The sequence below is a fragment of the Bifidobacterium sp. B4081 genome (assembly GCF_026537335.1).
Taxonomy (GTDB): domain Bacteria; phylum Actinomycetota; class Actinomycetes; order Actinomycetales; family Bifidobacteriaceae; genus Bombiscardovia.
This window is the reverse complement of the sequence record NZ_JAFNMM010000001.1, coordinates 57672-115342: the sequence shown is the minus strand read 5'-3', so window position 1 is coordinate 115342 and position 57671 is coordinate 57672. Positions and strand designations below refer to the sequence as shown.

Sequence of the window (57671 nt, the reverse complement as noted above, 5' to 3'; positions counted from 1 at the left end):
CATAGCTGCACGGCAAAGTCCCTCACAGCTCGAGGGCCTGCAAATCCAGGTCGAAGCAGAACCTCCTCCATGCCCGCGCCTCGGTCGATCCAGACATTGCCCTGACCGGTCACTGTGATGTCGGTCACCGCAGGATCGTTCGTCAGCCCGTCCAAATACCCGAAAGTGGGCGGCTGATCGGAATCGTCGTCAGGGAATGGATCTTCATTGCTTTCCCCACTTCCTATGATCATTCGACAGCTCCAGACCGAACCGATTCGCGTGAAGAGATCCGTTCTCCTGTTCTTTCCCCGACGACGATCATCCCTGCGATCCGCTCGGCCAAAGGATGAAGGGCCCGCACGTAGGCACGCGGCACCCGTTCCAGGCCACGTCCATCCAGAACGGATGTCGACAGTTTCTGTTGCGGCTTAAGAACCACGTCCACCGATCGGCCCAGAAAATCCTCCGCCTGTTCCGGGTCGACGCCATGACTGATCCGGTGCTGTGTAGGCATCATGCCAATCAGAGCCATGGGGGGTCTACATGAAATCAATGGACTGTCTTGGACGCGATCACCAGCACTTCTTCGGCCGTTCAGAACGTGGAGAAGCGCCTTCGCCCGTGCAAGGCCCAGCACGGTCATGTCCACCATCAACAGCGAAGGCAACCCTTTCAGCGAGCGCAGATTACCCAGACCCTGGCCCCGACCGGCATCAATCAGCAAGAGATCAGCAAATCCAGCCATTGCACTGACTGCCGCATCCAGGTCCCACCAGCCCTGTGGCGGAGCACTCCAAGGATCATTGCTGAGCAGCGGGATGCCATCCCAGATCGGCAGTTCTTCACGGAGTGCCTGAGGATCCACACGACCTAGGGGCGCGTGGATTCGCCCAAGCCGCATGCCAGGCGCCCCCTCGATGCCGACCAGAACATCCATCCCTCCGCCATCCAGGTCCAGATCCACCAGAGCGCATGACAAGGCCATGTCCCGAAGCTGTTTGGCCATCAGAGCCGTCATGGTTGTCAGCCCGATTCCTCCCGAGGCCGAGAGAAAGACCAAACCGGTCACGGCGGACTCATATTCAGCATCTTTGCCCGCAATCCGCCGATCGGACAGGATGGGTTGCTTGAACCGAACGGCATCTTCGTCTTGCAGGCGATCCGATCCTGAGGATCCTGGAAAATCAAACTGTCGGACCGCGCCCATCACTCTCCCTGGTCGGTGTTCAGTAGGCAACCCAACTGAATTTAAAGAATGCGGGGCCCAGTCAGGCTCTCGCCCTTTCATGCCGCCCTTTACCATCATCGGCGGTCTGCCTATGCTCATTGCTGTCATGGCAACCAGTACATCCGCCTCCTGGCGTCGGCACCAGCCCCTCGGGCTTATGTGGTCGAATGACCCTATGCCTCCACATCGCTTCGTCCTCACTGTGCACGAATTCATCGAGATTACGACACGCCTGAAACTGCAGTATTTTTGAGCCCATATCCATGAAAGGCCTCAGATGATCACACGGAAGCAACAGATTCCTCCAAACTTGGCGTATTCAGCCTGCCGTAATGCACGCAATCGCACAAAAGACCAAGCAGACCAGTTTCTTCGCCCCAACTGCCAGGCATGCTTGCCAGCTGCCTGAAAACTGGCATAATGGCATATACAAGGACGGTTCGAGAATACGGAAGCCCACAAAGTGTATGGCCACTAGGACCGATACGTTGAACGTGTGTATAAGACTTGACCGTTGCAACGATGATGTTGTGCAGAGATTCCATCTGGACCGACCTTGTGGGAACGGCCTCCTGCGGGGGGCCGTTCCTATTTATCCACAAGCGTTATCAACGATTGCAGAGGACGGCACCTGCGAATAAAGTGCTATGGTATGGTTCAGAAATTTGACGCACCCTCCAAGGCTTTGCTACGCAGCCAGATCGCGGAGCATATTGCCGAGACCGACGGCCAGGCACGGCACGTATCCAAGCACTCGGATCACCCGGTCTCGCCCTTGCCTGAGGATCGCTTTTTTGACCGGGAACTGAGCTGGCTCAAGTTCAACAAACGCGTGCTGGAACTGGCCGAAGACGAGAGCGTGCCCCTGTTGGAACGCGCCAACTTCGCCGCCATCTTTGCCAGCAACCTCGATGAGTTCTTCATGGTCCGCGTGGCAGGTCTGAAGCGTCGCGTGGACACTGGCATCGCTGTGACGGCCGCCAGCGGGATGAGTCCCCGTCAGCAACTGAGGGCCATCTCCGAACAAGCGCATAAGCTCCAGGACGAGCATGCCCACTATGTCATCGACCACATCCTGCCGGATCTGGCCGCCGAAAGCATCATCCTGCTGAGCTGGCCACAGCTGAGCAGCCAAGAGCAGGAACGGCTCACCAAGTTCTTCCGCAACCAGGTCTTTCCGGTCCTGACCCCGCTGGCCGTCGACCCGGCCCACCCCTTCCCCTACATCTCAGGCAACTCCCTGAATCTGGCGGTCCTGGTGGAGAACCCGACCTCAGGCAAGACCCACTTCGCCCGCGTCAAGATTCCCGACAACCTCTCCCGTCTGGTTCCTGTGGACGATCTGACCGACGAAGAGGGCCGGGAGGAGCGCTACGGGTTCATCACCATGGAGAACCTGATCATCGCCCACTTGGAATACCTCTTCCCGGGCATGATCATCAAAGAGGCCCGCTCCTTCCGCGTCACCCGCAACGAAGACATTGACGTAGAAGAGGACGACGCAGAGAACCTGCTCAATGCCATGGAGAAGGAGTTGCTGCAGCGGCGATTCGGACCGCCCATCCGCCTGGAGATTTCCGACTCCGCCTCTCCCTTCCTCTCCCAGCTGCTGGCCAGCAAGCTCCGGGTCAACCAGGAGGAGGTCTATCGGCTGCCTGCCCCCTTGGACTGCACGGTCCTGTTCGAGCTACAGTCCATCGACCGGGCCGACCTCAAGTTTCGCCCCTTCATTCCCACCACCAACCGACAGATAGCCGAGGTGGAATCCAGCCAGGCCCAGGATATCTTTGCTGCAATCCGCGAGCATGACATCCTCCTTCACCACCCCTATGACTCCTTCTCCACCTCGGTTCAGGCTTTCCTGGAGCAGGCGGCAGCCGATCCGCGGGTGCTGGCCATCAAACAGACTCTCTACCGGACCTCGGGCAACTCGCCCATCATCGATGCTCTGGTGGATGCTGCGCACGCCGGCAAGCAGGTCCTGGCTTTAGTCGAAATCAAGGCCCGATTCGATGAGGAGGCCAACATCGCCTGGGCCCGTCAGCTGGAACGGGCTGGCGTCCATGTGGTCTACGGAATCGTAGGGCTCAAGACCCACTGCAAGCTCTCCCTGGTGGTCCGTCAGGAGCAGGACGGCCTGCGTCGTTACTGCCACGTAGGCACCGGCAACTACAACCCCAAGACCGCTCGCCAGTACACCGATCTGGGCCTGCTCACCTGCGACCCAGTGGTGGGGCAGGACCTGACCCGGCTCTTCAACCAGTTGTCAGGCTATGCGCCCAAGTCCTCCTTCCACCGTCTGCTGGTAGCTCCGCGCACGGTCCGTTCCGGGCTGCTGCAGCGGATCGCCCGCGAGGAAGAGACCGCTCTGAACGGTAAGCCTGCGTGGATACGGATCAAGGTCAACTCCCTGGTGGACGAAAAGATCATCGACGCCCTCTACCGGGCCAGCCAAGCGGGGGTCCGCATCGACATCGTGGAGCGCGGCATCTGCTCTCTGAAGCCAGGCGTGCCCGGGCTGAGCGAGAACATCCGGGTCCACTCCATCCTGGGACGGTTCCTGGAGCACAGCCGCATCTTCGCCTTCGCCAACTCCCAAGGCCCCCAGATCGGCGAGGGGCCCCTGGCAGGACCAGAGGTCTGGATAGGTTCTGCTGACCTCATGCACCGCAACCTGGACCGCCGTGTGGAGGCGCTGGTCCGCATCACTGCGCCCGAGCAGGTGCAGGGATTGATCGACTATGTGGATCTGCAGATGGCCGACACCACCAGCTCCTGGCACATGCAGCCCGACGGCACCTACGTGCGCCACAGCCGCGATGACCAGGGCAAGCCTTTGGTCGACTCGCAGGAGTACCTGATCGACCGTCACACACGAACCCCCAGGGCCAGGCGATGATGATACGCCTCCAGGCCAGCATGGCCGCCGCCAAGGCAGACGATTGGGATGGCACCCGGCCATGAGCAGGACGGTCGAGGCAGCCGGAGCCATCCTCTACCGGTGGCGCACAAGCTTCCAGGGATGGATGAAATTCAGCGACGACGGCCGGGCGGCCTCGGGAGCCAGCCCACGCTCCGACCTCGATGAGCTGGAGCTCTGTCTGGTCCATCGTCCCAAGTACGACGACTGGAGCTGGCCCAAGGGCAAGCTGGAGAATCGTGAGACCCACTTGCGTGCGGCCGTGCGCGAGGTCGGCGAGGAGACAGGCTGTCTTGTCCGGCTGGGGCCATACCTGGGAGATGCCGAATATCCCCTGAACAACGAGGGCCGACGCCGGGGCGGCAAGGGCGGCAGGCTCAAACATATCTGTTACTGGATGGCCACGCTGACCGACTCGGAACACGCCGCCGGTCAGAGCGCACTGCTGGGACCCATCCACCGGCCTGATTCCAGGGAAGTCGACCAGATACGATGGGTCGGAGCCTCCGAAGCCCGCAAACTATTGACCCACCCCAGCGACAGAACCATACTGGATGCCTTCGTGGACAGGGTGGAGCAGGGCGGCATCCGGGCTCGTCAGTTGATCATCGTCCGCCACGGCAAGGCAGTGGCACGCAAGGAGTGGACAGGCAAGGACGCGAATCGTCCTCTGACCCCCAGGGGCGCCGGCACCTCCTACGCCCTGGCTCGGGAGCTGGCCTGCTTCGCGCCCGACCACCTCCTGTCCTCCCCCTGGATCCGCTGTGTGCAGACGTTGCGACCCTACGCCGACGAGGTAGGCCTGCCCATGGAGATGGTGGCCTGCCTGACGGAGTCCTCCTACCACCGCCGCCCCCAACAGGCCCACAGCTGGTTGGACAGGCAGATGGCCGACCTGCTGACAGGAAACCGAACCACAATGATCTGCATGCATCGCCCGGTCCTGGGCGGCATCTTCGAAAAGCTACGCGGGCTGTGCTCCAGCGGATCACTGTCCAAACGGCTGCCTGACGACTCCCCCTTCATGCCCACCGGCAACGCCGTCGTTCTCAGTCTGACCGGCGACCCCAATCATCCGACCATCGTCGACATACAGAAGGTGACTCCCATTGTCTACTGACAGCAACTCCAGAATCGGCTCATCCTCAATCCGCTCTTCCCGTACGGGATTCGTGGCGTCCGGCACCGGAGCATCCCGACCCTCACGCCCGGGCCAGCTGGATCCGGCCATCGCCGACCAGCTCTCCGGAGGCATGGACCCGCAGCAGATCAGCGAGATGAGCCACGTTTCGGCCGCCTCCCTGCTGGACCGGGTCCACCACAGCGCCGACCCCGTCATCGTAAAACGGGTTCTGACCCTTGTGGACCGCGAGGGCGTGGATGTCGTGGCTGAGCTCTGGAGCGACAGCGACCCCGACTCCCTGCCCGGCATTCTTTGGCGGCTCTACATGCTTCGCAGCTGGATGCGTAAGGACGCCGATGGAATCAGTCGGCTGTGGCGGCTGGGCGAACCCACCGACACCGCTGCATCAGCCATAGCCGGCGTCGACCAAGCCCCAGAGGCCGACGACATCATCCGAACCGCCGACTCCATCCTCTCCGGAGCCTTTACCGGCGACTTCGCCATAGCCCTGGAACGGGCCGGAGCCTTCTGCGACGTGATCGCCCGCGGCATCAAGACCACCATCCGGGATGCCCAGAGCCGGCAGCTGGACGGTCAGGAGGCCAAGGAGGTGGACGCAGCACAGCGCACCGTCAACTCCCTTAATCAGACGGCCCGTGACTTCATGCAGGGCGCCTCGCTCTGGCGGCGAGGACGGCTGGAGTAGAACCCGCCACCCTTTCAAGCCGGAAGCGTAAGCGCGTCGCGAGCGCAGATCAGACCCTGGCATGCCCTACAATGGAGACTGCGTCGGACCATGGCTAAGCCCCGGGCTCCGTTTGTTGCCGCTGCGAGCGGCGTTTGCGCCGACAGGCGCTTACATGGTTCGGCGTTTTCATTTCCATTCCCGAATCGAAAACAGCATGGCTTGCCGGTCGCTACCAGAAGCCGACCCGCTGAGCTACGCTGAGAGGTATGGAACTTCACGTACTGGAACACCCGTTGATCGAGCATAAGCTGACCGTACTGCGGGACAAAAACACCCCTTCCAACACTTTCCGCGAGCTGATCAGCGAACTGGTCATGCTTGAGGCCTACGAAGCCACCCGCAATCTGGACATAGAGGATCACCCCATCGAGACCCCTGTCGCTCCCATGGTGGGCAAGAAGCTCTGCTCCCCGCGCCCCATGGTTGTTCCCATCCTGCGTGCCGGGCTGGGCATGCTTGACGGCATGACCCGTCTGTTGCCTACCGCTGAGGTCGGATTCCTCGGTCTCAAGCGCGACGAGAACACCCTGGACATCATCACCTACGCCAACCGCCTGCCTGAGGACCTCTCCGGCCGTCAGTGCTTCCTGCTGGATCCCATGCTGGCCACCGGCGGCACCCTGATCGCCGCCACCAAATACCTGGCCGAACGCGGCGCCAAGGACGTGACCTCCATCAACATTCTGGCCGCTCCCGAGGGCCTGAACCGACTCAAGGAGGAGATGGACCCCTCCATCAACCTCAAAGTGGTGGTCTGCGCAGTCGATCAGAAGCTGAACGAGCACGCCTACATCGTGCCCGGCTTGGGCGATGCCGGCGACCGCCTTTACGGCGTCATCGACTGATTCCGTTCTTTCTTCGGTGGGGATCGTCACGCATTGACGATCCCCACCGTTTTTTATAAGTAGACAGAACGCCGTTCAATCTCCCCTTTTCCCGACTTGCGATGATAGGCTTCCCCTAGGGGTCGAATAGTCACGATTGCCCGGGGAGAGGCCGATCATGGTTGAATCAATACAGGTCATCGACGACGGCGACAGCATGGCAATACTGGGGGACCTCGAAGCCATCGACGGGTTCCTGCAGTCGCACCATCTGCAATCATTGGCCGAGCCCATCAATCCCCATACCGACCGAGGGTACCTATCGGGAATGGTCGCTCAGGTCCTTGGCGATAGGGCTTTATCCGGCAAATGGGTCAGGCAAGACGGGAAGGTCCCCAAAGCCCTCAGCCAATATGACCTGCACCGGGACCAGCGTACGGGCCTGTCCGCAGGCACGGTCCTGGTGAAGGATGGCGAGGAGGCCCAGGGTGGGCAGCGGTTCCTGGACGGTTGGAAATCCGCCCTTTCTCCGGTCATGCTGACCAACATCGGTGCCCTTATAACCCAGTATGAGCTTCAACAGACCATGCAGGCCATGGTGGAGTACCTGCGGAGAATCGACAAGCATGTGGACGACATCCTGCGCGCCCAGCGGGACACGGTCCTGACCAACATGGTCGGGGTCAACCTGGTCATCGAAGATGCCCTGGCCGCGCGCAACCAGATCGGGCACGTTTCACAGACCACCTGGGACAAGGTGCAGGCCACGTCGTTGGCCATCGCCCAGACGCAGGCTTACGCAATCCGCCAAATCAATGTCATCACCGAGAAGATAGGTGATGGATCAGGGGTCCATGACCTGGGCACCGACATGGGGAATTACCGGGATCAGATCAATGAGTGGCTGGCCGTCCTGGCCAGATCACTCCAACTGCAGGATGCCAGCACGATCCTGGAACTGGACCGGGTCGCCCAGGTGGAACCCGATGAACTCGACCAACACCGCCAGGCGGTGAAGACCGCGCGTGAACACCGTGTCCGTGTCATTTCAGAGAATGCCGACCATCTACTCAAGCAACTTGATCAGACAGCAGAAAAAGCCAACAAGGAGGTTCTGCTCCACCCCCAACAGTCGCCACGAATAGTTGATTACTGCAACCTGATCAAGCAGGACATGGCGGAATTCGGCCAGGGCATCGGACTGGACCGGAGCAGCGACCCCCTCACCTCCCGACCCTGGCTGGATGCAGCCCGTGATACCACGTCCCAGATCATAGAAACAAGCAGGGAGGGCGTCGATACCGCACGCAACATCGGCGGGCAGGTTCTAGGAAAGACCCTGAAAGGCGTAAGCACCGCTTGGGATCTGAGCGGCCAGGCCCTTGACCGGACCAAGGGAGGCGTGGACAATGCCCGCGACCTTGGTGACCAGGCCCTGAACCAGGCCAAGGAGCTCGGTGGCAGGATAGCCGGCTCCGTCTCCCTCCAGTCGTCGGAAATTCTGCATAACGCCAATCTGAAAAAGAGAATAACCCACTTCTTCCACTCAGATGAGCACAATCAGGATCCCCAATAGCCGGCCTCGGGATAGTACGAATGCCATCCCTGCCAGTTCCTCTCCGATTTGTTTCCATGTAACGACCGAGCGACCCAGAGTCCCAGCCTTCCAAGAGCCAACCCGCGAACGGCCTTAGCTGACAGATTTTTGCCCATCCGAGCATGCCCGGCATCTCCATGCCGTATTTCCTGCTGTAATCAGGTACCCTGATTCATCACTGATCCGACCCCGAAAACACCCTGAGGGGCGGTCCTTTCTGTGCTCGAATGGTGGTATCCGAACAATCGGGATGCCCCCGATGAGACGGACCCATGGAAATCGGATGGAGGGACTCCGGCTATGCAGACGACGAGGACGAACAGGGCACCATACCCAAATGCCGGAACCAGAACCGGAACCGTCAGGAGGCCTGATCTGCTTTCTTTGGTCTCATCCCTCCTCCATGAGCATCGAGCCTCTTACACGGTCATGGTCCTGGCGGTCATTGCCTCATCTGCGCTGACCAGTGCCTGGGTCCAGGTCGCCTTGGCCGCGCGGATGGGCGACGGGATGCCGGACATGCAGACCCTGAGCGTCTTCGACCGCACAATGGCACAGAGCGCACAGGAAGCTGCCAAACAGCTGTCCATCATGGCCGCTTGTGTCTGTGGGTTCATCTCGATCTTCCTGGTCATCACCTCCGTAGGATTCCTGATTGAACGTCGCCGGCGCGAGTATGCCATGATGCGTCTTTCCGGAGCCTCCCCCAGGCTGGTGCGACTGATCTGTCTGCTGGAGTTCATCATTCCTTTGGGCCTGGCCGACCTGATCGGCAGTGCGGCAGGCTGCTCCCTGGTTCCCTTCTTCGCCAAGTCCCTCATCAACTCGGGTCTCGAACAGCTGAGCATGACTGCCCGGCCCCATCCCGAGGGGGCACTCATCTCCTTCGGCGGCATCCTTCTGGCCTGCCTGGTAGGGGCCTGGTTCGCCGCCAGGAGGATCACATCCATATCTCCCATCGAGGCCATGCAGGCCTCGGAGCACCGGGCGGGAGCCAAGCCAATCGGTCCCTTGCGCCTGGTGACCGCCCTGGCAGGCCTGGTCGGCGGCCTGGTCCTGGTCTTCCACAACTTCCACAGCATGGATGTGGAGAGTCAGATTCTGGCTGCCACCGGCTGCATGCTTGTCGCCGTCGGCGCTCTGGCCCCCGTCCTGGTGTCTGCCTGCAACAATCTGATAGGCATCCCCTTTCAGCTCATCTCCCACGGTTCCGGCCTCCTGGCCAGGCAAAGAGCGTACAAGGAAAGCCGCAGTTCCACTGCAATAGCCCTGCCCGTCATCCTGATGCTGGTCATCATGACCGGCATGCTGAGCATGGCCAGAACGAGCTGGGCCAACTCAGCCATCGACCGATACAAGCCGGTCGCGGCCGATGTCGTGATCAGTGCAGGAAGCGAACGGACAGGGGACCTGGACCGGCGACTTCAGTCTTCATCAGACATCGAATCCGCCGTCACCTACAGCAAGGATGTCTGGAGGGTGGAAGAAGGCAGAACCAGCGCGGCCGATGATGAGGAGGCAACGGACAACCTTCCCGCCATCACGACCATGCACATCAACAAGGCTGGCAATGCCACCGACAAACTCAGCCCCAACTTCGTCAAGGGATCCGCTGACGACCTGGGCCCGGGCAGGATTGCCGTCACCCCGAATTGGTCCTTGTACCACAACAAGCAGGACCCCTTGGGGCACAAGCTGGACCTGGTCGACAAGAACAACCGACGCCACACAGTAACCATCACCGCCGTAGTTGACATGACCCCCACAGGGCAGACGGAGCAATACCTGAGTACGGATACCGGCCTGATTGATCTGGCACCCGACCCCAGGGGACTGACCACCCTGGTCAAGGCCGCCCCGGGAGTCCAGACGGACGACCTGGCCAGTCGGCTCAACGGTTCATGGGACCATAAGGACATCAAGGCGCGCACCAGGAAAGAGCACATCAGGTATGACATAGGCAGGTCCCAGGAGGTGCAACGGGCCCTGCCCAAGATGGTGGGTGGAGCCGTCATCCTCACATCCATCTTCCTGGTCCAATCCTGCGCCATCGCCGTCAGCGAGCGCCGTCAGGAAAATCGCAGGATGCATGCCGCTGGTGTTTTACGCGGAACATTGGTCCGCGCCTCCGTCTGGGAATCGGTGATTGACACCCTTTCGGCCACCCTTCTCTCGGCCCTGGCCATGGTGGGTGTGCTGGCAATCATCTTCAGGGCCTTGTCGAAGCAGGTCGACATGGACATGGTGCCCCTGCCATACGATTACTTCCTCATCATGGCCTTGTGCGCGATGGCCCTGGCCGCCCTGATCTCCGGTCTCTACGGCTGGTTCAGTTCTTGGGCAGATAGGACTCGAAGATGATGCCGTCGAAATCCGGGCCGGCGGTCTCCTGGGCCTGTTCGGAACGGATGGTCCAGGCGATTGGGACCCCGCCGAGGAATCGGTAGAGGCGCATGGGCACAGAGTGGCCGCCATGCCACTCGCAGGCCACGAAGTCCGGCCGGCCCAGCCAATTGAAGAGGAGGGAGCCGGCAATCCACCGCAGGGCCGAATCGAAGGAGTCCACCCGACCGTGGTATGGGGCCACCAACTGCCCTCGGATCACCTCGGGCCGGTGGGCCCGATACCAGGCAAGCGCCAGGACATTGAAGGATTCGATGACATAGTCCCCGCGATAAGCGGAAAGGAGGGCATCGGTCTTGCTCATGAGCTCCCTGTCCAATCCGCCATCCATCTTGATCTCGACGATCAGGGGCGCCCGGCCATCCACCAGCGCAAGCACTTCGGACAGAAGGGGTACGTGCGGGGCTTCAGGATTCCCTACCTCCCCATCTGCTGTCTGCCCGCCTCGACCTCCGACATGATCGGCATGCATCGGGCCCCTGTCATCGGGGCCATCCGTCGCGTTTTCCCTAGGGTAGAGGGGAATCTGCTGCAATTGCGCATAGGTCAGGTCCGCCACGGCACAATTGACACCCGCCACCCGTTTTAGGTCCCCGTCATGGATGACCACCACCTGGCCGTCGCGGCTGAGGTGGACGTCCAACTCGATGCCATAGCCGGCTTCACATGCGGCCTCGAAGGCAGGCAAGGAGTTCTCCGGAGCCACTGCCATGGCGACCTTCTCCGGTCTCCCCGACGATGCATGCCTGCCAGCCGATCTTGCTGATTCGACCTGCAGACACTCGTGGACCCGGTTCAGATACGCCGTCCGCGCTGCGCCGGGCTCGTCCGAATCCATACCAGACCCGGCATCGTGCAATCCCCTATGAGCATATGGACGGCAGGAGAGGCTCGTCGGCCGTCTCCTGCCCGCGACCACCGAAAGCCCCGGTGCCAGGGCCCAGCACCATGCCCCCAGCGCCCCGAGACTCAAACCCAGGGCGACCTTGCCAATCGAATGTCCCTTGGACCTCATCATCGCCTCCCGCCGTCAGGTATGTCACCATCCACGCTAGCATCACCGGAATGTAAAACCAGGGTCGTCAATTTGACTTCGAGTGGCTTCACAGGCATATGGTGGACAAAAAGGGCAAAGCGGTTCCATCATCCGCTCCGCCCCATCGGTATCAGAGAAGAGGCCTGACCTTGCACGAGACTCAATCCACATCAATCCCGACCGTCACGCTCAACAACGGTGTCCTCATGCCCATGGAGGGCTTCGGTGTCTACCAGATCGCCGACCACGACGAGTACCGGCGTTCCGTCATGGATGCCTTGGAGGCAGGGTATCGGGCCATCGACACGGCCCAAGCCTATGGAAACGAGCAGGCCGTTGGAGATGCCCTGGCCCAGAGCGGCCTCGACCGCGACCAGGTCTTTCTGACCACCAAGGTCTGGATCACCAACTACGGATACGACAAGACCAAGGTCTCGGTCGAGGAGTCCATGAAGAAGCTGGGCACGGACCACCTGGACCTGGTCCTCCTCCACCAGCCCTTCAACGACTACTACGCAGCCTGGCATGCCCTTGAGGACCTCTATGACCAAGGTCTCCTGCGGGCCATCGGCGTCTCGAACTTCTATGCCGACCGCTATGTGGACCTGGTCAAGTTCAACAGAATCGTCCCCGCCGTCAACCAGCTGGAGACCCATGTCTTCCACCAACGCCCCCAGGAACGTGCCTACATGGACAAGTACGGCACCCGGATCGAATCCTGGGGACCCTTCGCCGAGGGACGCCAGGGTATGTTCACCAACCCGACCCTCACCGAGATCGGGCAGGCACACGGCCGGACCGCGGCCCAGGTGGCCCTGCGCTTCCTGGTTCAGGACGGGGTCATCGTTATTCCTAAGACCACCCACCGCGAGCGCATGCGCGAGAACCTTGACATCTGGGACTTCCAGCTCAGCGACCAGGAGATGGACCGGCTGCGGGCCATGGATACCGGCAAATCCGCCTTCATGAACCACGAATCCCCCGAGACCGTGGAGGACTTCGCCAACTGATTCAGCATCAGACAGTATCTGTATCTGTGCAGGATGGGCGGGCTCTCAGTCTAGGCTTCACCGTTGCGTCGCCGACGCTTGAGGGCCCGATGCTTGATCAGGATGTCCAGGACTATCCAGACCGAAAGGATGAAGGCCACCACGTATCCCAGCATACTGACCACCGGAATGCCGAAGACCACTGGTTTGATGCGGGCGAAGTAGACGATTGAAGAGCCCACATAGAGGCCGACGACAATGAGGGCCATAGTCAGTCTGTTGACCATGTCGGACAGCTGCTGCAGGGGCTCCTCGGACCCCACCAGCTGCACGTTGGCCCGAAGCTGGCCCCGGGTCAGCATCCTGGCTGCAGTCTGAGACTCGGCCAAGGCGCCCAGAAGGCCGTGCAGGGCCAGATCGCCCTGGGCGCCCAGCTTCCGGGTCTCTTCCTTGAGCCTTGACCCTGCGCCCTGGCTGCAGGCGACATGGTCGGCTATGATCTGCACGATATTGGCCTCGGGCAGGAACTCATCCAGGAGTCCTTCAAGGGTGACCAGGCACCGCGCCACCATGGTGACCGACCCTGGCACCTTGATGCCATGCCGGGCGGCCAGCTTCATGACGGCATTGACGTATTCGGCGATATCAAGATCGGCCAGGTCCAGCTTGCCGAACCGCTGGACGACAGCATCCAGATCGGCCAGCAGATAGGGGTAGTCCTCGGCCCTGGCCTCTCCGGTGCCGGCGAAGCGGAGCAGGCCCTGGGCCAGGGCCGGTGAATCCTCGCGCCCTACTGCGAAAATCATGTCCTTCAAGGCCGCTTTGGTCACCTTGTCCAGGCGGCCGACCATCCCCAAGTCGATAAGCACAATACAGCCATCGCGGATGATGATGTTGCCAGGGTGCGGATCAGCGTGAAAGAAGCCCCGGTCCATGATCTGACTGGCATAGTTGTCGACAAGCTTGGTGCCGATCTCCCTCAGGTCATAGCCCTGGGCTACCAGTTGCGCGGGCCGTGAAAGGGATATCCCGTCGATGTACTCCATCACCACCACATGCCTGGTGCAGAGCCCGGGATAGGGCTTCGGACAGTCGATATAGGCATAGGAGTTGCAGAAATCCTTGAACTCCGCCAGATTCGCAGCCTCCTGCTGGAAGTCGACCTCGGACTGGAAGGTCTCCCAGAGCTCTTCGACCACCCCGCGCAGGTCCACCACCTGGCTGCTGCGGACGAACCGCGAGGCCCACCTGACCATGCTACGCAGAATGTCGATGTCCTGGGCCATGGTCTCTTGAATTCCCGGGCGCTGGACCTTGACGGCCACGTCCTCCCCGCTCACCAGGCGCGCCCGATGCACCTGCGCAAGAGAGGCCGAGCCAAGAGGAACAGAGTCTATCGAGGAGAAGATCTGGTCGAGTGGACGGCCATACTCGGCGGCAAGGGTGCTGGTCACCACAGAATAGGGAATGGGATCCGCATCAGCGCGCAACTTGGAAAGCTCACGACAGAAGGCCTCCGGCAGGATCTCAGAACGCATGGAGAGAATCTGGCCCACCTTGACGAAAGTGGGCCCAAGCGCCTCGAACATGCGACGCATGGTGACCGGGGTCAGACCGTGGATGATGTCGAACCGGTTGGCGATGCGAATCATCTCCGCCAATCGGCGGACCCTGCCACGCCTGTGCCGGATCCTTCCTGCCGCCCCTTGGTGCGCTCCCGTTCCAACCCCGAAGAGGCCAATGGTCTGCACCTGGGCATCATGTCCATTCATGGCATCCATGCTCACTGCTCACCCGCATCCTTTGCCCACATGGCCGACCGGCACGGGACCTCCCGGTGCAGATGACCGACGCCGACAGCGATTGGCTGCCTTCAGCCCTGCTGGCCCGCGATGGGATCATTGGAGGTGATGGGGATGGACCCGGGCCGGCGATCCGGAATTGGCGCCTGCGGCTCCTGGTCAGGACGGAAGGGGGCAACATGAGTTGCTGGCCTGGGCGCGCCAGCGGCTGGAGCCGGAGCAGGACGGTTCTGCCTGTTGCGTTTGAGCTCGGTATTGAGAATCCTCCCCTGCTCGACCGTCAGCTCGCCCTTCTTGACCAGGCTGTCGACGACCTCCTGGCTCTTCTCCACCCCTGTGGCCAGCGCTCCGATGCCAGCCAGAAGCACCTTGTGCAATCCATCACCTATATGCAAATCCGACATGATATGCCTCCAAGTATTCATAAGCCCTCGATGTACCGGGCCCTGTTGACCGCTGAGAGACGAACGGCCGTCTCTTTCTACAGTCTAGACGAATATCCTTGACCGATCCGGCTCGACACTATGACAAGACGGACGGTCCGGGCCCTTTCACTGGCGCTGACTGCCATCCCTCGATCAAGAGCTCGCCGGAACAGGCTTCCTCTCATCGGGGCCTTGACGCAGCGATGCGGCTGGCCTGATCTGCCAAAGAGTCCAGACGCTCCAGCTCGCTCCGGCTCTTCTGGTCCATGGCCGCCTGCATCTGGGCGAGGGTGCCCTTACCATACCGTCTTTCTGCTGCTCCCTTGATAAGGAAGTCCGTGATGGCCGGGTTCTTAGGCAGCAATGACCCATGCATGTAGGTGCCGATGATCTTCTTCCATCGGGCTCCCTCGGTGTGGTCCTTGCCATTGTTGCCGCGGCCGTCTTCGGCCACCGTGCCCAGGGGCTGGGTCCCCTTCCCCAGATAGGTCAGACCCGAGTGATTCTCGTAGCCGACCACCCTGCCGAAGTCCTGTGCCTGCTCCACCAGGTTGCCGATCATCCGATCGGGCTGGGCAACGGTGTGCGCGTCAAGGATGCCGACCCCCTCCAGACGCTCATGCTCGGAGGTCTCAAAATAGTGGCCGAAAAGCTGATAGAGCCCGCAGATCATCAGCATGGGCACATCCTGGTCGGCCAGATCACGCAGCAGCCTGCTCCGCTTATGCAGGTCGTCGATAATCCGTTCCTGGCCATGGTCCTGGCCTCCGCCGCCCAGAATCATATCGATTCCCTCCGGCCACGCATCGCCGGGATCGTAATATCGGACCAAGGGACGGAACCCGTACAGCTCAGCCCTGCGGATCACGCTGAGTATGTTCCCTGAATCCCCATAGATGTTCATATCACGGTGGTAGAGGGAAAGAATCCGCAGCGGCGGACGGTTTCCCGCAGCCTCGGCCTTATCCTGTGTCTGCGGCATTCCTGCGCTCCTTTTGATTCTCTCGCTCATGCGCCCACCCCGGCATCGTCCACACTCGTGATCCTGCCGAGGGCGGACCGAAGCCGGAGCATAGACGTGTAAGTGCAGTAGATCCGCTTAGGACGCCCTGGGTGCGCCTTGAGGAAGGCTGTCAGCGCCCGATCCAAGTCGGTCTCGATTGCCTCAGTGGGCACTTGGTCATAGGCCAGGCGCAGGGCCATGTCATAGGCCCGGGTGCCGGAAACCATGGCCACGCCGGTATCTCTGAGCGAGGTGAAGTCCACATCCCAGAGCCAGCTCATGTCACGCCCGTCCGCATACTCGTCACGGATGCCGATCATGGTGTCCTGACCGACAGGGTTGAAGGAGGACAGGGCCAGACGGAAGCCCATGGGATTTTTGACCAGGACCAGCTCGACCGGCGCGCCCTGGTAGGTGATGACCTCTCCACGCCCGAAGGCGGGCGTCACCTTGGACAGGGCATCCATGAGCGCTGCATCATCAGGCTCCCTGTCTTCCAGCACGACCCTCACCAACGCCAGAGCAGCGGCCGCATTGTAGAAGTTGTAGACGCCCTCCAGACGCAAATCGGTCTCCAGAAGCCGACCATCCAGGCGGAAGGCGGCCCTGTGTTCCATGACTCGCTCCAGGGTCGCCTCGGCCGGCAACCGATGGCCGGGACGGAACGAACGGGAAACATTGTCCGCACCGGCACCGTCAGACTCCCGATCCGAGGCATGCATGTCGTCATCAGTGGGGAAATAGGTCAGCAGATCGTCTGACAGACCGAAGTAGGCCACGCCGGTCTGGGCCGGTGTCTGAGCGGCCAACCTAGCGATGCGCGGATCCTCACGGTTGAGGACCACCGTGCCCGTGGTGGCCTGAGCCACCTGACCCAGCAGCCGGGCAGTAGTATCGATTTCCCCAAACCGGTCCAGCTGATCACGCATGACATTGAGCAGGAGGGCGTAGCGGGGCTTGACCTGTCGCACAAAGTGAACCGCATAGGCTTCGTCCAGCTCCAGAACGGCAATATCAGCATGCAGCCGGCCGGACAGCCCCAGTGCAGAAACCAAGGCCGAGACCACGCCGCGGGTGAAGTTGGACCCGGTCGGGTTGGTGAAGACTTTGAGACCCAGGGATTCCAGCATGGAGGCCACCATCCTGGTGGTGGTGGTCTTGCCGTTGGTCCCCGAGACCAGGACCACACCACGGGGCAGCTCCGACAAGGTCCTGGCCAGGAAGCCCGGGTCAATCCGCTCGACCACCTTGCCAGGCAGCGCCGAACCGCCGTGATGGGACAGACGCGAAACGAGGCGCACAGCCTTGCCAACCAGAAGGGCCAGGAGCGAACGCCAGCGTCGGGAAGAACGACCCGGCTGATCGGCAGGCTGCGTCTTGGAAGCCGTTGAACGCATGATCAGACCCCTCCCTGCTGGTAGTCCTGGGGCATGTCCTTGAACTTGGACTTCTCGCCCAGGAAGGCCAGCTTGAAGGTGTCAGTGGGGCCGTTGCGGTGCTTGGCCAGGATGATATCGGCCTCCCCCGGGCGGTCCTCCTTGTCGTAGAAGTCCGGCCGGTGGACCAGAAAGACCACATCGGCATCCTGCTCGATGGATCCCGACTCGCGCAGGTCGGAGAGCATGGGCTTTTTGTCGTTGCGCATCTCAGGGCCGCGGTTGAGCTGGCTCAGCGCCACCACCGGCACCTCCAGCTCCTTGGCCAGCAGCTTCAGGGCGCGCGAGAAGTCGGAGACCTCCTGCTGGCGGGACTCGACCCGCTTGCCCGAGGTCATCAGCTGCAGGTAGTCGATGACCACCAGTTTCAGGTCGTTGGTCTGCTTGAGCCGACGGCACTTGGCGCGGATCTCCATCAGGCTCATGTTGGGCGAATCATCCAGGAAGAGCGGGGCATCCTGGAGTCTGCTCCAGAAGGTGTTCAGGGTGTTCCAGCGTTCGGGGGTGATGTCGTCCGCCCGACGCAGGGCCACCAGGGGGATGTCGGTCTCGGCCGAGATGATGCGCTGGGCCAGCTCGGTCTTGCTCATCTCCAGGGAGAAGACCACCGTGGTCATGTTGTTGTGGAGGGCCGCAGCGCGGGCGAAGTCGATGCCCAGGGTGGACTTGCCCATGGCGGGGCGGCCGGCCACCACGATCATCTGCCCGGGCTGCAGGCCCTGGGTCACGTCGTCGATGCTCTTGAAGCCGGTGGGCACGCCCCGCTCCATGTCGCCGTTCTGCAGTTTGTCCAACTGGTCCAGGGTGTCATGGACGACCGGACCGATGGCCTCGTAATCCTGTCGGACCCTGCCCACGCTCATCTCGTAGACTTCGGCCTGAGCCAGGTTGACGATGTCCTCGGCCTGGGAGCCCTCGGCCGAGTAGCCCAGCTGGGCGATCTTGGTGCCGGCCGCGATCACATTGCGCAGGATGGCCCGCTGGTGGACGATTTCCGCATAGTAGGTGGCGTTGGCGGCTGTAGGAACCGAGGCCACCAGAGAGTGCAGATAGTCAGTGCCCCCCACCTTCTCCAAGTCGCCGGACTTGAGCAGCTCGTTGGCCACCAGGACCGCATCCACCGGCTGGGAGGCCGAAAAGAGGGTGACGATGGCCTCGTAGATGGTCTGGTGCTTGGGCTGGTAGAAGTCGGATATGTCAATCATCTGGCTGACCTCGCCGATGGCATCCTTGCTCATGAGCATGCCGCCCAAGACGGCCATCTCCGCATCGTCGTCATGCGGGGGCACCCGGTCGAAGAGCATGTCACGGCCGGTCTGGGCATGATCGGTGGGATGCTGTTCGGGATGGGTGTAGTCGGTGTAGTCGTCGGAAGCCATAGCCACGATTCTACGAAGAAGACCGTCCTTAACAGCCCTCAGAGGAGGATTTCACCCAAGGCATTCACCAGGAAGTACCGAGCTCTCCGGTGCAGCACAGAGTCGCCTCTGCATGTGCATAGAAAAATAAGTTATCCACATTCAAGGCGTGTCCTAGAGGACATGTGCGCAACTTATCCACCTCATGGGTATAACTCTGTGTAAAACTTGGGGACAGTCTTCCACATCATCAATCCAGCTTGCACTCGGGTCTATTTGGTGATACGGCATCTACCGGCAAGGCGTCCACGGACTGACTTCCAGGGGTTGTGTCTTCAGTCCAGAGCATTAGCATGACGTCCATGCGTAGCCAGAGGAACATCACCGAAACCAAGACCGGACCAATCACGCCGGAAGAACGGCGGGCGACCTACCGGACCATCGCTGGACTGGCCATACCCACCTTCGGCCAACTGATCGCCTCCCCGCTCTTCGTCATGATCGACACCGCCATCGTGGGCCACATCAGCGACTCGGCCCTGGCCGGACTCTCCGTCGGATCCACCGTGGTGCTGACCACCGTGGGCCTGTGCATCTTCCTGGCCTACGGAACCACCTCCCAGGTGGCCCGACTCATGGGCGCCGGCCGCCGCAGGGAGGGGATGCAGGCCGGTGTGGACGGCATGTGGCTGGCCTTCGTCATCGGCCTGGTCGTCTGTGCCGTTCTCCTGGCTTTGAGTCGGCCCATCTGCAGCCTGATGGGAGCCCGCGGGCCGGTCCTGCAGGCAGCGCAGACCTATCTGAACGCTCTGGTCTTCGGCCTCCCGGCCATGCTCCTGGTCTACGCGGCCAACGGCATCTTCCGCGGGTTGCAGCAGGTAAAGATCACCCTGGTGACCGCCGTGTCGGGCGCCATCCTCAACACCGCCCTGGAGGTCCTTCTGGTCTTCGGCTTACACATGGACATTCTGGGTTCGGGCCTGGCCACCCTGATTGCCGAGTGGGCCATGGGGCTTTTTTTGACCATCCCCGCCCTGGTCTGGGCCCGTCGGGAAGGCGCCCAGCTGCGGCCCAGGCTCTCAGGCATGGCGGCCAGCATGGGCGACGGCTTCCCGCTCTTCCTGCGGACCCTGGCCCTGCGGGTCTGCCTCTTTATGACCGTGGTGGCTGCAGCCCACCTGGGCGAGCAGGTGCTGGCGGCCTACCAGGGGGTCAACTCGGCTTGGAATTTCGGACTGAACATGCTGGATGCCGTAGGCATCGCCGGCCAGTCGCTGGTAGCCACCGAACTGGGCGCCGGACAGCGGTCACGGGCACGGGTCATGACCGACCTGTCAGCCAAGGCCGGCATGGCCATGGGAGTGCTGGTCGGGCTGGTCATGATCGCCTTGGGCCTCTTCGCCGCCCCCCTGTTCAGCCCAACGCCGACCATCAGGTCGCTGATCACCGTAGGCATGATCGTCCAGGGAGTCTTCATGCCCGTCGCCGGATGGATGTGGGCCCTGGACGGGATCCTGATCGGGGCCGGGGACTATCGCTACCTGGCAGCCACCTGCTCCCTGACGGCTGTGATCTACCTGATCGGGCTGCTAGGCATGACGGCTCTGGCTATGAACTGGACGCCCACCTGGCGGATAGCCATGCTCTGGGCCGTTCTCAATGTCCTCTTCATCGGCGTCAGAGCCATCTGCAATGGCTTGAGAACGCGCACCGATATCTGGATGGGGACGATTAGCCAGGTCAAAGAAGCCTAAGGAGTCATCTTCAACGACTCAGACATAGAAAAAGCAAGACCCCGACCGTTAGACCATAAAATGAGCCACAGCGACGGGATCCCGCGAAACCGGTCAGCAGGAAGACGACCATACAGAGTGGCGGCAGAAGACTGCCTCAGATAGCGTCTACGCCGGTCTCCCCAGTACGAACCCTGACCACTGAGTCCAGGGACTGCACCCAGACCTTGCCGTCGCCCACGGTATTGGTGGCGGCGGCCTGGACGATGGTGTCGACCAGCTCGTCGACCCGGCTGTCCTCGGTCAGCACCTCCAGGCGCGTCTTTGGAACCAGGTCCACCTTGACAGTGCTGCCCCGGTAGACCTCCTTATGGCCGCCCTGCCGACCATAGCCCTGGGCTGACGAGACGGTCATGCCGTGCACGCCGGCCTCGGTCAGGGCCTGTTTAATCTGATCCAGCCGCCCGGGCTGGATGATGGCGGTAATGAGCTTCATGCTGCCTTCCTTTCTGATCAGTTCAGAATAGACCCGAAGTCGTAGGCGCTCTCACCCTGATCGCTTTGATCGACGCCGATGACCTCCTGATCCTTGCTGACTCGCCAACCAATGGTCTTCTCCAGTGCGAAGGCGATCACACCGGTTACTACAGCTGCGTAGATGACCGCAATCAGCGCCACCAGGAACTGAACCAGCAGCTGCCGGAAATTGCCGCCGGCCAGGAAGCCCGTACCGGTACCAAAGAAACCTATCAGCAACGTGCCCAATAAACCACCCACACCGTGGATGCCCACCACATCCAAGGAGTCGTCATAGGCGAAACGGAACTTGAGCCCGCAGGCCAGACAGCAGACGAAACCAGCCAAGAGTCCGATGACCATGGCCCAAAGCGGGGAAACCACGTCGGCCGCTGGAGTGATGGCCACCAGGCCGGCGACCATGCCGGATGCTGCACCCATGGCGGTGTAATGCCCAGTGCGGACCCGCTCAGTGAAGAGCCAGCCCAGAGTGGCGCCGCTGGCGGCTATGGTCGTGGAAACCCAGGCATATCCAGCCGTGCCGTTGGCGGCGAAGGCGGATCCGGCATCGAAACCGAACCAACCGAACCAGAGCAGAAAGGCGCCCAGCATGACCATGGGCACATTGTGGGGGCGCATGGAATCCTTGGGGAAGCCGATTCGCCTGCCGATAATGAGCACAATGACCAGGGCTGCTACTGCCGCGTTGATGTGGATGACCGTACCGCCCGCAAAGTCGTGCGCCTGGGCCCCGATGGCGTTGGAGATGGGTCCATCGGCAGCCAACAGTCCGTGATTCCAGACCATGTGGGCCATGGGCGCGTAATCCAAGGTGACCCAGAGGGCAACGAAGATCATCCAGGTGCTGATTCTGACTCGCTCTGCCAGGGCTCCCGAGATCAGGGCCACGCAGATCATGGCGAAGGCGGCCTGGAAGGCGATGTCCACCGTATGCGGGTAGGCAGCGTTTGCAGAATCAAGCGAAGTGAAGACCCCGTCCTTGGCCGTGACCGTGTCCCTGAGCAGGAAGCCGGTGATGGGGTCGCCGAAGACGCCTCCGATGTCCTTGCCCGCAAAGGAAACCGACCATCCCCAGAAGGTCCAAACAACCCCGGTCACGGCAATGGCCAGCGTGGACATCATCATCATGTTGAGTACAGCCTTGGCTCGGACCATACCCCCATAGAAGAAAGCCACCGCTGGAGTCATCAGGAAAACCATGGATGCCGCTACCAGCATCCAGGCAGCATTTCCAGAATCCATGCCTACACCTCTCTTTTCCCCATCCGAGCGAACAGCCCCAATAAAGAGGACTCCCCTCCGGACAGCCTACGTCAGATTCTCTTCCACTTCCCGATTCATCAAACAGGAAGAGGATGTCGGTCAGGTCACCGCCGCATTACCTCCGGGTGACTATTGGATAACCGCCTTATGACCAACCGGCCGGCTGGACTACTCATCTCCCAGGATGCCGTCGACAAAGGACTCGGGATCGAAAACGGCCAGATCGTCGGGTCCCTCGCCCAGCCCGACCAGCTTGACGGGCACGCCCAACTCCCGCTGGACAGAAACGACGATGCCGCCCTTGGCTGAGCCGTCCAGCTTGGTCAGAACGATGCCCGTAACCCCGATGGCCTGGGCGAAAACCTGGGCCTGGATCATTCCGTTCTGTCCGGTGGTGGCATCCAGGACCAGCAGAACCTCGTCCACGGGCAGGTTCTTCTCAATCACCCGCCGGATTTTGCCCAGCTGATCCATCAGATTGGCCTTGTTCTGTAGGCGCCCGGCTGTGTCCACAATGAGGACATCCGCCTGATCATTTTTGGCTCGTTCCGCGGCTTCGAAAGCCACCGAGGCCGGGTCGGCACCGTCGCGGTCGCTGCGGACCACGGGCACGCCCACCTTGCCACCCCAGGTCTCCAGCTGGTCAGCGGCTGCGGCGCGGAAGGTGTCGGCGGCACCCATGACCACCGAATTGCCATCGGCGACGAAGAGCCTGGCCAGCTTGCCCGCCGTGGTGGTCTTGCCTGTCCCGTTGACGCCCACCATGATGACGACCGACGGCCTGTTGGCCTGAGGCCGGGCAGCCACCAGAGTTCGGTCCATGCTGGGGTCGATCAGATCGATCAAGCGCTGACGAAGGCCACGACGCACTGCTGCGGGGTCCTTCTGCCCGGTAATCCGGGCATCGTCGCGCAACTGTTTCACCAGCTGTTCGCTGGCCTCGGCGCCCACATCCGCCATGAGCAGGGTGTCTTCAACATCTTCCCAGTCGGATTCGCTCAGATGGTCCTTGGTCAAAATGGCAAAGAGGGCCTTTCCGAAGGGGTTGGGGCTCTTGGCCAGCCTGGCCTTGAGCCTGGTCATGCGGGATGCAGAGGCCTCCGGGTGAACCGGCTCCTCCTGCGCTGGCGGTGCTGCCTGGTCGGCTGAGGAAGACTGGGCGGCCGCCTCTGAATCGACTGAACCCGTAGAAGAAGCCGATGCGGGGGATGCGGACTGGACAGCCTGGTCACCTGATGAAGCTGCTGGGGAGGCACCAAGTTGGCCTCCAGCTCGGCCCTCTGCCGCAGCCGTCGCCGATTTCGGGGGCAAAGAAGAGTGGCCATTACCAGGCTCTTGCGCCCTGCCGGGGCACACGGAATCCCCCTGGGACCGGCGCTTACGGACCGCCACCAGAATGCCGACCACCGCCAGCACCAGAACGATCAGCACCAGAATAAGAATAAGGAGCTGCTGTGTTGTCATAGGTACCAGCCTAAAGGCGAAAAGGGACACGGACAGTCATCACCAGCGGTCACTTTTCGCTCGGATGACTCGTTTCCGTCTGCGAACCGCTCTTGACTGAAGGCATGACGTCGAAGGTGATGGGCTGAGGCTCCCTCCGCTGCGGACGCGAGGGCTCAGGGCTGGAAGAACGTAGTGCGGAGTTCCTGGGGGCCGGAGGCTCCGAGGCCGCAGAAACCGACGGCACGGCATTCTTCTTTTGTCTCGGGCTAGCCGACGATGCAGAATCGACGCCTGGGGGCCGGGGCAGATTTATCTCGTCCGTGGAATCGGAGGCCAGCGTACCTCGAACCTCCACCACAGAGGAGGAGTTGACATAAACCGGATAGGGATGCGCAAGGTCTTCAGCAGTTGGCGCATCCTCGCCCGAGCCAGGGGCGAAAGACAGATGCCCTCCTGCAATCCGCGGCAGCTTATTCTCTCGCTCCTGCCGACGGCGCGCGGCCCTGCGCACACGCTCATTCAGAGACTGGGAGAAGGCACGGTCCTGGGACTCGCCCAGCGCCAAACGCATGACGAATACAATGAATGCCATCACCACCAGCACCCATACCAGGACAATCAGCCAGACCATATCTGCCATTCTCTCAAAAGAACCTCGCAGACGCGCTAAGACACGAGGAATCTATCGGTCTCTTTCACACTGGCGTGTTCATCGGGCTGCTCGTTTGATCAGGCAAATCGAACCAATACCTTTCTACTGGCTGACCAGAGCTGCCGGGAAGCACATTCTCCAGTTGCCCGCCACGCGAAAGAACGACCCGCCGACTGGCCAGATTCGATCCGGCGCAAGTGATCAGGACCCGGCTCATGCCCAGTGCGGCAGCCCGTCGCAGACAATCGTCCAGCATCATCCCGGCATAGCCTTGCCGACGACGATCCGGACGGACCGAATAGCCGATGTTGCCGCCCATGCGCAGCAGCGCCTTTGTGAGCTGCAACCTCAGCTGGATCATCCCCACCAGTTCGCCACTGGATTCAAGTGCAGCGAACTGGAAGGCGGGCACAAATCCCAGGGGCAGATCATCGCCACGCGCCTGCCGAGCCACCTCGGGCAGGCCTGACCGACGAACCTCATCCAAGCTGCGGCAGTCCTCCAAGGGGCCGAGCCCAGCCGCTTCATCCTCTGGCTGCGCGCGACAAGCCTTCAGATACTGCCAGACCTGGTCGGCATCCACTTCCCCAGGCTGGTCCATCCTCACCAGAAGGATTCCCATGGTCCGCCTCCCTCGTGCCGATCGCGTGGCCGCTCCTTGTCCGACTGCAGCCTGGACAGCGTCTGCATCTCATCATATACGGGCGGCAAGCAACCGAACCGGAGAATTCCAGAGGGAGCCTGTTTGACTGAAATATTATCCACGTAAACGAATAGCGGAAACTCAATATAGTGAGAACTCAACTGATCGAACAAGCGTTCTTTTTGTACGCGAGTTCCGGCGCCCGAACCCAAGCATCAACCTCATCACACTGGTGAAGTTATCATGCCGCAAGCCATCATTCCCCCTGGCTTTCATCCTCACGATGCCATCCATCACGGGCATGCGAACGTCCACAAGGATCACCTGGGGCAACGGCTGAGCGGCTGCTTTCATTTATCGAAGCAGAATCACCGCCTCCTGACCATTGGAAGCTCGTCTGACGACTCGTAGATCATGGTCAGCCTCGGGATCATGGGGACCAGCCCCTTGCAAAGGAACACAAGGTCATCCACCAGGATCAGGTCAATCATGAGCGTTGCCCCCTGCCAGTACCAGGCAGGATGGCTTCTACCGTCCATCCCCGTTCTCGCTCGGTCAACTACTCAAACCCCTCCCATCAGTCGACATTGCTCGCCTATCTGTTCGGGGCGCACTCCTTGATGATCATGAATGGTCGGTTCCCGATCGTCCAAGGCTTGCCCATGCCCATCCCCCATGCCCATCGTCGTGGATTCTGATGCGGAGGGTGCCGTCCTGCTCATAGTCACGAGAGAGGACGTGGTGCTCGGGCCTGAGGCGTGCCGGAGCGTGTTCGATTGCCTCCATGCTGACAATGAAACTGAGGTTATCCTGTCTGGGATCACGGTTTCGAGCTCGTTGAGCATGCGCAGCCTGGAGCCATAGCTGCTCCTTGACCTCAACTGAGTCAGCGAACCCCTGAGTCAGGGCGATAATCGTGGTGAGGCCATGGCCCACGCTGTCATGCGACTCCCCAGCCACCTGGGCACCTGATGCGGCCTGATCCCTTTGGCGTATAAACCAGGCTCAGCGGAGGCATGACAAATCTGGTCAAGCGTTGATTGCCCAACAGCTCGAATAGATTGGTTGCCATGCCCTTCATCACCCCCCCCTCACACCGCATGCCGAGGATGCCCAAGGTATGCAGCTGGCAGCACCGAAGACCTTAAGGAGTCCACCGACGAAAAGACTTGCAGAATAATCAACACAGCAGCGACGAGAAGAGCTGCGAAGGGGATCATCAAATCGCGATAGACAGTGCGGCCTTGTTCTGCTATGCCGGGAGGGCTGCCCATGGCCCTGGCTGAAGAGAGCATCACGGCAAGCAGACCGATCATGGTTTGCGAGTCCCTCTGAAACCATGGAAGACTTCGCCGGTTGAACCGGCCGGACCGGGGTCATCAGCCCCTACCCATAAAATCAATGGCATACGCAAACCCTCCCCGGTGCCGAAAGGGCCATCTATCCGCGCTGGGTCGAACCAGCTCCCCCGCCGGACCCGCGAGCGGACCGGGCCAGGGATGCGAAAACCATCTATCCAATGAGGCAAGAATGTCCCTTTCCAATCAGTCAGAGTCACCCTTCCTACAAGGGACCAACCTCACCGCCGTCGGCGATTACAACCGCAGCGTGGTTCTCGACACCATCCGCAAAGCCGGACAAATCAGTCGGGTGGAGGTGTCCCACCTGACCGGTCTGACCGGCCAAACGGTGACCAACATGGTCCGCAAGTTGATCGACGACGGCCTGGTCCAGGAGGAGGGGACTGTGACGGTGGGCAGGGGGAAGCCCCGCACGGCGATCAGATTGAATCCCAGTGGCCGCTACGCTGTGGGAATCCATCTGGAACCGGCCAGGACCACCGTCATTCTGATTAATCTGGGCGGCAATATCATAGACAGGGACCTGCCCGACCTGCCTGACGACTCCGCCCAAGCCATAGCTACACTAGCCTCAACGGTCTCTCTCCTGCTCGGACGCAACGGGATCTCCGGAAAGAGGGTGGGGGGAATCGGCATAGCCATCCCCGGCCCAGTAGATGCAAGGCAGGGAACCGTGCTCGACCCACCCAACCTCTCCGGCTGGCGCAATGTCCGTCTGGCCCACGACTTGGAATCGAGCACGGGTCTGCCTGTCTTCATGGAGAAAGACGTGACCGCCGCCTGCCATGGCCAGACCTGGGCGGGCAGGGGGCAGGAAACCGGCCAGGACTTCCTCTTCATGTATATGGGCCTAGGCATCGCTTTCGGAACGGTCAGGCAGGGCCGGGTCTACCAGGGCAGGACAGGCAACGAGGGAGAGATGGGACATATCGTCGTCGACACCTCGGGCCCTGCCTGCTGGTGTGGGCAAAGGGGGTGCGTGGCTGTCACCTGCGACCCGCGCTCCCTGGTCAAACAGGCTGAGAAGGAGGGCCTCTTCCCCGCTCCTACCCGTGTGCAGGACCCGCAGGCCTTCAACGATTCTGCTGACCTCCCCTTCTTGGATGAGGCCTTCAGATCGCTCTGTCAACGGGCCCACGGTGGTGATGGGATCTGCCGAGACCTCCTCCTGGAGTCGGCAGGGCGAATCGGCAGGGCTGTGACCATCCTGACCGACCTTTGGGATATGGACACAGTGGTCTTCGGGGGTCCCTACTGGCACCTCCTGGAAGACATCTACCTGGATAGAGTGGCCCAGGTACTCAGGCGGCGGTCCGTCCTCAGGCAGGTCCATAACTTCAAGGTCCTGTCGACCACCTTGGGGGGTGACATCGCCGCCATCGGGGCTGCCAGCGCCATACTGGACCACGATCTGACACCCGGGCCGACCCTGGGGATGTCCGGGAGGGACCGGCCGGCAATCTGACAGGCGGGTTGCGAAAGGTGCCGTCAGGCAGATTGCCTGGCGGCACCTTTCACTTGATTCAGGACCTGCGGAACCGCAGGGTCACGATCTGGAAGGGATGGAGCTCAAGGTCAATCCCGTCCTCGCCCTTGGACCGTATGGCCGGCTGGACAGCGTCGCAAGGAACCTCCATGAGGCCCACTTCATCGACGCCGGACCAATCAAAGCAGGCGGCCAGCCGAGCACGGGAACGGGCACCGGCGGATTCATAAAGACGGACGACCAAGTCGCCCGACCGGTCCTCGGCCAACTTTACGCTCTCGATCAGCACATCCTGCCCGTCCACTTCGACCAAGGGATCTACCTGGTGGGCGCCCATCACCCGACGGACCGGGACATTGAGCCTGTAGCCCATCCGGATGGCCCGCCTGATATCGGTGCCCACACCCAGGGCCACTGTGAAGTCGTGCTCCCCAAGATCGGCCCGAGGATCGGGGAAGTGAGGGGCGCGCAGGAGGGAGATCTGGATGCGCGTGCCCGGTCTGCCATCCGGCAGGGCAAACTGGTGGATGTCATGGCCATAGTTAGTGCAGTTGGCCAAGCTGACGCCGAAGTCGCCCTCCTGAATGTGAACCCACCGCTGGGCTGCGGCCTCGAATCTGGCCTGTTCCCAAGAGGTATTCTCGGTGATCGGCCTGGTCAGATGACCGAACTGGATTTCGTTGGCTGACTCCTTGGTGTAGAGGTTGGTCGGGAAGGAGAGCTTGAGCAGCCTGTCGCTTTCCTTCCAGTCCACGTGTGTACGGATCACCAGGGCATCCGTGTCATCATCCAGGCTGAGCTCCTGGCTGAAGGTTGACTGGCCGATGGCCCCGGAGACGATCACGGTCCCCTGGTCGGTCAAAGTAGTCGTCTCGACCTGGGCACCGGGCAGTTCCATGTCCTGGTAGGTCTTGTCGATATCCCAGGCATCCCAATGGGCTGGGGCGTCGATGAACAGGCGGAGGACGTTGGCCGGGACTGCCGGGTCAATCACCTCACGGCCGGAAGCCCTGTCAACGGCCGAGACCACATGGCCCTTGGGATCGATGCAGAAGGAGACTCGGTCGTTTTCAAGGACCGTATCGTCGCCATCCCTGCGTGCCTGGCCGCCGGCGGTACTGGCGGGTGCGGACACGGCACCGGCACGGACACCTTCCTGGCTCAGGGGCCCTGCGTTGGCCTCCAGCTGGACCGGGCCGCCGCCGACGAGTGCCTTGAGGGACCTGTCGATGATCCCCTCCAGCTGGGCCCAAATCTTCCTGTCGGAGCGCTGCACCTCGGCATAGACCCAGGCGATGGCCGATCCGGGAAGGATGTCGTGGAACTGATAGAGGAGGACCTTGCGCCAGATCTCCTGCAGCTCCTCATAGGGATAAGGGACACCGCAGAGGATGGCCGCCTGGCTGGCCCACCATTCGGCCTGTCGCAGGAGGGACTCGCTACGTTTGTTCCCGCTCTTGGTCGCCGCCTGGGAGGTGGCCGTGCCGCGGTGGAGCTCCAGGTAGAGCTCACCCACCCAACGGGGGGGATCTTTCATCTCCTCCCTGGCCTGGCGGAAGAAGGTCTCCGGCGAGGTCATCAGAACCCGGGGGCCGCCCTCCAGGTTCTCCTGGAGCTCGGTCGCCACCACCATCTCACGGGTGGGCCCGCCGCCGCCGTCACCCCAGCCGTAGAGGAGCAGACTGGAAGCCCCCTTCCCCTTCTCGGTAAAGTTCTTCTCGGAGCGGGCCACGTCAGCCGGGGAAGCATCGGAGTTGTACTTGTCTGCCGGCGGGAAATGGGTGAATATCTCCGTCCCATCGATCCCTTGCCACATGAAGGAGTGGAAGGGGAAGGTGTCCGTGTCATTCCAGGAGATCTTTTGGGTCAGGAAGTAGTCCATGCCTGCCAGGCGGGCGATCTGCGGGAAAGCACCCGAATAGCCGAAACTGTCCGGCAGCCAGGCGACATGCGAGGTGATGCCGAACTCCTCCTGGAAGAAGCGGCCACCTTGGAGGAACTGACGGACCAGGGACTCGCCACCTGGCAGGTTGGCATCGCTCTCAACCCACATACCCCCGACGGGGACGAACTGACCGGAGCGAATCTTGCGCCTGACCCCCTCGTAGATATTGGGCTCGCTGTCCTTAAGCCACTGATACTGCTGGGCCGAAGAGGCGGCAAAGATGAAGTCTGGGTACTCGTCGGCCAACTCGACCGCATTGCTGAAAGTCCTGGCCACCTTGCGGGGGGTCTCTCTCAGGGGCCAAAGCCAGGCGGAATCTATGTGCGCGTGACCTACGGCATAGACGGTGTGACCTTTAGTGGCGGGTGCACTGAGCACTTCCGCCAGGCACTGGCGCGCACGGCCTGCACCGCCTGCCACATCGTTGGGGTCGATGCTGTTGAGTGCAGCCTCGATGGCATCCAGGATGTTGGCGTAGCGGGTGCGGGTGGGGTCCACTTCGTGCAGAAGACCCTCAAGGACCTTGAGTTCTTGGATCAGGTTCCAGACCTGGAGGTCTAGCAGCCCCAGCTCAAGCCGCTGCAGACGGTAGATGCCCTGCTCCCTACCCACCCCTTCATTGCCCAGCTCGGTTGGATGGAAGGACCCACCGTTGGAGATCTGTGGGTTAGACGCAGCCTCGATGTAGAACTCGCAAGGCTGGCCCGGTTCGGGCACTGGCACCCACTGGTTGAAGGGCTCCACGGCCTTGATCACGGTCCCGTCCGGGCGGCGAACCAGGCCTTCCGCCTGGAAGCCGGGACCCAGCCCGATCCTGCCCAAATCGACGACCAGCTCGGGGCGGGTGCCCGCCTCGTGTGCCCACTCAGCCGGCACCTGGCCGGTCACGTGGAGCCACCAGGTGTCCCAGGCCGTCCCCCACGGGTCCCCGACCGACATAGGCCGGTATTCGGCCTGCTTGGCCGTCTGGAAGTCGACTGGTTCGCCGGCGACATCCCAGGATTCGATTGAAACGGGGCAAGTGTGGCGGTACAGGGCGTTCTGCAGGTGCTGGTCCAGAAGCCTGTCCAGCCTCCACATGACCTTTTCTTCACGCGTAAATCCCAATATTCAACCTCCTTGTTGGCGGGTCACGGAAGACCCGCATCTACATTGTCTTTTGCGGCCTATGCAAAAAGTTAGTTTAGTTTACTTCTTTGTCAGTTGCCACCGCCGACGCCGCAATTCGCGTACTTTTCTGCCATCACTGCAAAACTTCCCCTGGCGGTCGTGAATTTGTCCACTTTTTACACTTAGGCGGTCGGCCGGAAGGATAACGGCCCGTCATGCCCTCTTGCGAGATTACCTGGCCGACCGAGGGCGACACCCTGCCCCGACGGATTCCGCCACGAAAGGCACAGTCCCAGCGCCGGCCCCCGCCGCGCAACTGCCTTTTCATCCCTTCACACTTCCGGCCCGGGAGTATCCCCCCCCCCAGGAAACGGTTGGCGATGACATACATGATCACCACTGGTAGGGAATAAATCAGGGAAAAGGCAGCCAGCTGGCCATAGACCCATCCCATACTGGCCCAGTCCACCCAGGCGGCTTCCTCCAACTCGACCGGGACTGAGTCCATGAAGTTTTTGGTCACCCAAATGGTCATGGGGAAAGAGGAAGCCGCCAGGAAGAGTATGGTTCCCGTCTTTGAGTCCAAGAGGTGGAGCATGACGCAGAGGGAGTAAACCGGGGCCGTCAGACAGGTGATCGGCAGGCAGGTGCCGAATAGGATGGTGTAGAGGAAGAGCTTGTTGAACTTGGGCCGGTATCGGGGGGGGGGGGTAAGTGCACAGGCCAGGATGATTACTGTGACCACTGCCGAGATCAGAAAGCCGTTCCACAGGGGAAGGGAGGTCTGATCCTTGGTCATGATGGCCGCAAAGTTCTTCAGATTCCAATGCCGGGGAATCTTGGTCTGGAAGATGGCTTCCCCGTCGAAGGCGGCGAAGAAGAGCCATAGGAGGGGGAGGATGAAAGCCACAAAGACAACCCCATGGCTACGTAGGACAGACAGACGGCCTGGCCCTGCCTGGTGGGCGAGGTGGGGGTGTTGAGCCTCTTCCTGTGCCCGGCCGTCCGGGCCGGTCGCCGGCCTGCAACCGGTTCTCTGATTACCTCACTCATTGGTTACCCCTTCTCGTCCTTGAGAGCGTTGACATAGACCATGCCGAAAGCCGCATCGATGAAGCGCATGACCACGGCGATGGCGCACCCATAGCCGATGTCCCTGAATTTAAAGGGTCACCTTGTAGGCGAAGACGGGCAGGGTGGTGCTCTTGGATGGGGCCAAGGGATCAGCCGGGCCCGACCGATCACCGGGTCCTATTCCCTGATGGCAACCTTGTCCTGGCCGACGGTACCTGTCACCCCTTGCTCGTAAGCCTTGGCGGCCTCGTCGACCGACATTGCACCGGTCACCACCTGCTCCGTAGCCCTCTGGATTTCAGCCGAGACCTTGGGATACTCGCTCACGCTGGTGCGGACATGTATGTAAGCCAGGGCCTTGGTGGTGATCTGAAGGCATTGGTGGCCAGATACTTGGGATCCTTGGCCACGTCGGACCTGACTGCGATCTTGGCTTCTTTGATATCCTTCTCCAATGAAAACTCCCTATTGCCTAGAAGCTTGACGAACTCGAAGGTCAGCTCCGGGTTCTTGGACTTGCCGCCAACAGCCAGGGTCCACCCGCCGGAAGAGGTGACGTACTGCGGTTCCGCACCGGTCTTGCTAGGGAAGAGACAGCCCCCAGAGTCTTCTCGTAATCCGGCCGCTCCTTGGACCAGCCCTTAATCCACGTGGAGGGCAGCCAGCTGCCATCCAGGGTGAAGCCAATCTTGTCATTGGGAAGCCAATCCATACTGATCGTCCCGCCGATATTCACATCCTGTGCCTCAGTCGGAGAGCTTGGTCCACAACCTCAGCCGAATTGTAGATGACCCTGGCAAAACCCGGCCGGTCGGGACCGGCCACGAGGATCTCCTGGGCGGGGCACCGAAGGCAGCCACGGAGGCCTCCAGAACCACCTGGGCCTGTCTCCCTGCCGGTATGGAGACCTGGGCGATCTGATCGGCCAAGACAGTCCCATCCAAGCGGTGGCGCTCCACCCGCCACTGGCCCTCCCAGGCCTGACGGGTGTCGTTGACCATGACCAGAACCAGCTGGTCAGGGGTGACAGGCATGCCAGCCCAACTGTGCTCAGCCCAGTAGGCCTCTGAAACCCTGGGCTGAATAGAGGCTAGGCAGAGGGAGCGAAGAAGTCGCGGGAGGCGAACCAGAGGGGCTTGCGGTGCCAGCATTCACCTGCTCCAGCGAGCGCATGTACTCCACCCCGAATCGGACAGCCTGTGCCTGTTGCAACTGACAAGCCCAGTGCCAGTCCTCAATATCCTCCCAGCGGTCACTGGGAATCAGCCAGGAGTGCGGCCCATCCGAACGACGGCCGTTTAACACGCCGCCGTAACTGATGTCATAGAAGTCGCCCGGAGTCAGGTGGGAACGCATGCCTCGGGAAAGCTTGATGTTGCCGTCGATGGCCTTCTGGTGGGTGCCAAAGGGATCCAAGGGGCTGTCATGCACCACCCAGGTCAAGGTGCTCCAGGCAGAAGGCACCTGGTATCCGAACTCGTCGGCGAAGCGGGGCCTGTAGTCCCTGTAGGCCTTGTAGTCCTTGTTGGGCGAGGTGTACTTGGTGAAACTCATCGGAGAACTCGGCAGATAGATCCTGGTCGGGTCCAGTTGTGCGAAGAGGCGGGGAAAAAGATCAGAATAATATCCATCGCCCCAAGGGCGTTCACCGTAACCGTACATGTTGGGGACGGCGGCGGGGTCGACCAGAGCGTTCTTGAACCCGCCCCAGTCGGCATAAGCCGTGTAGCTCTCGTTGGATCCATTCCATACGACCAGGCTGGGGTGCGGGGAGAGCCGACCGATCTGCTCCCGGGCCTCCGCCTCAACCTCCGACCAGTTGCCAGGGTCCTCCGGGTAAGCGGCGCAAGCGAACATGAAGTCCTGCCAGACCATCACCCCCTCCTCGTCCGCCAGGTCATAGAGGTCGTCGGACTCGCAGTATCCACCTCCCCAGATCCTGACCATGTTGGAATTGGACTCGGCCAAGTCCTCCATCCGCCGTTGGTAGCGATCCCTGTTCATCCGGGTAATGAAGGCATCATCGGGAATCCAGCTGTAACCGTGGGCATGCACCGGTACCCCGTTGACGGATATGCGGAAGGGGCGGCCGTCCTCGTCGGCCGCCGTGTCCACGCCGACTGTACGGAAACCCACCCGGCCTGTCCACACGGCCTGGGGACGGGATTCATCCGATCCGGCGTTTGCCCCCTCCTGGCCTGCCATGACATCGACCGTGTAGAGGGGGTGGTCACCGTAGCCCCGGGGCCACCAAAGCTGCACATCCGGTACCCTGAGAACCAGGCGGACCGTGTCCGCTCCGGCATTGAGGCAGGAGCACGCCTGGGCGTCGGCACTGTTGCCGCCTAGATGGACCCGCACGGGTATCCCCCCGGACTGGGTGCCAGGCCGTGCCTTCTCATCGGTACCGGACCTTCCACGGCCACCGGCGCGTTCCAGATCCACATCCACGGTGGCAGACCCCCACCTTGGTCGTAGGCGCCCGCCAACGGGCGGACCTGGGCAATTCTGACACCGGACCAAGAATCGATGCCGATGGACTGCCAGATTCCGGCGTTGGCCACGTCGATACCCCAGTCCCATCCGAACGACGAGGCCACCTTCCGGAACTGGTTGAAGGGATGGTTGTCATGAGGGTAGTAACCCAGAATCGTCTGTCTCCTCTCCCCCTCGCGGACAGGGGAGGTGAAGGAGACGACCAGGGTGTTCCCGCCTTCTTTGAGGAGATTGCGCACATCCCACCGGTAGGAGCGGTAGGCGTTCTGGGTGCTGCCAACCGGTCGGCCGTTGAGTTCCAGTGCGGCAACCGTATCCAGTCCGTTGGCCACCAGGTCGTGACGCTGTGATCCGTCGTCATGCCAGTCGAACTGGCAGGTGAACCGCCAGTCAACATCGCCGATCCACTGCTGGGCCCGTTCGTTGTCCCCGTCATAAGGGTCACCGATCAGGCCGGCGCGGAGGAGGTCCATAGTCGCCTCCCAGGCACTCGGGCCTCGACCCCATTGGCCAGGCGGTCGCGGAGATCCTCCGGCACCACCTGGGGATTGAGGGCTGCCATGGTCCAACTCCCCTCAAGAGGGGTGAATGTGGATGGGTGATGTGTAAGCATGGTGCTTGTCTTCCTTGTCTTGCGCTCCGTCGGCAGAGGCTTCAACCTTCCCCCGAAGTCCCGTGATGGTCATTCAACGCGGTGTACTCCTGCATCACCCTAGCAAAGAAGCGGACCGGACTTCAGGCTACGGCGAATCCGGCAATCGGAAGGGCGGGGACGGCGGGGGCCCGGCCCGATAGGGCCATCCGATGGACAGGCCGCCGCGATGTGCCGTCGGCCGAGTATGAGGTATACTGTGCTATGTTGCCCCTCTGGCTCAATGGTTAGAGCAGCGTCCTTTTAAGTCGTGGGTTGTGGGTTCGAGTCCCACGGGGGGCACTTTGGTTGTCTATTTTTTAATACCGGCTACTGTGCTTCGTAAAAAATTCCTCCCGCGAAAACTCAGGTATCTGCCGCAATACCCAAGTACTACAACCCTGATACAGCATTCATCCAGACCATCAACCTGTGCAGGGGTGGGCCAGGCACCTGGTATATAGCCTTGATCCGTTTGCTGAGGCTCAGCATCTACCGAGCCGGCTCGGCACCTGATCATGGGAACCGAGTCGCAGTATATAGGCGGCACCGCCCTCCGCATGCCATGCCAATAGCAGATCTTCTGCATTGCCTTACATGGCACTCATATACAGCTGCATAACCTTGCAGCATATGCATCCGTTGACGCGCCTTCAAAATACCGACCGATGCTTCGAAATTCTCTGCTATCAGGTCAAGCACCCCCTGGACCGGCTTTAACGGACGTGCCTGCGGGCCATGCGCTTCGAATATCTCGCGAAAGCACCGGTGGGAACCAGCACAAGCCTCATCGGTCCGCGCCAGCAGTTGCCAGCACGCCATCAGTAAGGAATTCTGGCCGTACCTTTCCTGCTCCGATCAGGCTCTCATACTCGCCTCCACCGGCAGGTCCTTGGCGATCCTAGACGTATAGGTTCCATTCTTCCAATCAGCGAGATTGCCGACCACGTAGACACGTCGCTTGGCTCGCGACACAGCGACGTTGAGCAGATTGGGCGACCCGTTAACCCATGAACGGGAACCTTCTCCACGCCTGCCGGCCCTGCTGCCAAGGACAATGAAGACCACATCGGCCTCCCGCCCCTGGGAGGTATGCACGGTTCCGGCCTGGCTTGATGCCAGCCGGTTCGCCTCACTGCTGTTGCAACCGGTGGATTGCTGCAAGGCATCCGCAAAGGTGTCACGCACCCGGTTAGCCACAGCCCTGAACGGAGCGATGACCAGAATATTGGTGGGGTCGATCCCGCCTTGGAAGAGTCCGCACAGACGCCTGTGAAGTTCATAGCTCTCCTGCGGCCTCCATTGCGTTCTCCCAGTTTCGCCGGAGTTCGGCGGCACGTCGTACCAACAGGAGTCCGGCAACTCATTTCCCGCATGAGGCCCGGACGGATAGGCACAGGGCTGATGCTCCGGCCCTACGCGAACCATCCTGCCGGAGTAGGCCATGTCGTTGCATATGGAAAACATGGGCTCATCGCAGCGCCGATGCACCACCAGAGGCATCCCCAGCCAGTGGTCATCAGTTTCGTCCAACAGGCCGCAAGGAGTCTGGTAATCGACCAAGGCCTGCATGTTTTCGGACTCCAGTCCCAGGCGCTGGAGGTGATGGGTGCTCGCCAGGAGTTCACGCATCGGCTTGGGCATGGTATCCACAGGCTGGAGCTGCATAGGGTCCCCGACCGCAACCGCTTGCTTCACACGTTGCAGCAGACCAGCAGCGGCCTGGGGCAGGGCTTGTCCGGCCTCATCCACAATCGCCCAGCCAAGCGCCTCCTTGCCTATCCCCAAAAACATTCTGGATATTGATGCAAAGGACGAGGAGACGACCGGAATCACCAGGAAGAAGGTCTGCCAAGCCACCAGTCTCTCGTCATCCGTAAAACCATTCGACTGCATCACGGCGCAGGCCAGGGACAGATTGCACATGAACTGGTGGGAAGCGCCCATAATGGCCTGCTGGTGAAGAGCCAGCGCCTTGATGTAGACCTCTGTCCGCGCCTTGCTCCACTCCTGATCCATCCACGCAACGTGATCATCGCCAATGTCGGGCCTGGGCCACTGAGTCTGTTCGGCCTCGGCAATCTGCTGCTCAATGGCAGCAAGTTGCCTGGTCAAAGTCGCAATCTGCGTTTGGCATTTTCCTAACTCCTGATCACCGACTTCCAACCCTCCATAGAAGGACTGCAACCGCTGATGGACCGTGCTGGCCTGCTCGTCACAATGCTGCTTTGCACGACGTGCCTGCTCCAGATCAGTACGTACCTTAAGCTCATCCTGCTGCCTTTCGTAGCTGTGGAAAAACGACCTTAGAGGATGCGCCTTCCAGTAAGACAAGTGAACCTGACAAATGCTATCAGCCTGCTCCCAAACCGCTCGGGCATTATTGGCAGCCTGGCCAGCATCTGACATCTGCCGTTCCATTGATTGAACCTGTCTGACATACCTTGAGCGGCTTGCCTGCATGCCATGAAGTTGTTCAGTAAGGTTTTTCAGCTCGGCTGACAGATCGGATCGCTGATTGCATAGACCTGCATAAGAACGCACAAGATTGTACTGTGCGATTTTCCTGGCGCGGATGCTCTCTTCTTTCTTCAGAGCAGCATTAAAGTCATTCCTAGCGTTTATCCAATTGTTTCCGCCGCCTCTTTCACTTGGCACGTATTTCAATGACTTATAGATAAATTTGTTTTTGAAGGGCCAGAGGAATCGGTTTTTATTGCTCATGTTCCCCAAGACCGCCGACATAAGGGCCCAAGCGGAGGAGGTATTCGATGGTCTGCTCTGCTTATCCTGATTCTTACGATCGGCAACTAGCCCGGCAAAGTCTCGAAAAGCAAATCCACAGGGAACCTGCTTGAATTCACTGCCAATATAGGATTCCCACTCGGCGTCTATAGCATCGGCACTGGGCAGGTCCTGGCTGACGTTTTCAACAGCCTTGTTGTTACTGGAAGCAACGACAATCTCAAAGCCGGTCACTGACGGATCAAGCGTCCAGTAGACATAGTCCTTGTCCTCATCTGAAGCTGCTCTGGCCAGCCTCCGGGATATGAAAATATCCTGTGGACGGGAGAATCCTGCCAATCGCCGAGCCCTGGCCACAATAATCTCGGCCACCACATCCTTGAGCAGGGTGGTCTTGCCAGTTCCAGGAGGGCCATTGACACCTAGAAGCGGTGAGCTGCCGTAGCCTTCCAAGGCCGCCCGTATTTGATTGATCGCCAGCTGCTGGCCTGTTGACTGAAATTGATTGGAAGCACTCGGCCATCGCCCGAACGGCATGCTGGCTGGTTCCGTAAAGTCGCCGACCAGATGCCCTTCGGGGTCCTTCTGCAGATTGAACCGTCGAGGATGACCAATCGATAGATATTGTCTGATCGGCTCAGAAAATATGTCAGGCCCATTTTGATAAAGATCCTCAAGATCTTCCAGGAAGAACGAATCCATCATTTCGCCATTCAATGATTCTGAACCGGCTTCCAGATGGCAATTGACATAATCCCTGATCAGAGGCGAGCCGTCAGCACGGGCGAAAAGAGGAGAACTACTCACCGCGCGGTCATCCAGCCCCATCCGTTCCGCTACGTGTTCAATAAGGCTTTCGATCTCGTATCTGCCGACCGGACCTGTCTCGTCTTCAGAGTCTTCCCCAGCTAGATGATTGAATTCGGATTTGAGTTTGCTTTCCGTCTCGTCGAATACTTCGATATGCGGCCACCCAGCCGGACAATCGGGCCAGCCCTCATGGTTGAACAGGCAGGAGACCGCCTTGGCATATTGAGAAAGCATCAACGTTCTTGGGACCAGACAGCCATCATCCCTTACGCAAAACTCCATAAGGGAAGACACGGCAGAAGAACCGCCAATACGCTTGCTCTGCCGATGGGCGAGCTCCTGCAACACCTCGTCCTGAGCAGTCTCCTCAGCTGGCGAGAGTTCCCGAACAAGCTTGGCGGCCTTCATCAGCGCATTCGTGACTACACGCTGGGAGAGCCCGGCTGCTATTCGAAAACGTTCATGTTTAAGCCACCGACTTTGCCCTTCTAATTCTTGCTGCTCCGAGTTCTCGCCAGGTTTTACTGCCTGGTGGACGGGACGACGCGCAAATCGACGGTCATAGTCCTTGCGGTAAACAGCACAGGCTGAGCCAGGCCGATTGGCCTTTGCTGACAGCTCTCCCACCACCTGTAGCAGGCGCGAAACCATAGAATCCGTCAGCTCGGTACCCGCCGGCAGAGAGTCGGGCCGCTTGGCCACCTCTAGCCATAACTTGTTCATCTCCCCAAGCAGACCGGTTATAGTCTGTTCGTCGAGCCCTGATTTGACCGCCTGCGCCCGCAGCCAGTTCTCGGTATCCTCTGCGAATGAGAAGGGTTTGATCAGCCGAGCGTTCATGTCTGTCTGCAGCCGGTATATTTTCCTGCTCTGCAGATCGTTATAGAGGTTTGTATACGAACAACGCTCATTGTCAACCGGCCCAATGAGAAGATCGGCATGAATCTGATCCCAAGGAAGTCGCTCCTGTTCCGAAACGCTTACTTTGTGGCCGTCGTTGTCGGAGGAGGATAAAGCAATAAGCTGGTTATCCCTCCAATTTTGTGGCGAGAACAGTTCAACCGCACACCAATATGACAAAACATTTATTGCATGCTGTTGCTCATCGTTCCCCATACTTGCCAGTATGCGGATAAACGGGGACAGGTGCAGGTACAGGCTCGAGCAACAGATAAGGGCATGGAGAGAACAAACCCCGATGCGACAATGTCAATTCCAATTGACGCATGGGGAAAGAAGCGATTATGCCCTTAGTTGTTTGACTGCCCACATGGCTAGTTTGCGCAGCTCCAAGGCGACCAGGACCATAGAGGCCAGCGCGTTGAACAGCTGGGCGGCCAGCAGCGGCACGGTCATGCCCGCCTGCCAATGCAGGTCTCCGTCCTTGGCGATAGTCCCGGCCATCAGGGTCTCTTCCACTGCCTCAGCCAGAGATGAGCCAATAGCATCCACCAGCTGTTGATCATCCAACCCGCTGGCCTCGACCGGCTGCATGGCCCCCTCCGGAGCGTACCCGGTGCCAGTGAGCCTGACCTGCCCCGAGGGGACGACCACCCGTTCAACGGTCATCTCATTGCGGGTCAGCGTCCCCGTCTTATCAAAACAGATCACCGATGCCTACCCCAGCGTCTCAACCGAGCCGAGCTTCTTGACGATGGTATGGTGCCTGGCCATGCCGCACACACAAGGCAAGGGCAACCTGAACCACATCCGCCATGGATGGGTCCATGAGGACGAAGTCATTCACTCCGTGCTTCCGCCCAGAGTCCTGCCCCGCAGCCGGGAACATGCCAGCATTGATTGATTGTTCATGCTTGGAATCGCCGGTCAACCCAGTCATGCCACTCTCCGCTCATGCCACGGAGTAGTCGACCCTTCGGAGGCCTGTTGGAAGAAATCAGAAGCGGCTAGGCCAAAACGCCGCGTGAATACCTACCAAGTCGAAACCACAATATGCATAAACACAGTCGAAATCATCAAGACCTTCGTCTCAAGAGCAATCTGCCGCTTCACACTGCCTGAGCCTAGCCAGCCCCAGCAGCCATAAGCACCCAATCACCACACAGCCGACCTGCGGACACTTTGGATCAGCCCACCTGGAATCGGGATCGCAGGTCGGCAGCTTCCGCTTAATTCACTCAGCAACTATTAGACGTCTCTCGGACGCTTACTTCTATATAGGATTACACATGGCTGCGGTTTTTATAGTCACGCCCGAGAGATGAAAGACATCAACATACGGAAGGTGCGGATCAGATTGGCCGGTTGTGGGCGATTCGCCACCATTGGGGTCTTCCCGGTACGGCTTCTGCCCCGGATGCAATAGAAGATGGCATTATCGGCAGGCAAGCATAGGCCAGAAACATAATATCCTGCTCCCATGGCGTGCGTGGTCTGTCAGTGGTGGGGGGGGGGGTCAACCCTGACGTTCATTTCGCATATCCGCTCTGCCGCAGAAGGACTCTTCTCGTTGATGATTCGTTTCCTGCCGATAGATGTTCAGGGCATTCTGTATGCGTTCGCTCAAGCGTCTGCCACCATCGGCCTCCTTCAGCAGGTGCTCATGCGTCGGCTTCAGGTCATAGCCGCATTTGGAGAAGATGTTCATGCACTGCTCCGTCGGATCCTTGCCGAAGTGCGCGCAGACCATGGCGAATTCCGCTATGGTCAGCGGAACACCGGTCATATGCATGACGCTGTACATTTTTGCGGCAGAAAAGCCTAAAAGCTCCGCCAGGTCAGTGATCGAGGTGACGGAACCCGTTTCATGAAGCCAGCTCTTGATCAGAACAACCGACTCCTTATCGGCTTGATGCCATCTGCTAGATTTCATCAAAAGCCAGTTTACGATACAGTCAAGCCCTTTTCGGACAGTGACGATCACGTTTCGGGCCCTTCTTCGATAAGCTGGGAAAAATGTCTGGTTCCTTCTGGAGTATCAGAGTTCAAGCATAATAAATTAAAGGATTTGTAAAAAATTAGAATTCTGATGTATTCTCTCTTAGAGATGTCCTAACAGTTGCGGCCGAAGCCTGTATTGCAACCGGCAATGACGCGAACATCCACAGAGCTCGTCGATGCTGAATGAGCCGACAGAGTCCAGGTCGGTGTGAAGGAGGAGGCACAGAGCAGATGAAATGCCGCCAACGGCGGTCCAGACGTCCTGCTGGGGCGAAGCGCGTCCTTACGCACAGCAAGGACGCTTCATACCACCCAAGGGTACAGAGCGGATCCTCATACCAGGTAAGGATGTTTGGAAAAGAAAACCCCCGGCGTAACCGGGGCGCGCATATTCAGGACCTATAGAGACCGGCGACTATCAGCCAAGTTCCATCACCGGAAAAGCCGGTTCATTGAAACAAGAATATTCGAACATGTATGGGATTCACTGTAGCACGGATCTGAGTATTGAAGCTGATGATGCGGGAATACTTATACGCCTCAACAGGAAGAGAGAATCATGAGCAGGGACGAGGACGACCAGGAGACCAGGACCCTGGCCGATGCCGACGAACCCGGCGGCCAGCCTCCGCAGGAGGATAGCATGGGGACGGCCCAGGATGGTCTGCCTCCGGCCATAGAGCCGGTGGATGGTCAGGAGCCTGGAGGCGGTTCGGGCCCGGCAGGGAAGCCTCGCCCGAAGTGGCTGGTGCCGGTGATCGTCGTGGTGGTCGTCGCGGTGCTGGCTGTGGCGGGCCTGGCTGTTTGGAGGGTGTCCTCGAACAGGAGCCACGACCGGGCTTTGGCGTCATGCTCGCAGGCGGTGCGCGCTTTGAAGGGGTCGGAGCAGCGGGCCGAGGCGGCCTCCTCCAGCTACCTTCAGGCCGTGGCGGTGAAGACGGATCAGGTCAAGGACGCGAAGACCGTGAAGGATATGGCCAAGGCCGTCGGGAAGGCCAAGCACACCCAGGCCCAGGCCTTCAGATGCGAGGCGTCCATGCCCACAGGCGACCTGCAGGCCATGGCCGGCAAGGCGAAGAGGATCGACGGCGTCTACCGCAGCCTGGACAAGGCGTCGAAGGGGGTGCTGGCCTCCCGTGACGCGAAAAGCCTTGAGGATGCGAAGACGGCCTTGAACGCGAAGAAGGACGAGGCATCAAAACTCCTGGGCGATTCCGACGGGAAAGTGGCGGACAACGCCGTCCGCGACAGCCTGCAGCAGGCCATCAGCCAGGCCGGCGGCATCAAAGGCGACAAGGCGAAAGCCTACCAGGACGCGGCCGGCGCCCTGCAGTCGGCCATGGACCAGGTGAACGCCTCCATCCAACAGAAGAGCCAAGCCGACCAGGCCGCCCAACAGCCGACGCAACACGCGCAGGCCCAACAGGCTGCACCCTCCTATTCGGGTGGCGGTTACACGCCTTCATACAACCGTGGCGGTGGCGGATCTGCACCAGCATCCGCGCCGGCGCCGGCGCCGGCCGCACCCGTACCAGCAGCACCGCAAGGAGGGGGAAGTGGTGGATTCGATTGGAACCAATGGGTGCAGAATCACAAACCATATGGAGAAGCCTGTAATTCGGCTGGAGTTTGTGGTATCGGCTAATGAAATATAAAGAATTTGCCGGCGGGACTGGTTGCTTGGAAGGTCTCCTATCCCGCTGGCGTTATTTGTGGGCGACCATTGAGGCCGTCCCCTTCATGATATCGGAAGGGAAACATAATGAAGTTACCAGGAGAGTTACGGATCCGGGTCGGCCGGCTCCGGCGTCTGGCTTCGGGCACGGTCCGCAAGGGCGTGGCCGTGGAGGGTGCCACGATGCTGGCCGGCGCGCCCATCGCGTTCGTCGGCGGCGGTGGGGCAGTTCCGACGGCGGTGGTGGTGTCATGGCCACCCAGGTCAGCTGGGCCTACAGGGATAACAATGACGGGGCGTTCGGCCCCGGCGGGGATCTGAACAGTGTCTACAATGCGTTTGCGCAGACGGGTGTGTCCATGCTGCCCGAGGGTGTCGCCCACGCGCAGGAGGCTTTGAACGAGGCCAACGGCAACTGTACGGTGCGTTTCAACGAGGCGCACCCCGACCAGGTCGGCCAGGCCCAGTGCCGTATGGTCTCCGTGGGCGTCATCACCGAACATGACCAGCAGTTCAACTGCGATGTCCACCATCAGAAGTCCGACTGGCTACAGGCATGGGCTGCGGGTCTCTAACCCCAACCCCCCGGGGGTTCTTTTACGCGGGCCGGCCGTGACCGGTCAGCCGGTTGCACCCCGTTTCTATGAGATTCATATTGTTACCCTCGTTTCGTGTCGACTACAGGTTCGCCCCATGTGAGTGGAAAACGGGGGTGTAACCGGGAAAGATCCGGAAGGAGAAGCATGAAGCTATCGAAGGCCCAGAACGATTGGGTGAAGCAGCTGGCCGCGGAGTCCACGTCGCGGGAGCGCGACGACTTGAAGCGCAAGGAGGAGAAGATGACAGGGGCTCACGTCGGCCCTGGCGGCATGGCGTGAATCCCCCGGGGAAGTGCGGCAGGCGTGCGCCAAGCACAAGGCCCGGCCCGTCGAAAGACGGTCCGACGGCGGCTTGCCCCCCTGCCCGGCCCCGTCAGGGAGCCGGGCTTTTTTCAGTGGACCCAGCGGGGTGAACCCCGGCCGAGGCGGCTTTGAACATGAGTTGGCCATCCGGTTCCACGGGTCGTCCCGCAAGGCACCGACGACCCTTTGCTGTGCCTGCCCGTTTCGCACGTCGAGCCACAGCAGAGTCGCTTGCAGGGCGAGGACATTCGTATGAGCGTTCGGGTTGGTGGCGGCCACGGTGTCGAGAAGGGCCACGGCCTGTGTAACGTGCTCGGCCGGAGACCGACGGGTGAGCGGAGCGGTGAACCCGCGTGCAGATCGGGACGCGACCGGCCGGTTGGTGGCGTGGCATGCTTTGGGCCACCACGTCCGCAGGGCGGGGCGTGGATCGGGACGCTCCGGTCTGGTGCGTGAGCGAGCACAGTGGCAGGATGGTGGGGTCAGGCCGATGGCGGCGACCCGCATCCGGATGGATGCGGACGCCCGGAAGGGTTGCCGCCGAGGCTTTGCCCCCGGCATCCGATGGCCAAGCCCCTTCATGGATCTGCCACATACGGGGGAAGGCCTCCGTGCCGAGTGTTTTGGTACGGAGACCTGTGGGTGTGTGTGGGTGTCAGGCGGCGGCTTGCTGCAGGTAGACGTTCATGGCCTTGCGGACCAGGGCCGACAGCGGGAGATGCTCCTTCGCGGCCTGGGCCTTGGCGCGCTTGTCCAGGTCCTCGGGTGTGCGGACCCTCCAGGTCGTCACCGTCCGGGTGCCCTCCTCGCTGCGGGGACGGCCCAAGGCCATGGTAGCCTCGAACTCCTCCGCGCTGATGGGCCCCGAAGAAGCCAGACAGCGTCGGGGCCTGCCGACCGGCCGGATCTCGCCCCGCTCGGCCATCCTGTCCAGCCTCTCGAGCCGTGCACGATCCCGCTCCCCCAGCTCCATGGGGGTCGGATCCACCTTCAGATCACTCATGGTCTCCTCCTTCGGTATGCGTTTCAGATCCTCCACGGGTCCTGGGCCGTCATCGCATGGAAGATGTCGCCCTCCCCGCTGGTTGGCCGCAGTGTCGGCAAACACCTCAATGTAGTCCTGCTCCAAGGCGCCGGCGTGACGCGGCCCGACGAAGACGCACACCCGCCCGTCCTCGGCTCATTCGTCGATCACGACATGGGCGATGGCTTATGCCAACTTCTCGGGCTCGACCCCGTGCTTCAAGGCGTTCCGCAGTATTCTGACCCTGATTAAGGGGAACTACAAATATGTGCTACAAACAAGTCCCACAAGCGTGGAAGCCTCCCGGTCTTGCAACCAAGCGAATATTCCTGTTGCGTTTTTCTCCTCTCTTCAGAAAGCCGGCCAACCCCGCGCTGTGGAAGAATATGCACCCGAAGGATATGACCGCACCCTATCATCCAAGGCATGTACATCCCTGACGACGTCAGCCAGATACCCGACAACCACCCCGGTTACATTCCTGCGCAAGAGGATCGCCTGAAGCGATTGAACCTTGCCCTGCATAAGCGCCTCGATACGGTCATCGACCAAGAAGCCGCCCCGGCCTGCCGGATCCTGAGAAAAACGCCTTGCAAGCCTACATAGGCAGCTCAGGGAGGACCTGGTCGCCATCCGCTACGAGGCCAGGGAAAGCACGGTGAGAGATCTGGAAACCAAGTACTCGGCCTCCGACCCAAGCCGGCCATAATCTCTAACCATGTTGGATCTGCGCTTGTCAGCAGAATAGCGGGTCCTGCCTGTATGCGTCGCTCTTGCCCGTTTAGTATCTTGTTGATCAGTGGTATGGGCGGCCCATAGGCCTCCAGGATCTTCTCGGGCTGCATCACACGCACCCCTTTATGGCTCCGGTATGAGAGCATGCCATCGACCGCCTGTCTGAGATCGTCGGCACTGTCATAGATGTAGGCCTGTGTCGTCGCCAGGGACTCGTGGCCAAGGAGCGACTGCAGGCCACATCCCCTGTGGCCTTCCACACGTCCGTGGCGAACCGTCATCTGAAGGAGTGAGGCGGCCGCTCCGTCGCCTCCTTAACCAGGGCATAAGCCGCACCATCAGATCATACGTCCTGGCGGCTATGGCCTCGGATCTTCGCAGCCCCGCTTCATAGAACAGCCTGACCAGGAGCCGCACCCGGGGGTCAGCACGGTCCAAACCCCGGTCAACAGCCGCCTGCGGGGCGGGCTTCTGCTACTTGCATCGTCGTTTGACTGCGGGAACGCCATCCATCGGATTGACCTGTATGACGCCATCCCTGTACAGCCATCCATAGAAGGATCTCAGGGAGTTGACGCCAGATCTGATCGCGCTGGTTGACCCCCCCCCCATGGTCAACCAGTCAAGGATGTCCTGGGTCTGTAAGTCTTCGGGGTTCATCCTGATGAAGATGGCGAACTGGGTCACGAGATACCACCAGTGCTCCACCGTGGCTGGAGTGTCTCCGTGAGCCCGTAGCGAGGCCACCCAATAGTCCATACTACTGACCCATCCGCTCGTCGTCTGTCTATGCTCAGGGAACTCCATGCCGGCTCTCCCTGCCCTAAACACGAAAAAAGCCGACACGGCCAGCAAATCACTATGGTGCGTCAATAAATGATTATTTATACAGGCCTTATAAGCCTGAAAGCAATGAGCACCACTCTTAACCCAATTTCAGGCCAGGTCATCCCATTCTTTTCTTCCTGCAACCTCTTAAGTCGTGGGTCGTGGGTTCGAGCCCCACGGGGGACACTTTGTGGAGCATGGGCTGCCGATTAAGTACTTAGAGCAGAAGCGGTGAGCAAGCAGAAGCAATAAGCAATATGTAGCCCGTGGTGTTGTCATGTCGGCGTTTGTGGCAGGGGATTGACGCATTCCCCCTCCCATAACTGTCGCTTGGCCTTGGCCAGGGAGGGAACGCCATGAAAGCGCTGGCGACCATTATGAATGTTCTGAGCCCTCTGGCTCAGCCCTCACAGTCTGTATGTGGACGAAGATTGGAGTCTACAGCTTTGAACATGCCGGCCTTCATGCACGGTTCGCTCAATCACAATCGAATCTTTAGCGGATTTGCATCCTGCTGCTCCTAAATCTTTCTCACGCCTTCACTCGCAGCATCCCTTCTCAAGGCAAGCCACGAGAACAGCCCTCCGATGAGGGGAAGCCGGCTTTGCCGCATCGCCCTCGCGGCAGGCTGCAAGCCAAGAATACGGGTTCTGGGTCTGCCCACACAGGCGAAGAGCACACCAGAACCCCCCACCCACTGTCCATTGACTGCGTTTGACGGGTTCCGGGGGCCGCTGCCGCGCTTGTCTGATCGGGGAAATGGATGAGCGGGTACTGTAGAGCGCCTGTGGCTGTTCGATGGCACGACCGTCAAAGACCATGGCCGGATATGCCAGGACCGCATGGAGGACGCAGTGCATGCCCCGGAATCAGAGTCGGGCTTCATACAGACGGCCCGCCTGGCTGGGAGGCAAACACACGGGTAAACCCTGACGCAACATGCGGACCACGGCACGTCTTCTGAGCCAGCCCCTCAGGTATGTTGCGCGGGATATGGCGCAACGCCACCCGGCCGACGGGGGTCTATCGACCATGGAAGGTCGGATTACCCGCAGATCAATCCAACTGCCGGATATGGCCACAATCTAATAAACCAGCAAAAATTTAGTTATGTCCGAGCACTAATCATGAGGGGGGGGGGGTAGGGTATGGAGATCTGCATGTGCCATAGAGAACCACTGCGCGGTCAGCCAGCGGACAGCAGCGGCATATAAATAATGAGAACAACAATGTAGCCGACAGCCTGGTTCATCAGAAGACAGAAACAGTTGACCATGATATTCGGATGTATCTTGCACGGATATGGAGGCTGCCGATCAACCTCCGCCACGCCCTGCCCCAGTCTCCCACCATGTGGTCTCCTGACCTCAGCCGGAGACGACAACCTGCCCTGCAGAACCCATATGACCGGTTTGCTAGTGATGCCATGGACTCCTTCAGCTGCCAGTGTAAGGCGATTTGCCTTCAAGCCGGGTTGAAGCAATACCATTCAACCATCCAGGGAGAAAGGCTCACAAATGGCGAAGAATCGTTGGAAGGCCCTAGCCGCACTGGCGGTGGCCCTGCTGCTGGGTCTGGGACTCGGGGCTTTGATCTGCTATGCGGTCTTGGAACCATCTTCGGCACTGGACCAGACCAGAGTCAGGACCCAGGAAGGAGCCGCCATGCTGGGCGGGGATAAAGCCGGGCGGGCATACGCCAAACCGCGGCACATAGGAGCCGCAACCAAGAAGGTCTTCCTCAACGCCAGCCAGAATGTCGACGGGAACACCTCCTCCCTGGCCAAGGAACTGATGGGAGGTCAGGACTACAAACAGGTCAACCTAGCTGAACACCACATCCCTCAGGTCGGGCAGGGCGACGGGGATTTCAACCGTGTCTGGGAACAGCTCAAAGGAGCGGATGTGATTGTCATCGGCACGCCCGTCTACTGGTCCAACATGTCCGGATACCTGAAGACCTTCATCGACCACGTCGATGTCAACGACGATCTCAAAGGAGCCGACCTCTACCTGATCGTACAGGGGTCGGACAGCGACCAGACCAGGGCCATCAACTCCACTTACGGCACCTTGGACCGCGTGGCCAAACGGTTCGGGCTCAATCTCGTCGGCATCGCCCAGAACAAGGACCAGGCTCAACGCTTGCAGGCAGTCATGCTAGGAAAGTAGGCTGCGCCGATCAACTGCACGGCAAAGCTGAGTCTGCGAGGGACAGGCAGGCTGTGGCATCTGGTCATTGCCTTTCAACACTGGCCCCGGGCCGAACAAAGAAGAGTGACGAGGAAAGAAAAACCATGAACATGCTTATTCTTGCAGCATACGGACAGATAGCCCGCATCGTCGAAGACCGCATCCTGTCCGAACCGGAATTCAAAAATGTCACACTCACCCTGGGACTGAGAAAGAGCGACCGTCTCCGCAGGCTCGGGGCCAACCCCCGTGTGACCGTGGCCGAGGTCGACCTGGAAAACCGGAGAGACATCGATGCCGTCATGAAGGGACAGGACCTGGTTTTCGTGGACGTCGTCGACCACGACCCCGACAACGCCATGACCCGCAACGTGATAGCCTCCATGAAGGCCAATAAGGTGGGCCGCGTCATCTTCGCCAACGTCGCCGGCATCTATGGCGAGGTCCCGGGCGCCTTTGGCAGATGGAACGCGGAGATGGTCGGCAGGGGTCTGCCCACCGCCGCAGCCTCCGACCGCCTTCTGAGAGAATCAGGCCTCGACCACACCACCCTCCGCCTGTGCTGGCTGACGAACCGCGACGAGGTCCGATATGTCACCACAAAGCGGGACGAGACCTTCAAGGGGGTATCCGGATCCAGGAAGAGCGCAGCCGACCTGATCCTGCGTATCGTCAAGGACCCGGCCATCGGCGCGAATGACAGCCTAGGAATAGCTGACCCCACCACAGAAGGATCCGACCGGCCCGTCTACTGAGAGCGTCTTGGAGCCAGGACGAAGCACAACATCGGCTTGGAGGCGGCCACTTTAAAGGCACCATGACCAAGATATCCACATGATGGATGCCCCCTCAATCAGGTCACACAAACGCCTGTACAGTTCATAGCCCTCCTGAGGTCTCCATTAGGCCGATCCCTGTTCATCCCGCCCCGCCGGCACGTCATACCAGCAGGGGGGGGGGGGGCAGCTCGCTGCCAGCGCTCGTGTCTGCCATACAAGTGCGAGGTTTGTGTTCCGGCCGCACACGAATCATTCGACCGGAATAGGCCATACGTTGCATATAGAGAACATGCGCTCATCGCAGCGCCGATGAACGACCAGAGGCATGCCCAGCCAAAGGCCTGCCTTCCCAAGCCGAAAAACACTCGGAAGAAGAAAGCGAAAGATGTGGGTATGACCGGCAGCACCCAAGGAAAAGCCCGTCAAGCGGTCAACTACTAATCAGGGTTGAATTTACTTGATCGCATCACATAGTAGGCCAGGGGCAGATTCTTTTGGAACTGCGTAGCGGCCCCTTTCCATCGGCTTTTAGTTACAGGCCGGGACCCGTATGTGCTCCCAGGGGAGAGGACCACCCTCCCCATCTCTCCGCCTCACGGCTGCACGCACTGGAATCATGGGAATTCAAGAGAATCAAATCGGCTTTGAGCCAGGACTGAGGAGAGAACAACTCAACGACGCACCAATGCGAAAGGACATCCATAGAATGCTGAGACCCGTTTATTCCCTATCTCAGGAATGCAAACGAGCAGGGTCAGGCATCCGGCCTGTGCGGACATGCCCGATTTGAGGCAAACGGCGGATGCATATACTGAACATGAGAAGGACCGTTCATCTGTCGGCCGAGCGGCCAGGAGCAGAAGAGCGGCTTCCACCCCACAGCAGGAGGAAATCGATGCAATCCACCACCCGAGAAGAGCAGCGTGCCGAGCTCCACAAGACCATATGGCGAATAGCCACCGAACTGCGGGGTTCCGTCGACGGGTGGGATTTCAAATCCTACGTGCTGGGTCTGCTCTTCTACAGGTTCATTTCGGAGAACCTGACCACCTATATAAACCAGGGGGAGCAAGAAGCGGGAGACCCTGGCTTTGATTACTCCCGGCTCCCCGACGACCAGGCGGAACTGGGGCGGGATGATACCGTGCAGGAAAAGGGCTTCTATATACTGCCCTCTGAGCTGTTCACCAACGTGCGTGCCCGGGCACCGCATGACGTGAACCTAAACGAGACCTTGGAGCGCGTGTTCAAACACATCGAAGGGTCAGCCGTGGGCACGGCCAGCGAGGACGACCTCAAGGGGCTCTTCGACGATCTTGACGTCAACAGCAACAAGCTAGGTCCGACGGTTGCCGACCGCAACAAGAAGCTGGTCCGCCTGCTGGATGCCATAGGAGACATGCAGCTGGGAATCAGCGAGGGAACGCAGATCGACACCTTCGGCGATGCCTACGAGTACCTGATGACCATGTATGCTTCACAGGCCGGCAAGTCTGGTGGTGAGTTCTTCACTCCCCAGGAGGTCTCCGAGCTGCTGACCAGGATCGCTGTAGTGGGCAAGACCCGGGTTGACAAGGTATATGACCCGGCCTGCGGCTCAGGTTCCCTCCTGCTCCAGTTCGACAAGGTCCTAGGCAAGGAGAAGGTGGGTGGATTCTACGGGCAGGAAATTAACCTGACCACCTATAACCTGGCCCGCATCAACATGTTTCTGCACGACATCAACTTTGAGCAATTCGACATCGCCCATGGAGACACCCTGACGGCTCCGGCACATGGCGATGTGGAGCCATTCGAAGCCATTGTTTCCAACCCGCCCTATTCCATTCACTGGGCAGGTAAGAATGATTCCCTGCTTATCAACGATGAGCGGTTCTCCCCGGCCGGGGTGTTGGCCCCTCCCTCCAAGGCCGACCTGGCCTTTACCATGCACATCCTCTCATGGCTGGCCGTGAATGGAACGGCGGCCATCGTCGAATTCCCTGGTGTGCTTTACCGTGGTGGGGCCGAGCGGAAGATCCGCAAGTACCTGATTGACAACAACTATGTCGATGCGGTGATCCAGCTGCCACCCAATCTCTTCTTTGGCACCACGATTGCCACCTGCATCATCGTGCTCAAGAAGTCCAAGAAGGACAACGCCGTACTCTTCATCGACGCCTCCGACCAGTTCACCCACTCGGGGAACAAGAACCAGCTCGATGTCGACAACCGCCAGCAGATTCTGGACTGGTTCACCCAGCGGCAGGATGTGGACCATAGAGCCAAGCTGGTACAGAACTCGGAAATCGGCGAGAACGAATACAACATCGCCGTCTCCAGTTACATACAGCCCGAGGACACCGACGAAAAGGTCGACATCCACGAGCTGAACCAACGCATTGAGGGCATTGTCAAGCGCGAGCAGGAGCTGCGCGAACAAATCAATATTATTGTTACAGATCTGGAGGATACAAAATGAACAACATACCCACCTGGGAGCAATTCATCCGCTTCGTGCTTCAGTGCCTTTCAAAGGGCGACACCTTGCAGGTGCATGAGCTTAAAGATCAAGTGGCAAATATCGTTGGACTCACAGAAGAACAGCGCCTCAAAACCCTTCCTTCAGGACAGCCAGTTGCTGAAAACCGCATTGCCTGGGCCATCTCCTACCTCAATCGTGTCGACGCCATTGAGCGGCCACAGCGTGGCCAGTACCGGATCACCCCAATTGGCAGAGACCTCCTAGCCCGTCATCCAGGGGAAATCACAGAAAAGGACTTACGGCAGTTGGCCAAACCAGATGACCAATGGTGGGTACGCAAGAATTCGACAGGAACCTTAAAGGACGCTTCGTCCTCCACCGTCGGCCAATTGGATACGGACACGACTCTCGATCCCAATGAACAGGTCGAGGAAGGCATGGATCGGATCAACAGTGAGGTATCGGCAGAGCTGCTGTCCCTCATGCAGGGAGGGGAGCCGGCTTTCTTTGAACAGATTGTCGTGGACCTCCTGCTCGCCATGGGGTACGGCGGAGCCCACGGGAGGGGGACCGTTACCCAGCTGACCAACGACGGGGGCATTGACGGAATCATCGACCAGGATGCACTTGGTCTGAACAAAATCTACGTTCAGGCTAAACGATATGGTCCTCAGACGTCCGTCAGAAGGCCGGAAGTGCAGAGCTTCGTAGGGGCTCTGAGCGGCAAGGCCGACGGCGGTCTCTTCATCACCACAGGGGTCTTCAGCCAAGGCGCCACTGACTATGCTCGAGACGTTCCCTCCCGGATCATCCTGATTGACGGTCAGCAGCTGACCCAGTTGATGATCAAGTACGGTGTGGGTGTCGAAACCAAGAAGACTCTGAAGATTGTCCGCATCGACGAAGACTATTTTGCATGAGCAGAATCAATGACCTGATACAAGAACTGTGTCCTGACGGCGTACGCTATGTAACCTTAAACGATTGTACCGAATACTCATCAGCACGAGTCTCCGCATCTGAATTAGACGAAACTTCTTTCGTGGGTGTTGACAATCTACTGCCCAACAAAGCCGGGAGGACGGATGCCAAACATCTGCCCAACTCACAGCGTTTAACAGGTTTTACAACTGATGACCTTCTGATTGGCAATATTCGCCCATATCTGAAGAAAATCTGGCTTGCTGACAGAACCGGGGGCTGTAGCGGAGACGTATTAGCTATACATATTCAAGAAAACTATACCAAGCGCTTGCAGCCTCAATACCTTTACTACTTGTTATCCTCCAACCATTTCTTTTCGTTCGACCAGCAACATGCTAAGGGCGGGAAGATGCCACGTGGCAGCAAGCAACAAGTAATGAAATATCGTATTCCTATTCCGCCATTGAAAGTACAAGAAGAGATTGTACGGATCCTTGACTCATTCACCTCACTGGAAGCAGAACTGGAAACAGAACTGGAAACAAGACAAATTCAGTATGTCTATTACCGCAATTTAATTTTCAAACGACAACGTCCAACAAGCACAGTCTCACTTGGGGAAATAACAGATATCAAAAGCGGCGAATCTATTAGCAAAAAAATTATTCAAAGTCATCCCGGCAAATACCCAGTAATCAACAGCGGAAAGAAGCCTTTAGGATTTATCAACAGCTTTAATACAGACAATAATCCCATTGGCATAACTAGCCGTGGCGCTAACGTCGGATCAATTACCTGGTGCTCGGGACGGTATTTCCGAGGCAATTTGAACTACAGCATAGAAATCCGAGATTCTGCGCTACTTAGTACACGCTATTTATATCATCTACTTCAATATCTGCAGCCCCAAATCCGACAGCTATGTTCTTATAGCGGCATACCCGCTTTAAATAAAACAAAGCTCGAGGAACTCAAGATTCCGCTATCTAATATGAATCAGCAGCAGCAAATTGCATCTTCTTTAGACCAATTTCGCCTAATGACGCGAAGCTCTACTATCGGTCTGCAAGCTGAAATCGAAGCGCGCCATAAGCAGTACGAGTACTACCGGGATCGTTTATTGACCTTCAAGGAGCTGGACCATGAGTGAAGCAGCAGCTTACACATTCAATCCAATTGCCCTCTCGCCCGAGAGTACGGTGGTTGCCGAATATAAGGCGCCTGAATCTGAACAGCCAGGGTACCAGTCGGAGGCCGACCTGGAGAAGTCCCTGATCACGCTCTTGGAATCTCAGGCTTATGAGTATCTGCCCATCCATACTGAGGCCGACCTGATCGACAACCTGCGTGCCCAGCTCGAGGAGCTCAACCATATGACCTTTACCGATGAGGAATGGGGACGATTCTTCAAGCACAGCATCGCTGACAGCAATGATGGCATCAGGGAGAAGACCATCCGCATTCAACGGGACAGCGTTCAGGTGCTCCGCCGTGATTACGGCTCCACCAAGAACGTCATGCTGATTGACAAGAAGGATATACACAACAACAGTCTTCAGGTCATCAACCAGTATGTGGTGCCAGGCAGGACCGAGGGAGGCACGGCCAGGTATTCCAACCGTTATGACGTGACCATCCTGGTCAACGGCCTGCCCCTGGTGCATGTGGAGCTGAAGCGACGCGGCGTGGACCTGCGCGAGGCCTTCAACCAAATCGACCGTTACCAGCGTGACTCCTTCTGGGCAGACTCCGGCCTCTTCGAGTACGTCCAGCTCTTTGTCATCAGCAATGGCACCCTGACCAAGTACTACTCCAACACCACCCGCCAGCAGCATATCGACGAAGCAGTCAAGCAACGGAAGACCGTAGGGAGCCAGGCATCCAACAGCTTCGAGTTCACCAGTTGGTGGGCCGATGCCGCCAACAAGCCGATCATGGACCTGATGGCCTTCACCAGGACCTTCTTCGCCAAGCACACGATTCTGAACATCCTGACCCGGTACTGCGTGCTGACGGCAGACGATACCCTGATGGTGATGCGTCCCTACCAGATTGTGGCCACCGAGCGCATCCTCCAGCGCATCCTCGTCTCCAGCAACGCCCATCAACTGGGCACGGTCAAGGCGGGCGGATACATCTGGCATACGACCGGATCAGGCAAGACCCTGACCAGCTTCAAGACCGCACAGCTGGCAACCCAAATGGAGGATGTCGACAAGGTTCTCTTCGTGGTCGACCGCAAGGACCTGGACTACCAGACCATGCGTGAGTATGACCGCTTCCAGAAGGGTGCCGCCAATTCCAACACCTCAACCAGGGTGCTGAAGCGGCAGCTGGAAGATCCTGGGGCACAGATCATCATCACCACCATCCAAAAGCTGTCCACCTTCATTCATGCCAACCCCGGCCACCCTGTATATGAGAAGCATGTGGTCATCATCTTCGACGAGTGCCACCGATCCCAGTTCGGTGACATGCATACGATGATCACCCGCTCCTTCAAACGCTATAACCTCTTTGGTTTCACAGGAACACCCATCTTCGCCAGGAACTCCGGCAGCGGCAAGAATCCCAAACTCAGGACCACTGAGCAGGCCTTTGGGGACAAGCTGCACACCTACACAATCGTGGATGCCATCAACGACAAGAATGTTCTCCCCTTCCGTATCGACTATGTAGACAGCCTGGGTGAGAACAACACTATCGACTCCACTGCCACCGTCCATAGTATCGATACCGAAAAAGCCCTCTTATCTAACCGCCGCATCTACCAGATCGTTAAATACACTCTCGAGCATTTTGCGCAGAAGACCCGGAGACTCGACTCCTACCAGCAATCGTTTGTTACCAACGTCCGTGATGTGATCTCATCACGGCGCAAGGTCGAGGAAGTCAAGCAATCTCGCCGCGTGCATGGATTCAACGCCCTCTTTGCCACCGCCTCGATTGAAGCCGCCAAGCGGTACTATATCGAGTTCCAACATCAGCAGGCCGATCTGGTCCCCGATGAAAGTTTGAAGATCGGTCTCATATATTCCTACGCCCCCAACGGACCACAGACTGACGGAATACTGGATGACGAGGATTTCAGCACCCAGGACCTGCATAAGGATGATCGGGACTTCCTCGAAGACGTGATCGACGACTACAACCATATGTTCGGGACCAGCTACGACACCAGTGCCGAGAAGTTCCAGAACTACTACAAGGACCTCTCCATGCGGCTGAAAAACCGTGAGATCGACATGGTGATCGTGGTCAATATGTTCCTGACAGGGTTCGACGCCAAAACCCTGAACACCCTGTTCGTGGACAAGAACCTGAGGATGCACGGACTCCTCCAGGCCTTCTCAAGGACCAACCGCATCCTCAACTCGGTCAAGACATACGGCAACATCGTCTCCTTCAGGAATCTGGAGCAGGAGACCAACGAAGCTCTGGAACTGTTCGGGAACAAGGAAGCATCCGGGATCGTCCTGCTCAAACCGTACCGGGAGTATCACAAGAAGTACGCAGACAAGGTTGCCGAACTGCTTGATTCCTACCCCATCGGTCAACCCATCTCTGGAGAACAGGCACAGAAGGACTTCATAACCCTCTTCGGGAACATCCTCAGGTTGCAGAACATCCTCAACAGCTTCGATGACTTCGCAGACAACGAGATCCTGTCCGAGCGCCAGAGCCAGGATTATCGCAGCATCTACCTAGATCTGTACGCCGAGTACCGAAAGGCCGGGGAGGCCGACAAGGAGAACATCAATGATGATCTGACCTTCGAGATCGAACTGGTCAAACAGGTCGAGATCAATGTCGACTATATCCTGATGCTGGTGGAGCAGTACCGTCAGAAGCATGGCAACGGCGAGGACAAGGAGATCCGCACAGAGATCAACAAGGCTGTCTCGGCAAGCCCCTCCCTGCGCAACAAGAAGGACCTGATTGACGACTTCGTCAACACGGTTTCAATGAAGGGAACCGTGGATGACCAGTGGCGGGAGTTCATCGACCATAGACGCGATGAGGAATTACAGACCATCATCAGGGAGGAAGGACTCAAACCCCAGCCGACTGAACGGTTCATGGACGAGGCATTCCGCAATGGGACACTGCAGACCGGCGGCACAGCGATCGCTACCATTCTTCCACCTGTGTCCAGGTTCATCCCTCAAGGCGGTCATGGCGAAAAGAAACAGCAGGTGATCGACAGGCTCTCTCAATTCTTCGGAAGATTCAGAGGATTGGGAGAAAACCAGGACTAGTCCTTTCAAACGCGGTGGGTTCCGCTAGATAGGCCAGGAACGATCGCACACTGATTTTGTGACACCGTCACCTCTTATTGCCTTAAGAGTTTCAGCGTTCCATTATCCAATCGAGGTTCATGACATTGCCCAGACGCACAAGCTTGAGAAATACGAGCAGACCTATGCCTTTCCAGGCATCT

General features: G+C 59.6%; 43 protein-coding genes, 1 tRNA gene and 1 pseudogene (1 of these 45 only partly in view). 20 read left to right on the top strand and 25 right to left on the bottom strand.

The genetic code is table 11. From position 1 onward, the window contains the following. Both J3T92_RS00445 and J3T92_RS00440 read right to left on the bottom strand, forming a co-directional pair. Positions 1 to 233, bottom strand: partial view of a CpaF family protein gene (locus tag J3T92_RS00445; RefSeq protein WP_267399225.1) — the beginning only. It extends 856 nt beyond the left edge of the window; the window shows 233 of its 1089 coding nt (coding positions 1–233); it begins with the start codon at positions 231 to 233; the stop codon falls past the left edge of the window. Then, the gene (locus J3T92_RS00440; protein WP_267399224.1) at positions 230 to 1189 is read right to left on the bottom strand and encodes a hypothetical protein; all 960 of its coding nucleotides are present in this window, start codon (positions 1187 to 1189) and stop codon (positions 230 to 232) included. Before J3T92_RS00440 ends, J3T92_RS00445 begins: the two co-directional genes overlap by 4 nt. A 673-nt stretch (positions 1190 to 1862) precedes the next feature. Here J3T92_RS00440 and J3T92_RS00435 point away from each other — a divergent pair. The 6 genes from J3T92_RS00435 to J3T92_RS00410 all read left to right on the top strand — a co-directional run bounded on the left by J3T92_RS00435 (position 1863) and on the right by J3T92_RS00410 (position 10783). After that, on the top strand, positions 1863 to 4109 hold the full coding sequence (locus J3T92_RS00435; protein WP_267399223.1) for an RNA degradosome polyphosphate kinase: 2247 nt from the start codon (positions 1863 to 1865) through the stop codon (positions 4107 to 4109). 61 nt (positions 4110 to 4170) lie between these two features. After that, positions 4171 to 5250 (top strand): NUDIX hydrolase, encoded by a 1080-nt coding sequence (locus J3T92_RS00430; RefSeq protein ID WP_267399222.1) that lies wholly within the window; start codon positions 4171 to 4173, stop codon positions 5248 to 5250. Between the two features lie 13 nt (positions 5251 to 5263). Further along, positions 5264 to 5959: a thymidine phosphorylase gene (locus J3T92_RS00425; protein WP_267400206.1), complete on the top strand. Its 696-nt coding sequence runs from the start codon at positions 5264 to 5266 to the stop codon at positions 5957 to 5959. Positions 5960 to 6207: 248 nt separating this feature from the next. Next, entirely contained in the window at positions 6208 to 6846 is a 639-nt protein-coding gene (upp, locus tag J3T92_RS00420; RefSeq protein ID WP_015022561.1) for a uracil phosphoribosyltransferase, read from the top strand. Positions 6847 to 7003: 157 nt separating this feature from the next. Continuing rightward, the gene (locus J3T92_RS00415; protein WP_267399219.1) at positions 7004 to 8401 is read left to right on the top strand and encodes a hypothetical protein; all 1398 of its coding nucleotides are present in this window, start codon (positions 7004 to 7006) and stop codon (positions 8399 to 8401) included. A 405-nt stretch (positions 8402 to 8806) separates the two neighbouring features. Next, a complete protein-coding gene (locus J3T92_RS00410) occupies positions 8807 to 10783 on the top strand; it encodes an ABC transporter permease (RefSeq protein WP_267399218.1) in 1977 nt (658 codons plus the stop codon). Here J3T92_RS00410 and J3T92_RS00405 read toward each other — a convergent pair. Then, entirely contained in the window at positions 10752 to 11537 is a 786-nt protein-coding gene (locus J3T92_RS00405) for a glycerophosphodiester phosphodiesterase family protein (RefSeq protein ID WP_267399217.1), read from the bottom strand. The two genes, J3T92_RS00410 and J3T92_RS00405, sit on opposite strands and share 32 nt — an antisense overlap. 530 nt (positions 11538 to 12067) lie before the next feature. On the opposite strand from J3T92_RS00405, the gene J3T92_RS00400 reads away from it, so the two are divergent. Next, positions 12068 to 12871, top strand: a complete 804-nt coding sequence (locus tag J3T92_RS00400) for an aldo/keto reductase (RefSeq protein ID WP_267400205.1) — start codon at positions 12068 to 12070, stop codon at positions 12869 to 12871. A 50-nt stretch (positions 12872 to 12921) separates the two neighbouring features. Here the strand turns inward: J3T92_RS00400 and J3T92_RS00395 are convergent, their stop codons facing one another. The 5 genes from J3T92_RS00395 to dnaB form a co-directional block, all read right to left on the bottom strand. Beyond that, a complete protein-coding gene (locus tag J3T92_RS00395; protein ID WP_220237479.1) occupies positions 12922 to 14631 on the bottom strand; it encodes an ABC1 kinase family protein in 1710 nt (569 codons plus the stop codon). A 92-nt stretch (positions 14632 to 14723) separates the two neighbouring features. Next, complete coding sequence (locus tag J3T92_RS00390) at positions 14724 to 15056, bottom strand: phasin family protein (protein ID WP_267399216.1); 333 nt, start codon at positions 15054 to 15056, stop codon at positions 14724 to 14726. A gap of 202 nt (positions 15057 to 15258) precedes the next feature. Continuing rightward, a complete protein-coding gene (locus J3T92_RS00385) occupies positions 15259 to 16059 on the bottom strand; it encodes a type 1 glutamine amidotransferase (protein WP_267399215.1) in 801 nt (266 codons plus the stop codon). 26 nt (positions 16060 to 16085) lie between these two features. Then, positions 16086 to 17477 carry a Mur ligase family protein gene (locus J3T92_RS00380; protein WP_267399214.1) on the bottom strand — a complete coding sequence of 464 codons (1392 nt, stop codon included), beginning with the start codon at positions 17475 to 17477 and terminating at the stop codon, positions 16086 to 16088. A 2-nt stretch (positions 17478 to 17479) separates the two neighbouring features. Beyond that, positions 17480 to 18820: a replicative DNA helicase gene (gene dnaB, locus J3T92_RS00375; RefSeq protein ID WP_198177608.1), complete on the bottom strand. Its 1341-nt coding sequence runs from the start codon at positions 18818 to 18820 to the stop codon at positions 17480 to 17482. Positions 18821 to 19236: 416 nt separating this feature from the next. Here dnaB and J3T92_RS00370 point away from each other — a divergent pair, with 416 nt between their 5' ends. Then, the gene (locus tag J3T92_RS00370) at positions 19237 to 20628 is read left to right on the top strand and encodes an MATE family efflux transporter (protein ID WP_267399213.1); all 1392 of its coding nucleotides are present in this window, start codon (positions 19237 to 19239) and stop codon (positions 20626 to 20628) included. Between the two features lie 136 nt (positions 20629 to 20764). Here J3T92_RS00370 and J3T92_RS00365 read toward each other — a convergent pair whose 3' ends face one another. The 6 genes from J3T92_RS00365 to J3T92_RS00340 all read right to left on the bottom strand — a co-directional run bounded on the left by J3T92_RS00365 (position 20765) and on the right by J3T92_RS00340 (position 26464). After that, positions 20765 to 21103, bottom strand: a complete 339-nt coding sequence (locus tag J3T92_RS00365) for a P-II family nitrogen regulator (RefSeq protein WP_267399212.1) — start codon at positions 21101 to 21103, stop codon at positions 20765 to 20767. A gap of 17 nt (positions 21104 to 21120) precedes the next feature. Further along, entirely contained in the window at positions 21121 to 22386 is a 1266-nt protein-coding gene (locus J3T92_RS00360; protein WP_267399211.1) for an ammonium transporter, read from the bottom strand. Between the two features lie 189 nt (positions 22387 to 22575). Continuing rightward, positions 22576 to 23871, bottom strand: a complete 1296-nt coding sequence (gene ftsY, locus J3T92_RS00355; protein WP_267399210.1) for a signal recognition particle-docking protein FtsY — start codon at positions 23869 to 23871, stop codon at positions 22576 to 22578. A gap of 49 nt (positions 23872 to 23920) precedes the next feature. Beyond that, positions 23921 to 24484 (bottom strand): hypothetical protein, encoded by a 564-nt coding sequence (locus tag J3T92_RS00350; protein WP_267399209.1) that lies wholly within the window; start codon positions 24482 to 24484, stop codon positions 23921 to 23923. 64 nt (positions 24485 to 24548) lie between these two features. Then, complete coding sequence (locus J3T92_RS00345; RefSeq protein WP_267399208.1) at positions 24549 to 25127, bottom strand: GNAT family N-acetyltransferase; 579 nt, start codon at positions 25125 to 25127, stop codon at positions 24549 to 24551. A gap of 1112 nt (positions 25128 to 26239) precedes the next feature. Further along, complete coding sequence (locus tag J3T92_RS00340) at positions 26240 to 26464, bottom strand: hypothetical protein (RefSeq protein WP_267399207.1); 225 nt, start codon at positions 26462 to 26464, stop codon at positions 26240 to 26242. 214 nt (positions 26465 to 26678) lie between these two features. Between J3T92_RS00340 and J3T92_RS00335 the strand changes: the two genes are divergently transcribed. Continuing rightward, positions 26679 to 27974 (top strand): ROK family transcriptional regulator, encoded by a 1296-nt coding sequence (locus tag J3T92_RS00335; protein ID WP_267399206.1) that lies wholly within the window; start codon positions 26679 to 26681, stop codon positions 27972 to 27974. 58 nt (positions 27975 to 28032) lie between these two features. Here the strand turns inward: J3T92_RS00335 and J3T92_RS00330 are convergent, their stop codons facing one another. The 7 genes from J3T92_RS00330 to J3T92_RS00300 all read right to left on the bottom strand — a co-directional run bounded on the left by J3T92_RS00330 (position 28033) and on the right by J3T92_RS00300 (position 35093). Next, a complete protein-coding gene (locus J3T92_RS00330; protein WP_267399205.1) occupies positions 28033 to 31047 on the bottom strand; it encodes an alpha-mannosidase in 3015 nt (1004 codons plus the stop codon). Between the two features lie 136 nt (positions 31048 to 31183). After that, positions 31184 to 31960 (bottom strand): carbohydrate ABC transporter permease, encoded by a 777-nt coding sequence (locus J3T92_RS00325; protein WP_267399204.1) that lies wholly within the window; start codon positions 31958 to 31960, stop codon positions 31184 to 31186. A 341-nt stretch (positions 31961 to 32301) separates the two neighbouring features. Continuing rightward, positions 32302 to 32451, bottom strand: coding sequence for a helix-turn-helix domain-containing protein (locus tag J3T92_RS00320; RefSeq protein WP_267399203.1), 150 nt, complete (start codon positions 32449 to 32451; stop codon positions 32302 to 32304). Beyond that, positions 32448 to 32579: a hypothetical protein gene (locus J3T92_RS00315; protein ID WP_267399202.1), complete on the bottom strand. Its 132-nt coding sequence runs from the start codon at positions 32577 to 32579 to the stop codon at positions 32448 to 32450. The genes J3T92_RS00320 and J3T92_RS00315 overlap by 4 nt, the downstream gene beginning before the upstream one ends. 291 nt (positions 32580 to 32870) lie before the next feature. Continuing rightward, on the bottom strand, positions 32871 to 33158 hold the full coding sequence (locus J3T92_RS00310; RefSeq protein ID WP_267399201.1) for a hypothetical protein: 288 nt from the start codon (positions 33156 to 33158) through the stop codon (positions 32871 to 32873). A 16-nt stretch (positions 33159 to 33174) separates the two neighbouring features. Next, the gene (locus tag J3T92_RS00305; RefSeq protein WP_267399200.1) at positions 33175 to 34575 is read right to left on the bottom strand and encodes a hypothetical protein; all 1401 of its coding nucleotides are present in this window, start codon (positions 34573 to 34575) and stop codon (positions 33175 to 33177) included. After that, positions 34470 to 35093, bottom strand: coding sequence for a glycosyl hydrolase 2 galactose-binding domain-containing protein (locus J3T92_RS00300; RefSeq protein WP_267399199.1), 624 nt, complete (start codon positions 35091 to 35093; stop codon positions 34470 to 34472). Before J3T92_RS00300 ends, J3T92_RS00305 begins: the two co-directional genes overlap by 106 nt. Positions 35094 to 35481: 388 nt before the next feature. Here J3T92_RS00300 and J3T92_RS00295 point away from each other — a divergent pair. Continuing rightward, positions 35482 to 35554: transfer RNA gene (locus J3T92_RS00295), tRNA-Lys, on the top strand. A gap of 555 nt (positions 35555 to 36109) precedes the next feature. On the opposite strand, the gene J3T92_RS00290 is transcribed toward J3T92_RS00295, so the two are convergent. The 3 genes and pseudogenes from J3T92_RS00290 to J3T92_RS00275 form a co-directional block, all read right to left on the bottom strand. Then, entirely contained in the window at positions 36110 to 39922 is a 3813-nt protein-coding gene (locus J3T92_RS00290; RefSeq protein ID WP_267399198.1) for an AAA domain-containing protein, read from the bottom strand. A gap of 374 nt (positions 39923 to 40296) precedes the next feature. After that, positions 40297 to 40505, bottom strand: a pseudogene (locus J3T92_RS09475) (hypothetical protein); the annotation flags it as partial. Between the two features lie 717 nt (positions 40506 to 41222). Then, entirely contained in the window at positions 41223 to 41690 is a 468-nt protein-coding gene (locus J3T92_RS00275) for a hypothetical protein (RefSeq protein WP_267399196.1), read from the bottom strand. A gap of 576 nt (positions 41691 to 42266) precedes the next feature. On the opposite strand from J3T92_RS00275, the gene J3T92_RS00270 reads away from it, so the two are divergent. The 3 genes from J3T92_RS00270 to J3T92_RS00260 all read left to right on the top strand — a co-directional run bounded on the left by J3T92_RS00270 (position 42267) and on the right by J3T92_RS00260 (position 44260). Then, positions 42267 to 43352: a hypothetical protein gene (locus J3T92_RS00270; protein WP_267399195.1), complete on the top strand. Its 1086-nt coding sequence runs from the start codon at positions 42267 to 42269 to the stop codon at positions 43350 to 43352. A gap of 281 nt (positions 43353 to 43633) precedes the next feature. Continuing rightward, on the top strand, positions 43634 to 43957 hold the full coding sequence (locus tag J3T92_RS00265) for a hypothetical protein (RefSeq protein ID WP_267399194.1): 324 nt from the start codon (positions 43634 to 43636) through the stop codon (positions 43955 to 43957). Positions 43958 to 44125: 168 nt separating this feature from the next. Then, entirely contained in the window at positions 44126 to 44260 is a 135-nt protein-coding gene (locus J3T92_RS00260) for a hypothetical protein (protein WP_267399193.1), read from the top strand. A 679-nt stretch (positions 44261 to 44939) separates the two neighbouring features. On the opposite strand, the gene J3T92_RS00255 is transcribed toward J3T92_RS00260, so the two are convergent. Further along, positions 44940 to 45449 carry a hypothetical protein gene (locus J3T92_RS00255; protein ID WP_267399192.1) on the bottom strand — a complete coding sequence of 170 codons (510 nt, stop codon included), beginning with the start codon at positions 45447 to 45449 and terminating at the stop codon, positions 44940 to 44942. A gap of 285 nt (positions 45450 to 45734) precedes the next feature. On the opposite strand from J3T92_RS00255, the gene J3T92_RS00250 reads away from it, so the two are divergent. The 7 genes from J3T92_RS00250 (at position 45735) to J3T92_RS00220 (ending at position 57489) form a co-directional block, all read left to right on the top strand. Next, complete coding sequence (locus J3T92_RS00250) at positions 45735 to 45914, top strand: hypothetical protein (protein ID WP_267399191.1); 180 nt, start codon at positions 45735 to 45737, stop codon at positions 45912 to 45914. A 2474-nt stretch (positions 45915 to 48388) separates the two neighbouring features. Continuing rightward, a complete protein-coding gene (locus J3T92_RS00245; RefSeq protein ID WP_267399190.1) occupies positions 48389 to 49042 on the top strand; it encodes a flavodoxin family protein in 654 nt (217 codons plus the stop codon). 125 nt (positions 49043 to 49167) lie between these two features. Further along, a complete protein-coding gene (locus J3T92_RS00240; RefSeq protein ID WP_267399189.1) occupies positions 49168 to 49818 on the top strand; it encodes an NAD(P)H-binding protein in 651 nt (216 codons plus the stop codon). 919 nt (positions 49819 to 50737) lie between these two features. Next, entirely contained in the window at positions 50738 to 52303 is a 1566-nt protein-coding gene (locus J3T92_RS00235; RefSeq protein ID WP_267399188.1) for a type I restriction-modification system subunit M, read from the top strand. After that, positions 52300 to 53226 carry a restriction endonuclease gene (locus J3T92_RS00230; RefSeq protein WP_267399187.1) on the top strand — a complete coding sequence of 309 codons (927 nt, stop codon included), beginning with the start codon at positions 52300 to 52302 and terminating at the stop codon, positions 53224 to 53226. The genes J3T92_RS00235 and J3T92_RS00230 overlap by 4 nt, the downstream gene beginning before the upstream one ends. Then, positions 53223 to 54380: a restriction endonuclease subunit S gene (locus tag J3T92_RS00225; protein ID WP_267399186.1), complete on the top strand. Its 1158-nt coding sequence runs from the start codon at positions 53223 to 53225 to the stop codon at positions 54378 to 54380. Before J3T92_RS00230 ends, J3T92_RS00225 begins: the two co-directional genes overlap by 4 nt. After that, positions 54373 to 57489: a type I restriction endonuclease subunit R gene (locus J3T92_RS00220; protein WP_267399185.1), complete on the top strand. Its 3117-nt coding sequence runs from the start codon at positions 54373 to 54375 to the stop codon at positions 57487 to 57489. Before J3T92_RS00225 ends, J3T92_RS00220 begins: the two co-directional genes overlap by 8 nt. The last annotated feature ends 182 nt before the right edge of the window (positions 57490 to 57671 follow it).

Coding starts and splice junctions, on each gene's coding strand:
- J3T92_RS00335 (WP_267399206.1), top strand. CDS start 26,679: ATGTCCCTTTCCAATCAGTCAGAGTCACCCTTCCTACAAGGGACCAAC.
- J3T92_RS00230 (WP_267399187.1), top strand. CDS start 52,300: ATGAACAACATACCCACCTGGGAGCAATTCATCCGCTTCGTGCTTCAG.
- J3T92_RS00225 (WP_267399186.1), top strand. CDS start 53,223: ATGAGCAGAATCAATGACCTGATACAAGAACTGTGTCCTGACGGCGTA.
- J3T92_RS00270 (WP_267399195.1), top strand. CDS start 42,267: ATGAGCAGGGACGAGGACGACCAGGAGACCAGGACCCTGGCCGATGCC.
- J3T92_RS00240 (WP_267399189.1), top strand. CDS start 49,168: ATGAACATGCTTATTCTTGCAGCATACGGACAGATAGCCCGCATCGTC.
- J3T92_RS00385 (WP_267399215.1), bottom strand. CDS start 16,059: ATGCCGCAGACACAGGATAAGGCCGAGGCTGCGGGAAACCGTCCGCCG.
- J3T92_RS00340 (WP_267399207.1), bottom strand. CDS start 26,464: ATGATCGGTCTGCTTGCCGTGATGCTCTCTTCAGCCAGGGCCATGGGC.
- J3T92_RS00300 (WP_267399199.1), bottom strand. CDS start 35,093: ATGGACCTCCTCCGCGCCGGCCTGATCGGTGACCCTTATGACGGGGAC.
- J3T92_RS00265 (WP_267399194.1), top strand. CDS start 43,634: ATGGCCACCCAGGTCAGCTGGGCCTACAGGGATAACAATGACGGGGCG.
- J3T92_RS00345 (WP_267399208.1), bottom strand. CDS start 25,127: ATGGGAATCCTTCTGGTGAGGATGGACCAGCCTGGGGAAGTGGATGCC.
- dnaB (WP_198177608.1), bottom strand. CDS start 18,820: ATGCTCTTCGACCGGGTGCCCCCGCATGACGACGATGCGGAGATGGCC.
- J3T92_RS00395 (WP_220237479.1), bottom strand. CDS start 14,631: ATGGATGCCATGAATGGACATGATGCCCAGGTGCAGACCATTGGCCTC.
- J3T92_RS00310 (WP_267399201.1), bottom strand. CDS start 33,158: ATGCCTGTCACCCCTGACCAGCTGGTTCTGGTCATGGTCAACGACACC.
- upp (WP_015022561.1), top strand. CDS start 6,208: ATGGAACTTCACGTACTGGAACACCCGTTGATCGAGCATAAGCTGACC.
- J3T92_RS00440 (WP_267399224.1), bottom strand. CDS start 1,189: ATGGGCGCGGTCCGACAGTTTGATTTTCCAGGATCCTCAGGATCGGAT.
- J3T92_RS00380 (WP_267399214.1), bottom strand. CDS start 17,477: ATGCGTTCAACGGCTTCCAAGACGCAGCCTGCCGATCAGCCGGGTCGT.
- J3T92_RS00390 (WP_267399216.1), bottom strand. CDS start 15,056: ATGTCGGATTTGCATATAGGTGATGGATTGCACAAGGTGCTTCTGGCT.
- J3T92_RS00415 (WP_267399219.1), top strand. CDS start 7,004: ATGGTTGAATCAATACAGGTCATCGACGACGGCGACAGCATGGCAATA.
- J3T92_RS00365 (WP_267399212.1), bottom strand. CDS start 21,103: ATGAAGCTCATTACCGCCATCATCCAGCCCGGGCGGCTGGATCAGATT.
- J3T92_RS00250 (WP_267399191.1), top strand. CDS start 45,735: ATGTACATCCCTGACGACGTCAGCCAGATACCCGACAACCACCCCGGT.
- J3T92_RS00405 (WP_267399217.1), bottom strand. CDS start 11,537: ATGGCAGTGGCTCCGGAGAACTCCTTGCCTGCCTTCGAGGCCGCATGT.
- J3T92_RS00400 (WP_267400205.1), top strand. CDS start 12,068: ATGCCCATGGAGGGCTTCGGTGTCTACCAGATCGCCGACCACGACGAG.
- J3T92_RS00430 (WP_267399222.1), top strand. CDS start 4,171: ATGAGCAGGACGGTCGAGGCAGCCGGAGCCATCCTCTACCGGTGGCGC.
- J3T92_RS00350 (WP_267399209.1), bottom strand. CDS start 24,484: ATGGTCTGGCTGATTGTCCTGGTATGGGTGCTGGTGGTGATGGCATTC.
- J3T92_RS00360 (WP_267399211.1), bottom strand. CDS start 22,386: ATGGATTCTGGAAATGCTGCCTGGATGCTGGTAGCGGCATCCATGGTT.
- J3T92_RS00290 (WP_267399198.1), bottom strand. CDS start 39,922: ATGGGGAACGATGAGCAACAGCATGCAATAAATGTTTTGTCATATTGG.
- J3T92_RS00435 (WP_267399223.1), top strand. CDS start 1,863: ATGGTTCAGAAATTTGACGCACCCTCCAAGGCTTTGCTACGCAGCCAG.
- J3T92_RS00245 (WP_267399190.1), top strand. CDS start 48,389: ATGGCGAAGAATCGTTGGAAGGCCCTAGCCGCACTGGCGGTGGCCCTG.
- J3T92_RS00370 (WP_267399213.1), top strand. CDS start 19,237: ATGCGTAGCCAGAGGAACATCACCGAAACCAAGACCGGACCAATCACG.
- ftsY (WP_267399210.1), bottom strand. CDS start 23,871: ATGACAACACAGCAGCTCCTTATTCTTATTCTGGTGCTGATCGTTCTG.
- J3T92_RS00235 (WP_267399188.1), top strand. CDS start 50,738: ATGCAATCCACCACCCGAGAAGAGCAGCGTGCCGAGCTCCACAAGACC.
- J3T92_RS00220 (WP_267399185.1), top strand. CDS start 54,373: ATGAGTGAAGCAGCAGCTTACACATTCAATCCAATTGCCCTCTCGCCC.
- J3T92_RS00260 (WP_267399193.1), top strand. CDS start 44,126: ATGAAGCTATCGAAGGCCCAGAACGATTGGGTGAAGCAGCTGGCCGCG.